Source organism: Shewanella morhuae (assembly GCF_003028295.1).
GTDB lineage: Bacteria > Pseudomonadota > Gammaproteobacteria > Enterobacterales > Shewanellaceae > Shewanella > Shewanella morhuae.
In genome coordinates this window covers 1,903,161-1,960,831 of record NZ_PYSG01000002.1, presented here as the reverse complement: position 1 = coordinate 1,960,831, position 57,671 = coordinate 1,903,161, and the positions used below count along the sequence as shown (strand labels likewise).

The window sequence follows — 57,671 nt, the reverse complement described above, 5'->3', positions numbered from 1 at the left end:
CCAAGACTGAGGTAATTTAACCAATATGTTTACCCGCGCGAGCTTAAGACATGAGTTTCAGAGCTGCCAAGGGTATCAACTTCCGTGATTGAATAAAAAGGGGTCATCCATGGAACATCGTTGGCAAGTCGCTATTTCTGCCGGCCTATTAGCGACTATTTGGTGTGGCGTCGCAGATGCTTTTCATCTAGTTACCTGGATTGGCTTTTTAGGTTGCAGCACTTTTTTTGCGCAACCTAAAGCGGGCTTTCAGGGCATGATGATGGCATGGTGCACAAATCTGTCGGGTGTATTTTGGGCTTGGCTTATTATTGCGGGTAGCAGTTTTTTTATCTCGCCGGTATTTGGCTATATTTTTACTGGCATAGCTACTTCGGCTATGTGTTTACAGGCAAGTTATCAAAAGCTTAGCTTTATTCCTGGTGCCTTTATTGGTTGTTGTATTACGTTTGCTATGGCGGGGGATGTGGCTAATATTATACCGTCGTTAGTCATTGGTGGCTTGTTAGGTTTTAGTATGAGTCTGTTAACTGAGCAGTTGGTTACTCTGACACAAAAGTGGTCAGCAGCAACACGTAACCCTATGTCGAGTACGGATTAACATTATCTTTATTCAGAGTACATTACGGGCATTTTTATAGTAATATTCTGAGTTATAATGCTGATTTAGCGCTAGATAGTATTTTTTCCTTAGGAATTATTAAGATGAAACAAATCCAGTTTCGCACCATTGATGCCATATTAATCAAATTCAGTCTCAACGGAAAATTTTGGGTCGTGTGTTCTATGGTGGCGCTGATTACGGCCGGAGTGGCAGGCGTAAATTATCAACATGCACAACGTAATGTTGAGCAAGCTTCTATTGCCCGAGTTCAAGCAAGTGTTGATGCCTTAGCGCAAGTCGCTTCAATACAAAAATTAGATGCAGGCGCTTTAACACAATTTGCCAGTCAATACGGCTTAACCGTGACTTCAAGGCAAGGTGAGGCGCAGCGCCAAGGGGATAACGTGACGGCCAGTGCCAGCGTGTCAGGCACACAAGCCTTACAACTGACGCAAAATACCCACGAGTGGGAAGCCGATGCGCGTAGCGATGCTAACTTAATGCTTTGGTTGGCCTTACTGGGTTTATTGCCTTTATTCCAACTGAGTTATTGGATCTCCACTTCTTTGGGTGGCGGATTATGGGACATGTACTTAGCCATCAAACGCTTAGCCGATGGTGACTTGAGCTTTAGATTAAACTTCTTTGGCACAGATGACTTTAGTTTGATTGCCCGTGAAATTGATCGCTGTGCTGATAACATGAGTGAAATGGTATCGGCGATTGGCAAGAATGCTAAGACCCTATCATTAGCGGCGGATGAATTTAATCAACAGGCGGCCACCAGTGAAAAACTGATCAGCAGCCAACATCAATTCCTCGATTCGGTTGCTGTGGCAATGGCACAAATGACGTCGGCCATTGAAGAAGTCTCTATTAATGCCAGTAACACGTCACTGCAAACCAAAGAAAACTCAATGCAAATATCAACGAGTCAAGAGCGTGTTGCCAACACGGTTAACAGCATTGGCTTGCTTTCAACTAAAATTGGCGCGGCATTTTCGTCAGTTGAACAGTTATCGAAAGATGCGGCGAGTATCGATGCGGTTGTGACCACGATTAATAGTATTTCGCAACAAACCAACCTGTTAGCTCTAAATGCGGCGATTGAAGCGGCACGTGCTGGCGAACAAGGGCGTGGTTTTGCGGTTGTCGCCGATGAAGTGCGTACCTTAGCGGGTCGAACTCAGCAAGCGACGGTAGAAATTCAGTCGATGATTGAAGGTTTGCAATCTGGCACTACTCGTTTATCAAGTATTACGATGGAAATCGTCGATCAAGCAGACGAAGGTCGCAGCGCGATTATTGAAGTCGGTGATGATGTTCAAGGCATGGCACAATCTATCAATGCCGTATTTGACATGAGTAGCCAAATTGCCGCCTCTGCAGAAGAGCAAAGTATGACTTCACGCGATATTGCAGGGCAGTTAAATGAAATTCGTCATCAATCGGAAATCATCAAGCAGACTTCTCAGCGCAGTGTCACTTTAGCTAACGATTTACACCATGCATCGGTCGATTTAGAAGGCATTTTGCAGCAGTATCACACGAGCTAATCTCCACTTCAATGTGGTCGTCGGCATGGATTGTTGAGCAATAACGCCCGATACTGAGTCTCATGTTAAGTATTAGCGTATCATCCTAAAATGGCGGAAATCGTAGATTTCCGCCATTTCATTCTCGAGATATCTCAAAAGTTAGCTATATATTGCCAGTTGCGCAGTATTCATTGTCATTGTTTCCACTATGACTCGCCACCCCTTTATTTAACAAGAAGTATCCCTGAGGGCTCGACGACGGCATCCATGCCGCCAACGGTCACAGTTGCATCAATGCCAATCCTCACTAACCCTATCGCTGTTCGATTAGCTAAAAAGCTATTGCACCAAAGCGTGTTAGACATGTGACCTTAGGCTAACTTAGGCATCGCAATATTGACTTAATTTTAGTAATCCTACTGAGTACGTAGGAAATCAGTGGCTACTCACAATTATCCCAACTTAGTAGACCTTTTGTTTTAAATTTCAATAGAAGCATTAATTTCTTGTGCATTAGAATTTAAGCACTTAGTTTATGCTGTTGATTTGAAATGGATGGCTTGATTTAATACTAGCTGTTGGCTTAATTAAGGATAGTTTTGTGATATTTAGGTTTTTGATAATTGTTACACTTGTGTTTTCCTTTAATGCAAACGCAAAAAGTTGTAGTAAAGGACAGCCTTGTGGAAACTCTTGTATTTCTTGGGACAAAGTCTGTCGTATAAATACTCCCCAATATTTTGGCAGTAGTATAAGTTCGCCAAGTGGTGTGAACCTGACTGAAAACATTAATCCTCTGAAAAATGAAATGCAGATACATGCAGAAATGAACTGCATGATCAGTTGGCAAGCTATAGTCGATAGATTTCTCTTTAATAAACAAGAGGAAGAAGTAATTGATGACGTAATCAATAGGTCGGTTGCAATCGCGAAATTTAAGTCTATTGTAATGTCAGAACAACAAATAGCTGAGATTAGAGAGTCGTATAAACAGTCTTTAAAAACAACCGAAACGCTCACCAATGATTTATTCTCTTTGAGAAACGATCCTGAGAGCTTTAGACTGATTTTTCTTCCATCATGTGTACGCCAAGTTATTGAGATAATGGAGGTTAATGAGTAAGCTAACACGTAAGCTTTGTTGCCTATCTCCTATTTTAGTCTACGTATTACAGCCGCTTATTACAGCGCTAATCCCTACAATATTAATCTGAAATATACCAATTAGAGCATCAGTTCCAGCTCACTTTTGTCCCAAAGCTTGCTACGTATTTCTTCAAAACAAACAGGCTTCGCCGATGCTAAACAGGTGAGCCATGGTGATTTGCGAGACGACCGTCCTCCCCATGGACGGGGCGGTCGAGCATCCAAGGACGGACTTGCTGCGAGTCGACGAGCGAATGCCATGGCAAGCCTGTGCGAGTGGATACCCGTAAACGCTAAACTTCTAACAACTGAAATTACAGCTCCCCAAACACTACTTTCCAACGCATTTCTGTCCAAAAGCTTGCTACGTATTTCTTTAAAACAAACAGGCTTCGCCGATGCTAAACAGGTGAACCATGGTGATTTGCGAGACGACCGTCCGCCTCATGGCCGCTCTTTGGCATCCATGCCATCGCGGCATTTGTGAATCCATTCACATCAGACGGTGCGGCCCTACATCCAAGGACGGACTTGAACAACGTCCCTGTTTAACTGCCAGTTCGCCATCTGATAGGCAGGACGCCTGAATGTCGTGCAATGCAGGGATGCATGAGAACGACCATGGCTCTCGTTCATAAGCTCAGAAACCCTAGGTTTCTATTCACCGCGTCGATGAGTGAATGCCATGGCTCACGAATAATCTGTGGCTGAAGCTAAGCTCACAACTTTTCTGCTATGTATGCTGTTCATTTTTAACTTACTTGTGCCAATCACATTCTGCTTAAGTCACTCTCAAACAAAAACATCGGCCTAAGCCGATGTTTTATCTCTACTAAGATGGTCTAACTTTAGCTGATTAAGCCTCTTTGAACGTGCTCCAGATGGGCGCGTGATCTGAGGGTTTTTCTATGCCGCGCAGATCGTAATCGACATCGGATTCAACTAAACGCGCTGCCAGTGCAGGCGTGGCTAAAATCACATCAATACGTAGGCCGCGGTTATCATCAAAACCTTTGCTGCGGTAATCAAACCATGAATAACGCTCAGTGCGCTCTGGGTGTAATTGACGGAATGTATCGACTAGTCCCCAGTCCTGCAAAGTTTTTAACCATTCACGTTCTTCTGGTTGGAAGCTACATTTGCCGGTTTTTAACCAACGTTTACGGTTAACTTCGCCAATCCCGATATCTAAATCGGTCGGTGAAATATTGATATCACCGATAATAGCAATGTCTTCATCGTTGCTGTGGTTGGTCTGCAAATATTGCATTAAATCCTGATAAAACTTACGTTTAGCCGGATATTTTGTTGGGTGATCTATGCTTTCGCCTTGGGGAAAGTAGCCGTTAAATACCGTCAACGGGCGGCCATTTTCTTGGGCAAAGGTGCCAATGATCATGCGGCGCTGCGCTTCTTCATCATCGTTTGGAAAGCCTTTTTGGATTTTAATTGGCACAGCCTTCGATAGCATAGCCACGCCATAATGGGCTTTGCCGCCGTGGTAATGCACCTGATATCCCATGGCTTCGACGTCGGCTAATGGAAACGCTTCATCGTGCACTTTGGTTTCTTGCAGGCCGATAATGTCGGGCTGGTGGCTATCAATCAAGGCTTGTAATTGATGCAAACGGGCACGCAGACCATTGATGTTAAAAGACACTATTTTCATTAAGGTAGAACTCGCTTAAAGGGTTTAACCACCACACTTTGGTAAACACCCGCGGCAAAATAAGGGTCAGCATCTGCCCAGAGTTTGGCGCTGTCTAACGAATCAAAGTCTGCAACGACCAGTGAGCCGCTAAAACCGGCATCACCTGGGTTCTCGCTGTCAATCGCAGGATGTGGGCCAGCAATCAGTAAACGGCCTTCATCGGCGAGGGCTTGCAGGCGCTCTAAATGAGCGGGGCGCGCGGCTAAACGCTTTTCTAAACTGTTATCAACATCCTGAGCTGAAATCATATACCACATTATTTGAGTTCCTTTCTTTGGTCTTCTGGAAGGTGTTTATACAGATAAAATACGGTTAACACAGTATTAGCTAAGGTTAAGGCGGTTAAACCAAACACTTTAAAATTAACCCAAGTTTCTAATGGCAAACTAAAGGCAACATAGATATTCACTAGGCCACAAATTGCAAAAAATACTACCCAATACCAAGTGACGCGGGCCCAAATGTTATCGTCGACTTGCATTTCTTTGCCCAACATCGATTTTAGTATCGATTTATTCAGTAACTGACTGACGCCTAAGGCAATCGCAAACAAGCTATAGATGATGGTGACTTTCCATTTGATAAAGGAATCATCGTGGAATACTAATGTTAGCGTGCCAAACACGGTCACCATTATAAAGGTGATGATGTGCATTTTTTCGAGCTTTTTGTATAGCGCGTAGGTCACGATTAATTGAAGCGCGGTGGCTGCGATTAATGCGCCGCTGGCGATATAAATATCGAAAAATTTATAGACAGCAAAAAAGATGACGAGGGGCAGGAAATCAAGCAGTTGTTTCATAAGTAATCGTGTTAAAGAGACATGGGCTTGAGTGTAGCATGCGCAACATGAGGGAAAAAGCACTCAGGGTCTAGGATTGCGATATTGCCGATTAAACGGGTCTTGTTGTTAGTATTTTTAATCGCACTATCACAAGCACTATCTTAACGGATGATAGTAAAGCGTATGAGTAAAGCGCGCTATTTTAAAGGGGATCTTGATTGCTTAAATTTATCGATGCAAAACCATTTACATGATGTCACATCGATGAATTAACCCACCTGAGTTTGGGATAGTCGCTGTGGTAACAGATTAATTTTATTACCTTACCTAAAAATAACCGGTAGAGACGCAGAGCTTATCCTTAAGTTCTGCTTAAATAGGCTGTTTAGCGTAAATCGACAAATGCGCCCGTCAGTTTACGTACGAAAGGAAGCACAAGTAATAAGGTTGGAAAAGCCACCACCCATGAAATAAACTAAGCACCGAGCCAGAGTTCGGTAAATTGGGACACTGCACCAACGCCATTGAATGTGCTGATCCCTGAAACAATGCAGCTCATAAGAATCGAAAGAAAAAATGGCATCACGATAGTTGCATATTTTGCAGGTAATTTAGGTGTGCCTATAAATGTCCGTGGTGCAACATTAGCTAAAGGTTTAGACATGGTGATTAAAGCCTTAATGGGAGATGTATCAAATAAATGAATAATGGTTGGTAGCAGTTGTTAGCGATTCGTTTTCGAGCAATAAAGCGTAAAGAATGAGCCTATTAAGGACAGTGTAAAGCTACAATCTGCGCGGGCGTATTTTAGAGAGGTACTATAGAAACAGCAATCAGAAAGGGCAATTTTTAACACCAGTAAGGGCCAAAAGTATTCTTGGCCCTTATAGCAATCACATTTATATCTAATCAGTTCAAAGCCTCACAGGTATTTTAATCCGAGATGCATTAATACAGAAATGGTTATTCCCTTTTAAGTCAATGCAACACGGATGCCTTCCAGGTTCCCAAAGGGCAACTAGGTAGGCTTAGTATAGATAACCATATCGCTAACTTAGGTTGCCGCCTTCATCGCACGGGTAAATGTTGCGAGTGCTGCAAGTAATGTGGCTTCATCGTGTTGATTAGCCTCAATTATTTTTACCACGGCAGAGCCTGAAATCGCTCCTGCGGCACCAGCTTTGATGGCGTCGCTCACTTGTGCTGGCTCGGCAATACCAAAACCGAGTAGCGGTGGCGGCGCATTAAATTGCCGTAATTTAGCGAGAACCTCTTCTATTGGAGCACCTGCTTTGGTATCTGTGCCTGTCACGCCTGCACGGGATAGCAAGTAAGTGTAACCTTCTCCGTTGGCGCTAACCTGCTGCAATGTATCGGTATCAGCATTGGGCGGTGCAATAAAAATCGGCGCGATTGCGTGTGTTTTGGCGGCGTCAATAAAGGGCGCTGATTCTTCCACTGGCACATCGGCAATAAGTACTGAATCTACACCCGCTTTTTTCGCTTTGGCATAAAAGTTATCGATACCATTAGCAAAGACTAAGTTGGCATAAAGTAGCAAACCTATTGGTAGTTCAGGATATTTAGCACGAATTTGTGCCAGTAATTCAAAACACGCCGTTGGAGTGGTGCCCGCAGCCAAAGAACGTAGATTGGCGCCTTGGATCACTGGACCATCGGCCAAAGGGTCTGAAAACGGAAAACCCAGTTCTAAGGCATCGGCGCCATTTTGTACTAAGGTATCGATGATTTTCAGCGATAATTCAGGGCTAGGATCACCAAGGGTGACAAATGGCACAAAAGCACCACGGCCTTGCGCTTTAAGTTTGGCAAAGGTGGCTTGGTAACGGCCAGTGTTGGTTAATGTATCACTCATGTTCGTTATACCTCTTTACCATTCAAAATATCAGAAACAGTGAAAATATCTTTATCGCCACGACCAGAAAGGTTAACCACTAAAATGGTTTCTTTAGTGCACTCACGTGCCATTTTTACGGCATAGGCGATAGCGTGCGCCGATTCTAGCGCGGGGATAATACCTTCACAGCGCGCCAGAAGTTGGAAAGCGTCTAAGGCTTCATCATCCGTGGCTGACTCGTACCGTGCGCGGCCAGTCGCATGAAGATGCGCGTGCTGCGGGCCAACTGAGGGGAAGTCTAATCCGGCTGAAATCGAGTAGGATTCTTCAATTTGACCTTCGCTATCTTGCATTAAAGGCGCTTTCATACCGAAGAAAATACCAGTTTTACCGTGCTTGAGTGGTGCGCCATGCATTGGTGTGTCTATACCTTTACCTGCGGGTTCAACGCCAACCAGTTCAACACTGGGCTCGTCGATAAAATCGGCAAACATACCAATGGCATTGGAGCCACCGCCGATACAAGCAATAACCGCATCGGGTAAGCGTCCTTCACGTTCAAAGAGTTGTCTTTTGGTTTCTTCGCCAATAATGCGTTGAAATTCACGCACAATAGTGGGGAAAGGATGTGGTCCTGCGGCCGTGCCGAGTAAATAATGAGCCTTTTCATAGCTGCCAGACCAATCGCGCATCGCCTCGTTACAGGCATCTTTTAACGTGGAAGAACCTGACGTAACGGGGATTACTTCTGCGCCCATTAAACGCATTCTAAATACGTTAGGTGATTGACGCTCTATATCTTTAGCGCCCATATACACCTTGCATTTAAGGCCCAATAAAGCACAGGCGAGGGCGGTGGCAACGCCGTGTTGTCCAGCGCCCGTTTCAGCAATAATCTCTTTTTTACCCATGCGTTTAGCCAGTAGGGCTTGCGCAAGCACTTGGTTGGTTTTATGGGCGCCGCCGTGGAGTAAATCTTCCCGTTTAAGATAGATTTTAACCAGTGGGTTAGGGCTTAAATTGCGCGTTAAGGTTAGCGCCGTTGGACGGCCGGCATAGTTTTTGAGTAAATCATGTAATTCGGCTTTAAAGGCATCATCTTCTTGTGCTTCCACAAAGGCGGTTTCTAATTGCTTCAGGGCGGGCACTAAAATTTGTGGCACATACATGCCGCCGTATTCACCGAAATAAGGGTTAAGCTTTAATTTTGACATACCTGTTTCCTTATCTTATCAATCTGTTTGCCAGTGGCTTGGATTGAGCTGTTATTTAATCGAGCTATTTTCAATGGGCCATTGGCATTAATAGGTTCATATTTCTATATCTAGCATCAAATTCATTTAGGCTTTTTTAAAATGCTAGGTTAGAGACGTAAATGGGTAAAAGCCGTTTGGATCAGTTGCGCCGATTTAATGCCTGCGGCGGTTTCTAGGCCAGAATTAAAATCTAAACCGTAAAACCCTTGTGTATTAGCACTCGTTGCATTGTCGGCATTGAGTCCGCCCGCCAGCATGGCATGGGACTTTTGCGGAATGTTACTTTGCCAATTAAAGGCTTGGCCTGAGCCACCAAAATGGCCGGCAGTTTTACTATCAAAAAGATAACGCTGTGCGCCCTTGGGCATTAATCCTATCTCGCCAGTTTTTGCATCAACACTGACCGCTTTCCAAATTTGGGTGGTTAGCCTTGCGTGGTGTAAACGTTCGGTGAGCTCGGCTATTTCAAGTTCGGTTTCTGCACCGTGCAGTTGCACTGCAGATAGCTGCAAACGAGTGGCAATATCACAGATGGTGCTGGGCGTAGCATTTACAAACACGCCAACAAATTCAATTGCTGGCGCATCAGATGCGTGGTACTCGCTGAGCAGTTGCTCTGCGTGATTAAGCGTTAATGCGCGCGGCGATTGCTCAGCAAAAATTAGTCCAGCATAAACCGCGCCTGATGTTGCCGCTGCGCGAATATCTTCCACACGGGTGAGGCCGCAGACTTTATTGTGACCGAAGATCAATTTACGGCAGGCCAAGTCGATATCAGCCTCGGCCATAATCGAACTGCCAACCAGAAAACCATCAACCAAAGGGCTCAAGCGGCGCACTTGTTCATTGTTGTAAATGCCGGATTCGCTGATCACCACGCGGTCGCTGCCAATGTGTGGCGCCAGCGCTTCTGTGGTGGCAAGATCGGTACTCAAATCTCTTAAATTACGATTGTTGATGCCGATAATACGTGCGTTTAAGGCGATAGCACGGGTTAGTTCAGCTTGATTACTGACTTCAGTCAGCACATCGAGTTGATACTTTGCCGCTTCTTTTGCCAAGCGTTGATATTGCTCATCATCGAGCACAGACAACATTAGCAGAATAGCATCTGCGCCTTGGTGGGCGGCGAGTTTTATTTGGTATTCATCTACAAAAAAATCTTTACATAGAATGGGTTGACTCACACGAGCACGCACTTTGGGGATGTAGTTCATATCCCCTTGAAAGAATTGCTCGTCAGTTAACACCGAAATACCCGCTGCATATTTGCCGTAAATATCAGCAATAGCTTCAACATCAAACACATCACGGATAAGCCCTTTAGAGGGACTGGCTTTTTTACATTCTAAAATGTAGCCCGCTTTGGGCATTTTGAGCGCGTCAAATAGACTGCGATCAGACACTTTAGGTGACAGGCTCGCCTCGGGAAAGCGGAGTTTTAGGGCGGCTATATGGGCCGCTTTGGTATCAACAATACGAGTTAATACGTTGCCTTTTTGCATTGTGTCTAGTGATGACGGCATTCTAACATCTTGAATATCAGCTTTTAATTCTGGAGCCATTACTACGTTTTCCTTTGTTTCACTGCTGACTTTTGCGAGCTGACTTAACAATTCAAAGGCTTTGCCACTTTGGATAGTCGCGATCGCCAGTAAAGTGCCCGCTTTAACTGAATCGGCAATCCCGCATACATATAAAGCACAACCCGCGTTGATAGCGACCGCATTGGTGTGGGCATCTGTGCCACGAGCTTTTAAGATTGCCTCGGTAATCAAAGCGTTTTGCGCAGGCTCGCCACCTTCTAAGTCAGTTATGTGTGCTAAAGGCACACCTAAATCGGCTGGCGTGAGTTGATACTCAATAATTTCGCCGTCTTTTAACTCCGCAACGTGGGTGTTGCCGTGCAGCGCGACTTCATCTAAACCGCTGCCGTGCACTACCATAGCGCGTTTTGTGCCAAGCGCCTTTAATACTTTCGCTATCGGTAAAACCAACTCAGGGCTATATACGCCAAGTAACATAAACTCAGGTCGTGCGGGATTTATAAGCGGCCCTAACACGTTGAATAAAGTGCGAGTTTTAAGTGCTTGTCTAACAGGCACTGCATGTTTTACACCGCCATGGTAGTGCGGTGCAAATAGAAAACACAGATTCAAGGCTTCAAGGCAGCGACTGGCGGTATCTGGCGACATGGTTAAGTCAATGCCAAACTGCGCGAGTAAATCTGACGATCCCGATTTACTCGATACACTACGATTACCGTGTTTAGCGACCTTAGCACCTGCCGCTGCGGCCACAAAGGCGGCGGTGGTGGAAATATTTATGGTATTAAAACCATCGCCACCGGTGCCAACAATATCAATAATGCCGTTACTCAGCGCGCGGTTAGCCTGTGTTTGGTTGTTAGCTTGGGCGGTATTAAACTCAGGGCAAGGGAAATATTTGGCCGCGGCGCGCATGGCATCGGCAGCACCGCTGATTTCATCAATGGTTTCACCGCGCATTTTGAGCGCGACTAACATGCCTGCCATCGCGGTTTCGCTCATTTCGCCACGAATTAACGCGCCAAATAACTCGGCGGTTTGCTCACGACTTAGGCTGTTACCTTGATACAAAATATCAAGCAAAGTTTGAATGTTTTTTGTACTCATACATTTGCTCCTACGGCGACGTCTTGGGTTAGAAATGCCAAGGTTTGAATGAGCAGTGTGCTACCTAATGTGGTGAGAATCGATTCTGGATGAAACTGAAACCCTACGGCTCTGTGCTCTGGGTGTAAAATAGCCATCGGCATATCTTCTGTAGTTGCTATTACTTGTAAGCAATCGGGCACTTTGGTGGCGACTAAGCTGTGGTAGCGCGCAACGGGTAAAGGAGAAGGTAAACCGGCAAATACGCCAGTGCCATTATGGAAGGTAGGGCTTGCTTTGCCGTGCACCACAAAGGGTGCGCGCGCTACAGTACCACCGTAATACTCCACCATGGCTTGATGACCAAGGCAGATGCCCAGCATCGGCACTTTTCCCGCGACTTTGGCAATCAGCGCCATCATAGAGCCCGCTTCATGGGGCGCGCCAGGGCCAGGTGATAACACTAAGGCCGCAGGCTTGGGCTCATTAAGCAGTTTTTCGGCAATATAGTCGGCGGCAACATCGTTGCGGTAAATCACCACTTCACAATTTAGGCTGCGGAATTGATCCACTAAGTTGTAGGTGAAGGAGTCAAAGTTATCGAGTAGATAGAGTTTCATGTTCGGCTCCTATTTATATTGCACTGAAGTGGGTGGTGTAGACTCATCATTGACTGGCAGTCCCGCGCCCATTTTTATGGCTGAGATTACCGCTTGGGCTTTTTGACGGGTTTCGTCAGCTTCACTTTGGGGATCTGAATCAAACACCACGCCCGCGCCCGCTTGAATAAAAGCAGTGCCGTTTTTAACAAAGGCTGAGCGGATCACAATACAAGTGTCCATATCCCCAAGTGCATTAAGGTAACCCACTGCGCCGCCGTAACTTCCGCGACGGGCTTTTTCTACTTGGCGCACTAGCTGTGATGCTCGTACCTTTGGCGCGCCGACTAAAGTGCCCATATTCATACAAGCTTGATAAGCGTGTAGCGCATCTAAGTCTTGGCGCAGTTGACCTGTCACGCGGCTGACAAGGTGCATCACGTGGGAATAGCGGTCCACTTTTAGTAGTTCGGCGACTTTACGGCTGCCGCTTTGGCTGATGCGGGCGATATCGTTACGGGCTAAATCGACCAGCATTAAGTGCTCTGACAGCTCTTTTTTATCTAAACGCAGCTCAAGTTCAATGCGGCTATCTAAGTCGAAATCAATCTCACCTGTGGCGGTTTTACCGCGTTTGCGGGTGCCTGCAATTGGATAAACTTCGACCTGATTACTACTGGCATCGTATTTGAGGGCGCTTTCTGGTGAGGCGCCAAACAGTGTGAAATCTGGGCCTCTAAAATAAAACATGTAAGGGCTTGGGTTTGTCAGGCGCAGGGCGCGATAAGCCCCTAAGGTATTTGGGCAAGGCAAACTAAAGCTGCGCGATGGCACTACTTGAAAAATATCGCCAGCAATAATGTGCTCTTTTAAATCGACAACTGTTTGCTTAAACACTTCATCGGAGATATTGACTTGCTCAGTTGCGTTGATGGCGACGAGCGTTGGCACATCGCTTGGTAAATTAGCCAAGGTTTTACATTGGATACTTAAGCTTTGTACTCGCTCATTTAGTGCGGTGGTGGTAGCAGCATATTGAGCTGAGTCGAGGCTAAAATTATGGGTAATAATATCGGCTTGTTTTAGCTTATGGTCGATAAGAATTAAGGTTTCGGCGAGATAGAATAAGTAGTCTGGGCAATCATTATCGCTGTTTGGTACCACTGGCAGTGGTTCAACAGTATCAATTAAGTCATAGGCCAGTACGCCACCTAAAAATAGATCCTCAAAGGCAGGCTTGGTTTGGCCATCGGTATGAGCGCCGCAATCAATCTGTTGGATAAACATCCGCAGACCATCAAGCGGTGAGGTCGATGTTAAGCGCGCATCTTCATCTTGTAATTGTGTATCTTTTTGCAGCGTTACGATTAAGGCTAAATTATCACGCACCACATGAGCACTCGCACTGAAAAACAGCGCGATAGGATCGAGTAAACTCGCGCCATTATTAGTCAATGCAGTGAAAGTCAGCTGATAACCATCGCAGCGGATCATCACGGCTGCATGGGTCATCAACATACTTTTTAGGTGATCTTTGCTATCAATTTCGGCCGACTCCAATAGCATAGTGTGTGCGCCATCTTGGGTAATGCTTTGGTATAAACGCAATGGATCGCTGTGATAGGTTAATGGCGCTTTCAGTGTGCTTGAGCGTGCGAATGTCTGTTTTTGCATAATCATACTCTAGCTACCTTATAAAATGTCTTTAACGTCATGGTGTTGTCTCGCTTACTAATGTTATTACCCGAGTTCGCCGACATTTTTCGCACCTAACAAAAAAGCCCGCATTTCTGCGGGCTTCTTGTTGGTTCTGTTCACTTTCAAATGAGCACAGAGCTTCACACTACCCGCTAAGTTGGGAAGTGCCACCACCAAATGATGTTAAATGAAGCGTTAATGTGTGTCATTCAAAGGAGTCTCACTAATTCGTAAATTGATGTATAGAAAGCCTTAGCTAGGAGCGAATGTCAATTGAATATTTTTCATTTTCGTAGATTTGTTGACTTTAATGCTGCAAAAAAATTAATCAGCACAACCATAAAATGCGAGATAACAGCGCATTGATTAACAAATTCACGTACAATAGCCCTATGAATACTCAAAGCATATTGGCTGATCTGCACAGCCACACGACCGCATCTGATGGTCTATTAACACCGTCTGAATTGGTGGCTAGAGCCCTTGAAAAGGGCGTGCAGTTGTTTGCGATTACGGATCACGACACCGTCGCAGGTTTACCCGCCGCGCGTGCTTTTAATCAGTTGCAAGCAGAACCGTTAAAGTTGATCTCGGGTGTCGAAATCTCAACTCGCTGGAACAGCTACGATATCCATATTGTGGCGCTTAACTTCGATGCAGAGACCCCTGAGTTATTAGCATTTTTAGAAAATCAGCGCGATTTACGTGAACAACGTGCCCAAGAAATTGGCCTCAGACTCGCAAAAGCGGGTATTGAAGGCGCTTACGAAGGCGCTAAAGCCATTGCGGGTGATGCGGCGTTAAGTCGTGGGCATTACGCGCGCTGGATGGCTGAAAATGGTCATGCCGTGGATATGCCTAGCGTGTTTAAACGCTACCTTGCCCGCGGTAAAACCGGTTATGTGCCCAATAATTGGGGCGATATGGCAAGCGCTATCGACATTATTCATCGCGCGGGTGGTTTAGCCGTGTTAGCCCATCCCAGTGGTTATAAGTTATCGGGTAAGTGGCTTAAACGCTTAGTGCGTGAATATAAAGAAGCGGGTGGGGATGCCATGGAAGTGGTACTCGGCCAGCAAACATTAGACGACAGAGCCAATCTTGTGGCCCTGAGTATACAAAATCAATTGCTTGCATCGATAGGGAGTGATTTTCACTTTCCAAGTAATTGGATTGAATTAGGTAAAAATCTGTATCAGCCCCAAGGTATTGATTGGGTCTGGCAATCGGAATTTTGGGTGGAACGACCATGAGTCAATTTTTTTATGTACATGAAGTAAATCCGCAAACGCGCCTTATCAGTCAAGCCGTTGCCGCTTTAAAAGCAGGCGGGGTGATTGTTTACCCAACCGATTCAGGCTATGCATTAGGCTGCATGATTGGTGAAAAAGACGCGATGACGCGCATGGCACGAATTCGTCAAATTGAGAACGATCATAACTTTTCTTTGATGTGTCGTGACTTATCTGAATTAGCTACCTACGCCAAAGTGGACAATCAGGCGTATCGCATCTTAAAAAGTTGCACGCCAGGGCCTTATACGTTCATTTTTAAAGCGACTAAAGAAGTGCCTCGTCGTCTGCAAAATGACAAGAAAAAGACTATCGGTATTCGCGTGCCTGACAATGTGATCGCTCTGGCGTTGCTTGAAGCCTTAGATGCGCCGCTGATGTCGACCAGTTTAGTGATGCCCAATGCGGAATTTGCCGAGTCTGATCCTGAACAAATTCGCGATTTGCTCGAACACCAAGTGGATGTGATTATCCACGGTGGCTATTTAGGTGAAAAGCCGACGACTGTGATTGATATGTCTGAAGATGGCGCTGAAATTTTGCGTGAAGGCGCGGGCGATATCACGCCTTTTCTCTAAATCTATTGCAATGGATTTATCGCTAACTAGCGTAAGTGAATGATGCGGCGAGTGGTAGTAAATATTTGACAGTTTTATCGCCGCAGGTTTACAGGTATAATCGCGCGTTTGGCGTGAGTCTAGGTTGGATGACGCACTGTTAACGGAGCAAAATAGCGGATGCAGGGCACGCAACAGAGTTTACCCTTAGCCGTTATTCGTGGTCAGGCAATGACCGAAATGCCGCTGGATTTGTTTATTCCACCGGAGGCGTTAGAAGTCTTTCTTGAGTCCTTTGAAGGGCCGTTAGATTTACTTTTGTATTTGATCCGTAAGCAAAAGTTAGATGTTGTCGATTTACCTATTCAGCAGATTACCGCGCAGTATTTAGAATATATTTCGTTGCTGACTCAGGCTAGGATTGAACTTGCCGCCGATTACTTAGTGATGGCAGCAACGCTTGCTGAGATTAAATCCCGTCTACTGCTGCCGCGTATGGTGGCTGAAGATGAGGTTGAGGAAGATCCTCGGGCGCAGCTTATTCGGCAGCTTAAAGCCTATGAAGTGATTAAAGAAGCGTCGCAAAAACTTGATGATTTACCACGGCTCGAGCGGGATGTGTTTCAAGCTAAAGCGGTGGCAGCAGCTGATATTAAGCCATTATTGATCCCGCCTGAAGTGTCGTTATTTGACATTGCCCGCGCCTTTGCTGACGTACTTAAGCGTATCGATGCCAATGAAGATCATCATGTTAAGCGTGAACAGTTATCGACCCGTGAACGCATGAGCCAGATTTTAGCCATGTTAAACGCTGAAGACTTTACCGCATTTGACCGTTTGTTTACCGTAGCAGAAGGCCGTGCAGGCGTGGTCGTGACCTTCTTAGCGCTAATGGAATTAGTCAAAGAATTATTGGTTGAATTGTACCAAACAGAACCGTTTTCAACTATTTACGTTAAGGCCTATTAATTGATGCAGATAAATCCTATTCAATTAAAACAGCTTATTGAAGCGAGTTTGTTTGTATTGGGGAAACCCTTGTCGGCGAAAATGTTGAAAGACACCGTATTAGTGGATTTCTCTGTTTCCAGAGACAAAATAAAAGCTGCATTGGATGAGCTGCAACAGGATTATCAAGACCGAGGTGTGCAACTTGTGAAAGTCGCTGGCGGTTATCGCTTCCAGACCTTAGAGGTGTTGAGTCCTTTTTTGCAGCCCCTGTGGCAAGAAAAGGCGCCAAAATATTCGCGTGCGACATTAGAAACCTTGGCGGTAATTGCTTATCGTCAACCTGTGACTCGCGGCGATATTGAACAGGTGCGTGGTGTGGCCATTAGCAGCCATATCATAAAAAGTTTGTCAGATAGACATTGGATTAAAGTAGTTGGACATAAAGAAGTGCCGGGGCGACCCGCGTTATATGCCACTACCTTAGAGTTTTTAGCATATTTTGGCTTAGATACCTTAGCGGATTTACCGCCGCTATCGGACACTGAGTCATTACAGGCGGTTTTTTCAAGCTTGAAATTAGCGCCAGAACAGTCAGAAGAGCAAAATACTAATGAGTGAAAAGTTGCAGAAAGTCTTGGCCCGTGCAGGCCATGGCTCCCGTCGTGAGATGGAGGCATGGATTGCTGCAGGCCGAGTTAGTATTGATGGTGAAATCGCTGGCCTTGGGGATCGTATTGAAGCTGATGCCAAAATACGTATTGATGGCCGCGCGATTTCGTTAAAGTCTGCCGAAGACGTGATTTGTCGTGTATTGGCATATCACAAACCTGAAGGCGAAATTTGTAGTCGTAAAGATCCAGAAGGCCGTCCAACGGTATTCGATCGTTTACCTAAAGTGCGTGATTCACGCTGGGTAGCGGTAGGTCGTTTAGACATCAACACCTCAGGTTTATTATTGTTTACCTCAGATGGTGAATTAGCGAACCGCTTAATGCATCCATCGAACGAAGTGGATCGCGAATACGCAGTGCGTACTTTTGGTGAAATCCCTGAAGCGACAGTACAACGTTTACGTACTGGCGTGATGTTAGAAGACGGCCCAGCACAGTTTGATAGCATCAAGCCTGCGGGCGGCGAAGGCATGAACCAGTGGTGGCATGTGTGTTTACGCGAAGGTCGTAACCGTGAAGTGCGCCGTTTGTGGGAATCCCAAGAAGTGCAGGTGAGCCGTTTGATCCGTATCCGTTATGGTATGGTTGAGTTGCCAAAGTCACTACCACGCGGTGGCTGGGTTGAATTGCCAATGGAGCAAGTGAACTACTTGCGTAAATTGGCAGGTTTAGAGCCAGAAACCCGTACAATGCTTGCCGCTGATAAACACAGTGTGGCCCGTGCACAAGTAAAAAGTGCCAAAATCCGCCGCGCTGTACGTAAGCATAAAGTGACTGGAACAGGGCAACCTAAGCCAACGCGTCAGCGCAGCTAAGTGGTTTAACCTAAGCTGTACTGCTCATGCCATGTTTTGATATAGGTTAACGCTTATTTCAGTTAGAACGCTCGATGAATCTCATCGGGCGTTTTTTATTTTAGGGTGTTTTATTTACCAACGGTGTGGGGAGAGTCGTTGCATTAAGAGGGCAATTTGATACTGAGTTCATATTAACTTAGCGATGATTCATCAAAAAATCGACAAAAGCACGGTCTGCCTGACTGACGGGACGCTGTTTTTTCCATGCGATATGTAAGTTTAAAAATACTGGCGGATCGAATGGTTTAGCTAATATGTCATCTTTGGCACTTATCGCCATTTCAAGTACGCTAGTAATGCCAAACCCTTGAGAAACAATCTGCTTAATAAGATTAATAAGGTTAGTTTCAAAAGCGATATTGGGCTTTTTTTTCAGCTCTTTTGCTTGAGATAAAATCCACTCGCGGTGGAAATAGCCGGTTTTGAACATTACTAACTCATGGTCGAAAAAGTCATTCAAACTCACGGCACTATGTTCTGCTAAAGGATGTTCAGCCCCCATAGCAATCACCATTTGCTCACGGATCAGCAGCTGACTATCAAATTCGGGCTGTAGGTCTTGGGCGGTAATAATGGCAATATCGACTTCTTCTTGTTGTAGCATGCGCAGTGTATCGCGAGTGCCGCCTTCAAACAGTGACAGTTTTAACTCTGGGTGTTTATGCCTAAAGGCCATTAAACGCGAGGGAAGATAGAAAGACCCCAACATGCCTGGCACCGCAATGCGGACTTCACCTGAAGTCAGGTTGGCCATCGCCTTAATTTGGGCTTCGGCCTGTTTCAATTGCTTAATGATGAGTATGGCGTGCTGATGCAGCACTAACCCTTCGGCAGTGAGTGCGAGTAATTTATCATGCTTATTACTGGTGCGATTGACTAATGTCACACCGAGTGCGACTTCTAAACGCTTGATACTTTGGCTTAAAGCCGGTTGAGCCATATTCAGTTTTTTAGCCGCTGCAGTAAAACTACCGGTATTAGCAAGGGCATCTAAATGTTTAAGTTGGCGGATATCCATCAATGGGGCCCATACTGGTTAGTCAGTGGTAAGGTTCGTTATTTTAGTCGGCTTATTTATTATCAAGGTGCATAACAAAAAACAATGACTATGATAGATATTATTTATTATTGTTATGTTAAGCGCGGTGATAACCTTTGTCTACCTTATGAGTGATACTTTGTCGAGGCTCCTGTGCAAGCCGAGTTAGATACTATGATTGACAATAAACAACGTGATAGTCGATTGATGTGGGCGCTGTGCGTAGCCTCTGTGGTGGTGTATATCAATTTATACCTGATGCAAGGCATGCTGCCGCTGATTGCTGAACATTTTGCAGTATCGGGCTCTAAAGCAACATTGATTTTGTCAGTGACCAGTTTCTCCTTAGCGTTTTCATTACTTCTGTATGCGGTGCTGTCTGATCGAATTGGTCGACATACGCCAATTATTGTCAGCTTGTGGTTGTTGGCGCTGTCTAATTTATTGTTAATTTGGGCGCCGGATTTTAACGGATTAGTGTTGGTGCGATTATTACAAGGTGGGTTATTGGCTGCGGTCCCAGCCATTGCTATGGCGTACTTTAAGGAGCAATTGTCAGCCAGTACTATTCTTAAAGCTGCTGGTATTTATATTATGGCAAACAGTATAGGCGGCATTATTGGGCGTTTACTTGGCGGTGTAATGTCGCAGTATCTTTCTTGGCAAGAATCCATGTGGTTGTTGTTTTTAGTAACACTTGCGGGCGTTGCTTTAGTGAATTATCTATTACCGTCAGTGGCTAATGCACAGGCGATATCACAAAGTAAAACCGCACCATCTTTATCAAAACGTGCCCGCTTGATACAAGATTTTTACGGGTTTAGCCATCATCTTACAGATGCTCAAATGCGCTTAGTGTACGCGATTGGCGGCTTGACCTTTATGATGATGGTAAATCAATTTAGTTTTATTCAGCTACATTTGATGGCCGCGCCCTATGAATGGAGCCGTTTCCAAGCGACATTGATTTTTTTGTGCTATTCCAGTGGTACCATCGCCTCATATTTTACGGCTAAATGGCTGGCTAAATTTGGCCAACACAAGCTGTATCAGTGGTCTTGGTGTTTAATGCTAGCAGGTAGTTTACTGACCCTGTTTGATACCTCTTTTACCATTTGTTTAGGTTTTTTAATGACCGCTTGTGGATTTTTCTTGACGCATAGTTGTTGTAACTCCTTTGTGGCAATGCGTGCTAATCGCGATCGTGCTAAAGCGACCTCACTCTATTTATGCTTCTACTACCTCGGTGCCGCCATTGGTGGCCCGTATTTGATGATGTTTTGGCATGGGGCGCAGTGGCGCGGTGTAGTAATGGGGTCATTAACCTTATTAGCCTTGATTGCTTTAGCTATCACCCGTTTGCACTATCATCAAACCCATGTAAAACAAGCATTGGTAGACATTGATTAGTTGATTCATGCCAAATCAATGTTGTTAAACCAAGGCCAACATTAATATGTTGGCCTTGGTTTTTTTGTATTTTAGTAACGCGTTACAGAGGTTTTATCTTTGTTTACCTTTTGGCATATAAAGGTTTTGTGATGCATCCTGTAAACTCGTGCTCTAACAGGATGATATTGCTATCTCTTTAGTGCATTTAACGGCTAAAGCGATTAGGCTGAGCTTAGATAGCGTGGATAAACGTGGTGCAAACCAATACCGTTCGCTAAAATCAGCATCACTGCTTTAAGATGCAGTTTTATATACGGTTTCAGGTATGATTTTAGGTCGTTAGATGCTGCGCTATGTGAGCGGCGCGATATGGATAAATAAGGGGTAATAAGTTTGGCAATTGAACATAATGAAATGGCGAGCTGCTTAAGCGCACTGCAATGTCGCACCAACTTCACCATTAAAAACATTACTGAATATATGCTCCCCGAGACCAAAGAGGCTTTTTATTTACACCTCGACGGTAAATCTCCTAATTTGATTATTCGCCCTGCCTTTGAAGTGTTTTCTGGCGAATTTGCCACGATTGCAGGCGTACATGCTAAATATGATTATTTTCATAATGCGCAAATGACACGTTTTCCTAAGCGTTTACATAAGAGCCTGACAGAAACTCACTATGGTTTAGCGTTTAGCTTTGACACGGTTGAAGCTGTGCAGCTGTTTATCGCAAGGCTCAGCGCGATAGTGAAAGGCACTTAATCTTTAAGCTGTTTAGTATTTTAGGTTTCATTTAAAGATTAGGTTTAATTTAAGAATTTAGTTCAGCACAGTAATATCGGTAGTAAAAATCTTCAGTTAGGCCTAAGGAGGCCTGTCATGAGTATGAATATGCGAGTCATCATCACGGTGAGCTTGGGGTGTTTGATGTTGTTAGTCGGCTGCACTGAACCAGCACCTAGAGTGTTTGGCACCGTCGAGCGGGACAGGCTGACACTCATCGCTCCAGTGGGAGAGCTCATAACTCAAGTGAATGTAGTTGAAGGACAGCAGGTTAAAGCGGGTGAAGTGTTACTGCTGCTCGATACAACCTCGGCAAATGCGCGCCTTGCCCTGCGCCAAGCTGAACTTGAACAAGCTAACGCTAAGCTTGCTGAGGCGATAACAGGTGCGCGTTTAGAAGACATTAAAAAAGCCAAAGCTGTGCTCGATGGTGCCAATGCCAGTGTTAAAGAAGCACTGCGCGCTTTTGAGCGAACTCAGCGTTTGTTTGCGACTCATGTACTCAGTCAAGCTGATTTAGATACTGCCCGCGCGGCGCGCGATACCAGTTTAGCCAAGCAAACAGAGGCAGAGCAAAGTCTGCGTCTGTTAGAACATGGCACCCGCAGTGAACAACTTGATCAAGCAAAAGCTGCCGTTGCTGCCGCTAATGCAAGTATAGATTTGGAGCAAAAAGCCTTAGCTGATTTAACCTTAGTGGCAGCGCGCGATGCGGTTGTTGACACTTTGCCTTGGCGAGTGGGCGATAGAATTGCACCGGGCACTCAGTTAATAGGTTTGCTCGCGAGCGCTAATCCCTATGTTCGGGTGTACCTGCCTGCGACTCAGCTCGATAAGGTGAAGGCGGGCACAAACGTTAATATTCTTGTCGATGGCCGCAAAACGCCGATTATTGGCACGGTACGTAATATCCGTAGTCAACCCGCTTATACCCCGTTTTATGCACTCAATGAACGTGACCGCGCGCGCTTGATGTATTTGACTGATATTACTATTTCGGCAGAAGGTCAGGACTTACCTACGGGCATGGCATTAGAAGTTGAACTGCCATGAGTCACAGTGACTTTGCGATTGAGACCCACGGCATGACCCGTGCCTTTGCTGGCGTCAATGCAGTTGAAAACCTCGATTTAGCCATTCCCAAGGGAACGATTTATGGTTTTCTTGGCCCTAATGGTTGTGGTAAATCTACCTCCATTCGTATGCTGACTGGACTGTTAAGCCCTACGTCGGGGGATATTCGGGTTCTGGGTGAAACCTTACCCGGCGCTGAGGAAAAATTACGCCGTCGTATCGGCTATATGACGCAAAAATTCTCTCTTTATGACAATCTTTCGGTGCGAGAAAACCTTGAGTTTGTGGCGCAAATTTATGGGCTGAATCGTAAAAATGCCAAGTTGCGCATCGCTGAGTTACTCACGCTTTATGATTTAGGCGGACGCCATAAACAAATGGCAGGCTCAATGAGTGGCGGCCAAAGACAGCGTTTAGCCTTAGCCGCTGCAACCTTACATCACCCTGAGTTACTGTTTCTTGATGAGCCGACGTCAGCAGTCGATCCTGAAAATCGCCGCGAGTTTTGGGAGCGTTTATTCGATCTCTGTGCCCAAGGTACGACCATACTGGTCTCGACTCATTATATGGATGAGGCCGAGCGTTGCCACGGTTTAGCCATTTTAGAGCGAGGAATAAAGCGTGCTGATGGCTCACCGCAACAATTAATGACGGTGATGGGCGCTAGAGTGATTGAAGTCTCTGGTGATGATTTGCGTACATTAAAACAATCACTTATAACAGAGTCTGCCATATTGTCGGCGGCGCAAATCGGCAGTCGTCTACGGGTGTTAGTGCGCAGTGATATTGCCGATCCATTAGCGTGGCTCAAGCCAAGGATTGCAAGCCGTGCAATGGAAGAAGTACGTGCCAGTTTAGAGGATGTGTTTGTAACGTGCACAGGTGAGCGCGTGGGTGCTAACTTGACCATTGAGGCTGACCATGTGGCGTAGAATTTTTGCAATTGTTGTCAAAGAGCTGCGGCAATTATCTCGGGATCGCATGACCTTTGGCATGATAGTGATGATCCCGTTAGTGCAACTCATGCTGTTTGGGTATGCCATCAATACCGATGCGCGTCATCTGCCAGCCGGTCTAGTTAATTTAAGTGATTCCGCGTATAGCCGCGCACTGGTTCAGGCGGTGGATGCAACGCAGGTGGTGGATTTTCAGCAGCGTTATGTCAGCGTAGTTGAGGCTGAGGCGGCAATTACTCGCGGCGAAGTGAAAGCCGTATTGTATTTACCAGCCGATTTTGATGAGCGTTTAGTGCGCCACCCCGCTTTTGCTGGGCAGGCCTATTTAGCACAACCTATCGGCCAATGGCTGGTGGATGGCTCAGATACTGTCGTTGCCGCAACCATACGTAGCCTAAGACAAATGCCGCTGGATGAAGTCGCGGGTAGAGCGTCAAAAAATAGTACGCCGAGTTTTGAAGTGGTGCAATATTTCAACCCTGAGCAACGCTCAGTGGTCAACATAGTGCCCGGCCTTTTGGGGGTTATTTTAACCATGACCATGGTGATGTTCACTTCTGCTGCGATTGTGCGTGAGCGTGAGCAGGGGAATATGGAGTTTTTGATCACCACGCCCGTGCGGCCGCTTGAATTAATGCTTGGCAAAATAGTGCCCTATGTATTGGTTGGCTTTGTACAAGTCATCATTATTTTGAGCGCTGGGCATCTGTTGTTCGATGTACCCATTCGTGGTGGGCTTGATTCTATTGCCCTTGCCGCTATGTTGTTTATTTGTGCCAGTTTGACCTTAGGTTTAGTGATCTCAACTATTGCCAAAAATCAGCTGCAGTCAATGCAGATGACGATATTTATCCTTTTGCCATCAATATTATTATCGGGATTTATGTTCCCCTACGAGGCCATGCCCATCGAGGCGCAGTGGATTGCTGAAGCCTTGCCCGCAACACATTTTATGCGGATGTCGCGGGCTATTGTACTGCGCGATGCCCAAGTGATGGATTTACAATTTGATGCCCTGTGGTTAATCGGTTTTACCTGCATAGGTTTGCTGATCGCAAGTTTACGATTCGTTAAGCGTTTAGATTGAGCTTACAAAGCTCCGTCAGCTGTTTCTGTTGCGCCGTGGGAGCGTGACCTAGTGGCATAGCTAAGCCTACTGTGCGTTTAAGCTCTATATCGTGTAAGGGGCGAAATACGATATCAGTTTGCTCAAGTAAAGCGGGTATCGCTGGGATCAGCGCGATACCTAACCCTGCCGCGACTAAACCAACGGCATATTCTACCGTTTGGATCCTCGCTCTTATCTGCATTTTAATCCCTTCTATATCTAATAATTGCTGCAAACTGCCCAAGGCTTCACAGGGGGCGCGGTGAATAAAAGGTTGCTGATGTAAATCCGTTAAGCGAATTGTATCTTGCAGACTCAGGCTTAAAGATGGCGGAATAGCCAGCAGATACGTGTCATGCCACATAGGTAAAAAGCTTTCATGGGTGGTTAAATCACTGGTGGTAATGATCCGCGCATCGGCGTCTTCGGTGGGTTCCACTAAGGTGAGATCCATGTCAGGACAAGCATTGGTAAAATCCTTTAACAACATACTCATACGCTGAACTCCGAGGGAGCGTATTAGACCTAATTTAAAGGGCACTTGGATTTCGGGTTTGCTGAACAGGGATGCGATAGCTTTGGACTCATTGAGTAAACGTTTTGCTAACGGATACAGTCTGTTACCTGTATCGGTAGGACTTACGCCTTTGCCATGCCGTTGAAATAATTGGGTATTGAGCTGCGCTTCCAGAGCTGAAATAGCCGCTGAAATCGAAGGCTGGGCGATATAACACTGTTTTGCCGCGGCACTGATACTGCCTCTCTCAAACACCACCACAAAATAATTCAGGGCACGTAAGTTCATTTTTACCTTCACACTTGGTATAGAAAATAGCTATGGATGATAAAGGAAAAGAATATTTTTCCTAGAGCAAAATTATGCTTATGCTATGCATGTTAACAAGTGGCACATGTTATTTGTGTGTGCATAACAATAAACCTCTGGAAAGGAATCGACCCATGGCTCGCGTTAACTTTGACTGGCAAGACCCGCTGCAATTTAATTCCCTATTGACCGAAGAAGAGCGAATGATCCGCGACATGGTGCATGAATATGCCCAGGAAAAGTTGATGAGCCGGGTTTTGATGGCTAACCGTAATGAGCATTTTGATCGCGAGATCATGAATGAACTGGGGGAGTTAGGGCTACTCGGTGCCACTCTGCCCGAAGCGTATGGTGGTGCTAATAGCAATTATGTAAGTTACGGCCTAGTGGCACGGGAAATTGAACGGGTCGATAGTGGATATCGTAGTGCCATGAGTGTGCAGTCTTCCTTAGTGATGCACCCAATTTATGCTTATGGTAGTGAGGCGCAGCGACAAAAGTATCTACCTAAATTGGCCGCGGGCGAGTGGGTGGGGTGCTTTGGTTTAACTGAACCAGATGCGGGATCTGATCCCGCAGGCATGAGAACTCGCGCTGAGCGTATCGATGGTGGTTATCGGATCTCAGGGGCCAAAATGTGGATCACTAACTCGCCAATTGCCGATGTATTTGTGGTGTGGGCAAAGCTTGAGGGGATCATTCGTGGTTTTGTGCTTGAAAAGGGCATGAAAGGCTTAAGTGCGCCGAAAATAGAGGGCAAATTCTCCCTACGAGCTTCTATCACGGGGGAAATCGTAATGGATAATGTGGAGGTGGGTGAAGATGCGCTTTTGCCTAATGTCGAGGGTTTAAAAGGCCCCTTTGGTTGTTTAAATAAGGCTCGCTACGGCATAGCGTGGGGCGCATTAGGGGCGGCAGAGTTTTGTTGGCATAGGGCACGTCAGTACAGCTTAGATCGTATTCAATTTAATCGTCCTCTCGCTGCCAATCAGCTGATCCAAAAAAAATTAGCCGATATGCAGACAGAGATCACCCTAGGGCTTTTTACCTGTTTGCAGGCGGGACGTTTGATGGATGCAGATTGTTTACCCGTCGAGGCGATTTCACTTATCAAGCGTAATTCTTGCGGTAAAGCATTAGATATAGCCCGTCTTGCCCGTGATATGCACGGCGGTAATGGGATCAGCGATGAATTTCATGTAATCCGCCATGTGATGAATTTAGAAGCGGTCAACACCTATGAAGGTACCCATGATGTTCACGCACTGATTTTGGGGCGCGGCCAGACTGGCATCCAAGCGTTTGGCTAGCCGTTAATTGGGATGTCAGTCTGTGTCACCCTCTTAAAACGACAAATTCAGTGGTGAAAAAATGGAAGACAGAGCAATTGCCCTCGATAGGCAGTTTGTCGAACGGGTATTAAAGGAAGCGTTTCAACCGCTTAGTCAAGGTTGGGATCATAAGCAATTGGGCCTGAGTGATGCCGATTTTGTGGGAATGTTTGAATCCCAGCTTAAGAGTCGGTTATTGGATATGGAATCTAGGCGAATGCGTGCGCGCAATCAAGGGTTTTACACCATAGGGAGCTCGGGTCACGAAGGCAACGCCGCTTATGCCATGGCATTACGTCCTACGGATATGGCATTGCTGCACTATCGCAGTGCAGCATTTATGCTAGAACGAGGTCGTCATGTGCCGGGGGAAACACAACTTTGGGATATGTTGCTATCTTTTGCCGCTTCTAGTGAGGATCCCATTTCGGGTGGTCGCCATAAAGTACTCGGCAGCAAAAGTTTAATGATCCCGCCCCAAACCTCGACCATAGCCTCGCATCTTCCTAAAGCGGTTGGTGTAGCCTTGAGTATTCCGCTGACCGAGCGGCTTAATTTGCCAGCTAATTTACCCAAAGATGCCATAGTGTTATGCAACTTTGGGGATGCGTCGGCAAATCATGCTAGCGCACAGACGGCCATTAATGCGGCGGGCTGGGCCGCTTATCAACAGGTGCCATTACCGTTAATGTTTGTTTGTGAAGACAATGGTATCGGGATCTCAACCCCCACGCCTAAAGGCTGGATAGCGGCTAATTTCAGCCAGCGTCCTGGCATTAAATATTTTTATTGTGATGGTCGTGATTTATTGGATTGTTACCGTGTTAGTCGGCAGGCTGCAGATTACGCACGCAGTAAACGTAAACCAGTATTCTTGCATGTTCGTACCGTGCGTTTAATGGGACATGCGGGCAGCGACGCTGAAATCGCTTATATGAAGAAACAACAGATATTGGATAATGAAGCCCAAGATCCGTTGTTGATCAGTGCAGCGCAAATTATTCGTGCAGGATTGATGACGCCAACACAAATTGTGGATCTTTATGGTGAGTTAAAAGCGCGGATCGCCGCCATTGCTGCTGTTGCGGTGACTCGGCCTAAGTTGATGAGCGTCACTGCGGTTATGACCGCAATAGTGCCGCCTCCACTGGTATTGATTCAGTCTGAACCTGCAGGAATGCCCTCTAACTTGGTTACTGAGTTATTTAGCCAAGCTTTGGATGCGCTTTTTATTGCCGATAAATTGTCTTTCGGTAAACCCGTGCATATGGGGAAATTGATCAACTTAACCTTAACCGAATTAATGGCTCGTCAGCCTAACATTGTCGTTTGTGGTGAAGATGTGGGTAAAAAAGGCGGTGTATACCAGGTGACATCGCGTTTAGTGGAACGGTTTGGACCCAATAGGGTGATTAACACTTTACTGGATGAAACCTCGATTCTTGGGCTCGCCATTGGTATGGCACACAATGGTATCTTGCCTATTCCTGAGATCCAATTTTTAGCTTATGTGCATAACGCCGAAGATCAAATTCGCGGTGAGGCGGCGACCCTCTCTTTTTTTTCTAATGGTCAATTCAGTAATCCTATGGTGATCCGTATTGCGGGTCTTGGGTATCAGAAAGGCTTTGGTGGTCATTTCCATAATGACAACTCTTTTACTGTATTTAGGGATATTCCAGGGCTGATTTTAGCTTGTCCGTCTAATGGTTTAGATGCCATGGGTATGCTGAGGGAATGCGTGCGCTTAGCTCAAGAAGAGCAACGTGTGGTGATTTTTCTAGAGCCTATTGCTCTTTATATGACGCGAGATTTACATCAAGTGGGTGATAATTTGTGGAGCGCCCAATACCAGCACCAACATCAAGCACCAAGGTTGCCCTTTGGTGAACTTGGCCAATACGGCACTGGTAAAACGCTGTGCATCATCAGTTATGGTAATGGATATTATTTTAGTCGTCAGGCTGAAAAACGCTTAAGTGAACAGGGTATCGCTTGCACACTCCTTGATTTACGTTATCTGGTGCCACTTAATGAACTGGCCATTGCCAGCGCGGCAGGTCAATGTGAACACATTTTGATTGTTGACGAGTGTCGGCGCAGTGGATCAGTGAGTGAGGCTATCTACACCAGCTTACATGAACATTTAGGCGACAACTGCCCGCCACTTATGCGCTTAAATGCCGAAGATTGTTTTATTCCACTGGCGGATGCAGCAACGCTACCGCTGCCGGGAGTCGAGAGTATAGTCGCTGCCGCATTGGCTTTAGTTAAACCGCAGGGACAAGCCCCGCTGACAAAAGCGTTGAATGTGACATCTTTGGTAGAAAGGAAAGTGTAATCATGGACACCACATCAATAGACAATAACGGCGCAGTTAAGCCATTGGTTAAGCAGCGTGTCGTGGTTATTGCACCAGGAAGAGGCTGTTATAACAAAGAAGAACTCGGTTATCTGGCCAGGTTTCACCAAAATAAACAAGAGTTTATAGCCAAAATTGATGAGTATAGAGCCACTCAAGGACAGATAGGTATTGCAGCTTTAGATGCTGAGGCTAAGTATTCATTTAAGCTGCATACTCCAGGGGAGAATGCTTCAGCCTTAATTTACGCTTGTGCAATGGCTGACTTTATGGACCTAGATACCGAGCAGTTTGAGATAGTCGCCGTGACGGGAAACTCTATGGGTTGGTATATTGCCTTAGCGTTAGCAGGAGCACTGGCTCCACAAGCCGCGAGTATCGTGATTAATACGATGGGCTCCATGATGTCTGAGGGGGTGATTGGTGGTCAATTAATCTACCCTGAGATGGATGAACATTGGCGCCAAGATGCCACCAAAACTGCGTTACTTGAGAGGGTAATTACAGAGGTTAATTGCCATGCGGGTTGTGAGTTGTTTACGTCTATCTTCCTCGGTGGGTATCGCATACTCGCTGGCAATGAGGCTGGGCTTAAACTTGCCGAGGAGCACTTGCCACCGCTCGATGACCGTTATCCTATGCGTCTTTATAATCACGGTGCCTTTCATTCACCTTTACTTAATGGCATTTCGGAAAAGGGCCGAGCCCAGTTGCCTTTGAATTTATTTCAAATGCCTAAAATTCCGCTGGTGGACGGTCGAGGTCAGATCTGGACTCAATACAGCACAGATACTGCCAAACTAAGAGAGTACACATTAGGCGAACAAGTCGTTAAGCCCTATGATTTTTCTAAGGCAATTGCGGTAGCGATGAAGGAGTTTGCCCCCGATAGAGTGATTGTACTTGGGCCCGGAAATACTTTAGGTGGCCCCGTGGCGCAGTCATTAATTGCCATTAATGGCTTTGGCTGGCAGACAAAGGCTAATTTTAGTGCCGCCCAAGACAATAATCCGCGATTAATCGCTATGGGTAATGAGCTGCAGAGGCCAATGGCGCTGGCAAAGTAAGGCAAACCTGAACGCGAGGTAGTGGCTGTGGTAATTGATTAATCTTATTTCGAGCTCAGGTTAACCCATAATTCGGGACTAAGTTAATTGGCGAAGTGGTCAGCTGAATTGATACATGCCTCTATTCTTGCTGCCTGCTAAAAAAACGACTTAGTCACCGGCATTGATGTAACGCAAAGTTCAAAATAAACCGTTCGGTTAAGATGTTGAAAATCATGATACTTAACTAGTATTTACCTTCAGCATTAAGGTTTGTCATTGCAGGAAATTTATTATGCCCCCAATTATTTGCTATAGCGCACTCGATGCCGTTGCTTTAATTCAAAGCGGCGAGACGCTATGGACGCACTCGATGGGCGCGACGCCCAGAATTTTATTAGATGCTTTAGCCAAGCACGCTCTCACCAAAGATAATCTCACTCTATTACAGCTACATACAGAAGGCGCCGAATCATTAAGTCACCCAGATTTAAAAGGGCATTTACGCCACCGCTGCTTTTTTGGTGGGCTGCCAACACGGGCATTATTGCAAAGTGGTGATGCGGATTATGTGCCGATTTTTCTTTCAGAAGTGCCAAAGTTATTTCGCAGTGGCGAGCAAAAAATTGATACTGCGATGATTCAAGTTTCACCGCCCGATAAACACGGCATGTGTTCTCTAGGGATTTCGGTTGAGGCCACGTTCGCTGCTTGCCAAGTGGCGGGTAAGATCATCGCCCATATTAATCCACAAATGCCACGTACCCACGGCGATGGTTTTATTCATATCAACCGCTTTGCCGCTGTGTATGAACAAAGTGCAGCTTTGCCAATACATTCCTTTGCAACGGGTGATACGGTGAGTTTAGCCATTGGTAAACATGTTGCGCAACTGGTGCGTGATGGTGATTGTTTGCAGATGGGTATTGGCGCAATACCCGATGCTGTGCTGTCTTGCTTAACAAGGCATCGCGATCTCGGTATTCATACAGAGTTGTTTTCGGACGGCATACTGCAATTGGTTGAAAAGGGCGTGGTGAACAATAGTAAAAAACGTTTCTATCCTGGAAAATTAGTCACAGGTTTTGCCCTGGGTAGTCAAAAGTTATACGACTATGTTGATGATAATCCAGCAGTGATTTTTATGGATATTGAACAAGTGAATGACACGGCTATTATTCGTAGAAACCCCAATGTGATGGCAATTAACTCAGCGCTGCAGGTCGACCTTTCTGGCCAAGTGTGCGCTGACTCTATCGGGACTAAAATTTATTCTGGCGTTGGTGGCCAAATGGATTTTATACGCGGAGCAGGATTATCAGAAGGAGGTCGTTCAGTAATTGCGCTACCCAGTACTGCTGTGGGTGGCAGTATTTCCCGTATTGCCAGCGTGTTATCTCCTGGCGCGGGCGTGGTTACAACTCGGGCTCACGTGCATTATATTGTGACTGAATATGGCGTCGCTAATTTGCGTGGTCGTTCATTGCGTGAACGTGCACAAGCGCTCATTGCCATTGCTCATCCCGATTTTAGGGAGCAACTGAGCAAAGATGCGTTTGAAGTTTGGGGGCTAAGAGTTTAGTTTTATATAAAAATGAATTAAAAAAGGCGCTTATGCGCCTTTTTGCTTGTTGTAAATCAAGAATTTTAAATTTGATAACTAATATGTTGATGAAAACGGATGATTAAATCTTCACGTTCAGGATCAACACTGATATCGGCGGCAAAGGTTTTTAGCGCGGCCTCTACATTATTCATAAAGCGACCAAAACCAACATCATCGGCATCTTTAGTACCTGCGACGATAATAAAGTGTGCCTCTTCAACTAAGTTATCAGCATCCCAATTGCAGATAACTTGTTGCTCAAGCGCATTAGGATCGAAGCCTATCATCTGTACTTCAGTTTTGCTGTCAAGCTTTTCAAATTTACTGTTGCGTACCAGTGGTGTTAAGCCATTAGCAATCATTGCCAGCCGGGTCAGTTGCTTACCGGCTGCGGCCTTGAGGAAACTATCTTCAAGGTGTTGATATAAAGGCGTAAAGTCAGTTGCTGAATCAGGTAATAACCCCTGTTTTAATCTACGGCTCAGTGGCAAGCTGACTGTCACGTAGGTCAGTGAACTGACGTTTTCGGGTAACTCGCATTTTCTTGCTTTATATCTTGGCTCAATTGCCCGCAGCTTATAACCATAGGTTTCTTTATAGCCTTTAGATTTCGCGAAAAGGTCGTAAGATAAGTGCTGATGGTCGCGGATCTTAACTTTGAGATCGCTGATTGGCAGCTTTGGCATTAGTTGATTAAGAAATTCACGTACCCGAGTGTGAAAACTAGCGGAGTTACTGCGGATACTTTCGCCAGTAGCTAGAAATACAATACGCAATTTACGTGCGCGGTAGTTTTCTTGTGTGAATAGGTTTTGAGCTTCGTGGTAGGCCGGGTTATAAAAAAATAGAATTTGTTCAGTAGTTTGGAAACAATACGCTTCAGTATGAAAGCGCACAACAGGCAGTTTATCGTTAGTGATTACGTGTACATTACGTAGATCGTGTTGTTCTGCCAAATTAAATACCAAACGACTTAAACTTTGGTAACAAGTTTGATAGTCGGGATATTGACTCAGTAATGCATCCGTCACCTTAATTTCGGCGGTGATGAATTGTTTGGTACGCGCTTCCTTGGGTAGGTACACTTTTTGCTGATGGCTAAGGGACATATTGACTCCTTGTTTGAGTTAACCATTTGCTAACACGAATTTTACTGTTTATCTATAGTGTCAGCCTTGCGTTAGAACACATTTTTATTAGATGAATATGAGTTTAGCTAAGTAAGCTGTTTATTAGCTTAAAAATATCGCTATTTTATTGAATTAGCGCACTTTCTATCCACGGTTGCATCCAAGTCGCAATTTTTTCTTGGGCCTTTTCGTTAGGGTGAATACCATCCCGCTGCATTAACTCTGGATGGGGCGCTATATCTTGCATAAAGAAAGGAATTAACACGATATTCTGTGCTTTGGATATGTCTTGATACACTTGGGTGAACTTTTTGGTGTAGCGAGGGCCATAGTTAGGCGGTACCATTACCTCGGTAAGTAGCACTTTTGCTCCGCTATCTTTGGTTAGCGTAATGATTTTGGTTAGATTATTTTCAAGTTGGGTTGGGGGAAATCCGCGCAAACCATCATTACCACCTAGTTCAACCACCACAAGGTCTGGGGTAACCGAATCGAGTAAGGCTGGTAATCGGCGTAGGCCACCCGCGGTGGTTTCGCCGCTCACAGAACCATTGATAAACTGATGTTCGGGTAAGTTTTTTTGCAGTAATGCTACCCAGCCTAACTGTTGTGCCATGCCATAGCTGGCGCCTAAGCTATCGCCAAAAATTAATACTTTTGCTGCATGAGCTGGCGCAGTGATTAAAACACTCATGAGCATGCATGCCCCAAGGGCTTTTGCTCCTGATTTAAATCTTAGCGTTTGATACCAGAACGATTTATATAAAAAGGATCCTATGTCTAACGTCATCTTAAAAAACAGTGCCATCAATGTTGTTAACCTCGAAAAATCAGTGACTACCCAAGAAGGGACGCTCACTATCCTCAAGGGCATTAACTTAGATGTCAAGCAAGGTGAGAGTGTGGCGATTCTTGGACCGTCGGGATCGGGTAAATCTACCTTGCTAGGGCTGCTTGCGGCGCTGGATACGCCTACCTCTGGCGAAATCTGGCTCGATGGCGTGGCGTTATCAAAACTCAATGAAGAACAAAAAGCGGCACTACGTAAACAAAAGGTCAGCTTTATTTTTCAATCCTTTATGTTGGTTGATACCTTAACCGCACTCGAGAACGTCATGCTACCTGCCGAGCTTGCTGGCGTTCGCAATGCTAAAGATAAAGCGCAAGCTATGTTAGAGCGCGTTGGCTTATCCCATCGTTTGACCCATTTACCTAAGCAGCTTTCGGGTGGGGAGCAACAAAGAGTCGCGATTGCCCGTGCTTTTATTTGTGAACCTAAAGTGCTGTTTGCCGATGAGCCAACAGGCAATTTAGACAGCGTAAACGGGCATAAAATTGCTGATATGTTGTTTGAGCTTAATCAAGAAAGCCATACCACTCTGATTCTTGTTACCCATGATCTGCTGCTAGCCAAACGCTGTCAGCGGCAGTTAGTGATGGATAACGGTCATTTACAAGAAGATAACGCTAATTCTTTACGTGATGCTGCAATACTTGCTGATACTAAGGAGGCTTAATAATGGAGTTAAGTCTGGCATGGCGCCTGTTTAAGCGTGAGTTACAGCAAGGTCAGTTGTTATTGATTATTCTGGCGATTACCCTTGCGGTATTGTCTGTAAGTGGATTAGCGCGGGTAAGCGAGCGCCTACAAGTGGCGATTACGGGCCAGGCTACAGAGTTTATTGCTGCCGACCGTATTATTGATTCGCCAGTTAAAATCGACGCGGCGATTCTCGCCAAGGCGGATGAGCTTGGGCTTAAGCATGTCACTAACATGCAGTTTAATTCGATGGTTTATTCGGGAGATAAGTTTCAATTAGTGACAGTGCGCGCTGTAGAGGCGGGTTATCCACTTAAGGGCGAAATTGAACTGATAAACGGTAAAACTAAAGCGTTACCTCAAGCTGATGAAATCTGGTTTGAGAGCCGCTTAGGTGGACTGTTGGGTTATCCAAAGTCCATAGAGTTAGGTAACAGTGAGTTTGTGCTCAGTGATGAAATTAGCCGCTTACCCGATGCAGGTTTTAATCCTTTTGCTTCTTCGCCCGTAATATTAATGCGCATGGAAGATGTGGCGAAAACGGGGGTGATCCAACCTGGGAGTCGCGTCACTTATTTGTATCAATTTGCGGGAGATGAAGCCTCGCTTACCGCCTTTGAACAAAGCGTTAAACCACAGTTAAATAGCACCCAACGTTGGGTTGATGTGCAATCTGGCGACTCGCCAATTGCCGAAGCTGTAAAACGCGCAGAGCGCTTTTTACTACTGGCTAGTTTAATGGGTATTGCACTGGCCTGCGCTGCGATAGGTATTGCCGCCCAGCGCTATTGTCAGCGTCATTATGATGTTGTTGCTATGCTGAAAACCTTTGGCGCTTCGGCAAAGCAAATTCGCTTACTGTTTGGTATGCATTTATTGCTGGTGACTTTGCTGGGTATTGTGCTTGGTTTAATCGGTGGTGTGTTGTTGGATTTGGGGATTAGTCATTTACTACCCGCTGAAATAGCGGCTTATTCACCGCCACTGACGCGGCCTTTGTTGCTCGGTATTGGTACTGGATTGATCAGTGCCTTCATGTTTTCGGCCTATCCATTGATGCGTTTATTGGCCATTCCACCACTGCGAGTACTACAGCGTCAGTTAGAAGGTTTGCAGCTGGGTATGTGGTTACACTTATTACTGAGTCTAAGTGCGATGGCACTGCTGGGATATTTGTACTCGCAAAGCTGGGCCTTGACGCTGACTGTGGTCGCCGCTGCATTGTTACTTGGAGTATTACTCGGGTTACTAGGGTGGGTGATGATCCGCTTGGGCCATAGTGTTGGGATGAAAACCACTAATCCACTCCAGTTAGCTTTAGCGGGATTAAGGCGTCGTGCGCGGCAGAACGTTCTGCAATTAGTCGGTTTTAGTGCCGCCTTAGTATTGCTATTGACGATTTTGGCCTTAAGGCAAGATTTGCTTAATGAATGGCAAAAACAGTTGCCAGAGAATGCACCTAACTATTTTCTGGTCAATATCGCCCCCGATGATGCCAAACCCTTAAATGATTTCATGACGGCTAAGGGGATAGCGGCAACGGATATTTACCCAGTGATCCGCGGCCGTTTAACCCAAATCAACGGTGAGGCGTTGATTTCGAATGAGCAGTCTGAAGCGGGTGAAAAAGGCAGAGTTGGTATTTCCCGTGAGCTCAACCTAACATGGCGTAATAGCTTGCCAGCCAATAATGAACTGCTGGAAGGAGATTTTAATCAAGCTGCCGATGAGGTATCAGTAGAATCAGGTGTCGCGGATCGTTTAGGCATTAGCATTGGTGATAACCTCACTTATATTATTGATAATAAAGAACTCATAGTAAAGGTCGCCAGTATCCGTGCTGTGCACTGGGAAACACTGCAACCGAACTTTTTTATGATTTTCACCCAAGAAGCTCTTGCGCCTTTTGCTTATACCTCAATGGCGAGTTTTTATTTAAATGAAGCGATGAATGTTGATGGTACGTCTAAAGATGCGGTGATCCTCGCGCTCATACAGCAATTTCCGACTATCTCTATTATCGATGTCGGCGCTATGGTGGCGCAGTTGCGACAGATTATTGAGCAAGTGTCATTATCACTGACCTTAGTGTTAGCACTGGTGCTATTGGCCAGTGTCTTAGTATTGATTGCACAGACTGAGGCTGGTATGGCAACTCGACAGCGCGAATTGGCAGTGCTGCGTACCTTTGGGGCGTCGGGCTGGTTATTACGCAGTGCAACTGGCTTAGAGTTTGCTTTGCTAGGTGGCATTGCGGGCGTGTTAGCGGTGATTGTGGCTGAATTTGCTTTGTATCTACTTAAAACTCAAGTGTTTGAACTTAATGTATATATGCACTGGCCATGGTGGGCTATTGCACCACTTTCCGGTGCTTTGCTGGTCGCATTACTGGGTATATGGCGCTGCCGTCAATTACTTAATCAATCCTGCGCGGAGTTATTAAAGTCAGGCAGCTAGCCGTGATGTGGATTGTGAAACAATAATGAAACAAAAAGCCCCTAATCTATAATAGCTTAGGGGCTTTTTACTATTGGGCTAAACCAAACTTACACGCTACGATTTATACCAATCACATCATAAAGTTTAAATAGCCCTGTAATATAATTAAGTTAGCGATATCAATAAAGAAGGCGCCGACAATCGGGACAACCATAAAAGCTTGAGGTGATGGCCCTGTACGTGATACTAACGCGCCCATGTTCATTACTGCTGTTGGTGTTGCCCCCATCCCAAAGCCACAATGCCCACCTGTGATGACCGCTGCATCATAATTACTGCCCATGATTTTAAATGTCACAAAATAGGCAAACAATGCCATTACTGCTGTTTGTACTAATAGAATAATGAGCAGGGGAATGGCTAAATCAAAAATTTCCCATAATTTTAAACTCATCAATGCCATAGACAAAAATAGCGATAACGAAACCGTGCCAATCACATCAATACTTTCAGTATGAAGTTTATAACCACGGGTGAGTTCAGTAATGTTGGCGATGATAACCCCGAAGAAAAGAGCATATACGAAGTCGGGCATTTTTAACCAAGCGACACCAGATTGAGCAATCCAACTGGCAAACCATTGAGCTCCCGCAACACATAATAAAAGGACAAATAAAGTTTCAAGAATGGTTTTTGCCGTTACATGATCTTCTTCTAGCTGATCATAAGTGACTAAATGCGGATGTTCAGTATGATTTTTACGACCAATGCCATAAGAAGAAACAAGGTTATGTTTACTGATTAATCGCTGGGCAACAGGTCCACCAATAATCCCACCCATGACTAAACCAAAGGTTGCGGCTGCCATGGCAAATTCTAAGGTATTGATACCGTAGTTATCAGCGAATGTTTGTGACCATGCCACGCCAGTACCGTGACCACCTGAAAGTGTGATAGAGCCTGCGATAAGCCCCATGATGGGTTCGAGGCCTAATAGACTGGCTAAACTAACACCGACTGCATTTTGAATAATGATATAAACCGACGCTACCCCCAAAAAAATGAAGACTTTTTTCCCACCACTGAGTAACAGTTTGTAGTTTGCAGAGAGGCCGATAGTGCTAAAGAACATTAGCATTAGGGTATTTTGCATTGAAAGGGAGAAGGCGAGGGTTATATTTTGAACATGCAATATGGCAATGACGGCGGCGATAACTAACCCACCAACGATAGGTTCAGGGATATTATATTTTTTAAAAACACGCACATGGCGATTGATAGAGTGACCAATAAAAAGGACAAAAATGGCAATTAAGAACGACTCTAATTCACCAATCGTATAAATTGTGTGCATAAAATTCCTTACAAATTTTTTGTGGGTATGACTCTGCGCATAAACGCTATGAGACTGGCCCATCTAGTTATTAAGTACCTATTAATACTTTGTGTTAAACGCTGGCCTTGAAGACAGATATTGTCGATCTCCTAATGATGGAGAAGGATGAATAAGCGCGAATGTAAACCGTATCGGGTTTACGGATCAATACCGTCATATTAATGGAACGATACTGAGGATAAGTTATTGGCATTAGGGGCCAATAACGGTATTACTGGGGGTCATTATGATTGCTTAAAGAAAGGTGGTATGTGTCCATTTCTATGAACAATCGCTGAGGATTCTAGCAGGGTTTTTTTTATTTGTCGCCAAATCATCTTATAAATCATGATGTTGATAAAATGTTTTGTGACTGTTATGTAAAAATGTGCTTATTAAGCATTCTATTATAATCGCTTTTTATAGTAATAACGCCTTGTTAATTCTCTATTTATGTTAAGTACGGCATAAAGGATAAAACAGGAATATCATCAACTAACAACATCCATTAATGCTGGCTCAAGTTCATTAAATTGGAACTTAAAACCCGCTTCAAGTGCGTGTTTGGGGATTACAAACTGCCCTTCAGTGAGTAACTCTGACATTTCGCCCATCGCTAATCGTAAAGCTAAAGGGGGCGTTGTAATGAGCGCGGGCCGGTTTAACGCTTTGCCTAATGCCTTGGCAAATACGGCATTACTGACAGGGTGCGGAGCTGTGGCATTAAAGACTCCTTGGCAGTGTTCTTGAGTGAGTAAAAATTGTATTAGAGAGACTAAATCACTTACATGGATCCAACTCATACCTTGGCGGCCATGGCCTATTGGGCCACCCAGGCCAAGCTTAAAAGGTGGTAACATTTTATCTAAAGCGCCGCCTTTGCCCAGTACAATCCCAATACGGATAATACATACACGAGTTTGTTCTGAGTTTGCTTCTTGCGCGGCTTGTTCCCATTTCTGGCAGATATCATGACTGAACTCGGCATGGGCTGCGCTCGTTTCATCGAGCAGCTGATCATCATGTCGGCCGTAATAACCCACCGCAGAACCACTCACCATGACTTTAGGAGGGTTAGCACTCTGCTTTATAAGCTGCGTTAATTTTGCCGTAATATCCCAACGACTATCGCAAATTCGTTGTTTTTGAGCCTTGCTCCAGCGCTTAGCCACAATGGGTTCACCAGCGAGATTCACTATGGCATCAAGGTGATTTAAGTCACTCAGCTCATCCAGACTTGACAGGTAATGATGTTGGTTGCCGAGTATCTTTTGGGTTTGTGCTACGGAGCGCGTTACTAATGTCAGCTGATGATGTGGTGCCAATTGTTCAACGAGTTGACGCCCAATAAAACCGCTTGCGCCAGTGATCAGTATATTCATGTAAGGTCTCTTATCTGTCAGCTTTGAAGATATATACCGAGTAGCGGCCTGCTGCGATCACTTAAACGACTTTTTTGCGCGATTATTTTTGATAACATAATTCCATTGAAACCGAATCGGCAAAACGCAGGGCGTGAGGTTTGTCTATTTCAACACTGGCAAACTCAACCCAGTCATGTTCGCTAGCGATAGCTAACGTTTGGCTGGTAAGGTTTTCTAGTAATGAAAAGCGATTATTCTCAATCAGCTCGATGATTTTTTTCGTAATAGTGCGGTAATTGAGTGCATCTTCCACGTTATCACTATTACGGGCTTGCGCGGCACAATAATGGATCACGATATTAATGATCACATCTTGGCGATTTTGGATCTCATCGTCTTTAATGCCAATAAAAGTACGTAGTCTTAAGTTTTTAATGCGTATAATCGCTGTTTCTGGTTTCATAATGACAAATGGCTATCTTAAGTAAACTAAAGTGACTGGGTTATGTGCTATCTCAGTTTAGCCTAACAATTTTATCTCAGAACAAGAAGGATTTTTAATACATGACGCGACCTAATGCGCCCTCTGCGGCTTACCGTGGCTTTGCGATTATGGCTTTTGTGGTGATTATTTTGGCCGGAATTAAGGCGGCGAGCCCCATTGTCGTACCATTTGTGCTGTCAAGCTTTTTGGCTGTGGTCTGTAATCCTGCAATCGGTTTAATGACCCGATTTCGTCTGCCTAAATGGCTGGCTGTTATCCTACTGATGGGCTTTATTGTGCTAATGGGCTTATGGTTAGCCTCGGTTGTTGGCAGTTCTATTAACGAATTTTCAAAGCAATTACCCCAATATCGAGTGCAGTTAATTGAACAGTTTGAATGGATATTGCAAAAGTTAGATAACTTCAATATCCGCATTTCTAAGGATCAAGTATTAGCTTATTTTGATCCTGGCATGGCCTTATCAATGACGACGAATATGTTGTCGGGTGTTGGTAATGTGATGGCGAACTTATTTCTGATCATTCTAACGATTGTGTTTATGTTGTTTGAGGCGCAATCGCTGCCTAAAAAATTACATTTGGCGCTGGACGATCCCGATATGCGCTTACAGCAGATTGAGCGTTTTTTACAATCAGTGAATCAATATATGGTGATCAAAACTCTAGTGAGTTTAGCCACAGGTATCATTGTAGGGATTGGATTGTCTATCATAGGCGTTGATTATGCGCTGCTGTGGGCGGTCGTCGCTTTCCTGTTTAATTACATTCCTAATATTGGTTCAATCATTGCTGCTATCCCTGCGGTGTTGTTGGCGTTTATTCAGCTGGGCCCTGCGGCAGCGGGGGCGACCACATTGCTGTATGTGGGTGTTAACATGATTATGGGCAATATTATTGAGCCTAAATTTATGGGCCGCGGCTTAGGTTTATCGACCTTAGTGGTGTTTTTATCATTAATTTTTTGGGGCTGGTTGCTTGGCTCTGTAGGCATGTTGCTGTCTGTACCGCTGACAATGGTGGTAAAAATTGCCCTCGAATCGAGTAAGAGCGGTAACTGGTTAGCCATTTTATTATCGGACGATGTCGACGATGACTATATCGTCAATAATAGGGCTAATGAGACTTCAGCTGGCGATGAAATCGATACCAGTACAACTGAGAGTAAGTAAGAGAAAATGCAAAGTTTTATACAAGCGTTAGCGACAATTGAGTTGGGTGATGATGCGGTGCGGTTATTTCACGGCCGCGGTGGGCATTATGCGGGGTGTGAGCACCTCTGTTTAGATTGGTTTTCGCCCGTGTTATTACTGACTAGCTTTATTCCCTTAGAAGACGTTGACTTAGCCACTTGCCAGCAGGCCATTGCGCTGCGGTGGCAGATTTTATGCCCTAATAGCCCATTGAATCTTGTCTATCAATATCGCAGCGGCGGAGAAACGTTCACTCAGTTACTGCAGGGTGAAGTACCCGAACCGCATATTGTTAGTGAAAATGGAGCGCAATTTCAGGTGCATCTGATGCGTGGACAAAACCACGGTCTATTTCTCGATATGGCTAATGGCCGTGAATGGATACGAGCGAATGTTCGCTATAAAAAAGTACTTAATTTGTTTGCCTATACATGTGGTTTCTCGGTTGCGGCATTACAAGGCGGCGCCGATGAAGTGGTTAATATCGACATGAGTAAAGGAGCACTAAGTATTGGGAAACAGAATCATTTACTAAACGGTTTTAGCGCAGGAGCACGTTTTTTACCCCATGATATTTTTAAATCGTGGGGTAAACTAAAAAAGCTTGGCCCCTACGACATTATAGTGGCTGATCCGCCAAGTAATCAGAAGGGTAGCTTTGTGGCGACCAAAGATTATGTCCGCTTAATTCGACGGTTACCTGAGTTACTGGCCAACAATGGCGAAGTATTGCTCTGTTTAAATGCGCCAGAACTCGATACTGCTTTTTTACGCCAACAAGTCACCGATGCGGCGCCAACATTAGAATACATAACGCGACTAGATAATCCGCCGGCGTTTATGGATGTGTCAGAAGATAAGTCACTTAAGGTACTGCGCTATTGCAGGTCTGCTGCCGTTTAATAATATGTTTAACTTTAACGGCCAGTATTTACTGGCCTTTTTTATGGGGCGAGCATACTCAGCAGAATATTAAGCCAAGGTTGTAGGGGAGGTTAAGGCATCATGATAATCATCAGTCGGCCCTTCATTAAGTCACGTTTGGTAGCATGCTTAGTATACAAAGATGAGTATTTTCAAGATTGAATGTAGGTAACCGGTGAAAGTATTTCATTTTCGCATACGGCTTTAGGCGACCTTGGCGATAAATTACACTTAAAACCTATTTTATATGAAACGAAACTGAAGGTTTTCTGTAATTATTGATTGTGCTTTGGTATACTCCTGTGCACGGAATATACCTCTTTCCTCATAGGCAAAATGTCGACACAGAAGGACATGCCTCTGCGACCTTACCCAACCAAGCTGGAGTTGTTATGGAAATTCATGAATACGAAAATGCTTATTATCAAGTGAAAGACGATGTACTTGAGTCTTTACCTGTACAAAGCGAAGAAGAAGTCGTTAAAGCATAATAACTTACGATTACACTGACGGTACTGATGAGTCGAAAGTAACAAAACAAGCACATTAAAATAGCAACCTTGAGGTTGCTATTTTTTTGCCCAAAAATAGAATGAGTAACCGTTTTGAACACTATATGAATTTTAACTATTTGATTTTTTAATCGTTTAGCCGTTGACTTTACGTTTTTCTGGCATGAGTTCGACAATAAGCCATTTTCCGCCGATTTTGTGTAAGCGTATGGTTCTATCATCAATCCAGGGTTGACCACCTTTAAGGCCTTTCATCTTAACGACTACCATGACGTCTTGAGTAAATCTGCGGAAGAAGTCGATATCAATATCAGAAACTTCCATTTCCACATTGGTCATCGATAGGCTCAGCATATTGCGCTGCACCGCGCTAGCAATATGGTAATGGGTCATGACTTGTTTGATCGGATCGTCAACGTATTGCTTTGCTTGCTCTATATCACGCTCGACATAAACAGCTTTAAAAAAGCCTAAACTCACTTCTTCTGGTGTGAGTTGATGGTCCTCTTTAACTGCAGGATCACCACAACCAAAAAGAAACAGTAAAGTAATAAAGAATAGTGTTCGCATAAGTTTTAGTTATTGAAATTTGTATCGAGTATCGCGATTTTAGCTTGAATGTACAAGTGTTGTCCTAATTGCCTATGGTGTAAAAATGAGTTGACTCTAGCGTTGTGGTTATGGCATATAGTTAGTCACTGCTTAAAAAGGTTATCCACAAAAACTGTGGAAAACTATGTTGAAGACTTCGGTGATACTTTGTAAGTGTCTGATATTTTATTGCTTTATTTGCTGGTTAAAAAGTGACGCATTTACTCTTAGTGTACAAACCGTCAATCATCAGTGGATATTTTTATTTGTTTGCTTAACATTATTAATGCTACACCTTCCCGTTGTTGTCACATTTTTATCTCCGATATTTGCCGATTAACTTTATCTGTAAAGACGTTTCTACGTTTAGCTGTGTTGCTAACACAAAACGTAAACATAAAAAAAGCATTGGAATTAACCAATGCTTTTAGTCAGTTTTTGCTATTAATATTAAACGATTTTATTCACTTTTAGCGGCATCATTTTGGGCTGCTTGTATCGCGGTTAAGGCGATCGTGTAGACAATATCATCAACTAGCGCGCCGCGAGATAAATCGTTTACGGGTTTACGCATGCCTTGCAGCATAGGGCCAATGCTAATTAAGTCAGCGCTTCGCTGTACGGCTTTATAAGTTGTGTTACCAGTGTTGAGGTCTGGAAATACGAAAACAGTGGCTTGACCAGCAACAGGGCTATTGGGCGCCTTAGATTGGGCAACATTTGGCATAACTGCCGCATCATATTGCAATGGACCATCAATAATGAGATCTGGGCGCTTTTCTTTAGCAATACGCGTTGCTTCTCGTACTTTATCGACATCAGAACCTGTGCCCGAGTTACCGGTTGAGTAGCTGATCATTGCAACCCTTGGCTCGATACCAAAGGCTTTGGCTGATTCCGCCGATTGGATAGCAATATCTGCAAGTTGTTCAGCAGTGGGATCGGGGTTAATCGCACAATCACCGTAAATGAGCACTTGGTCCGGCATCAGCATAAAGAAGATGGATGAAACTAAGCTTGAACCCGGCGCCGTTTTAATCAGTTGTAGCGGTGGGCGAATAGTATTGGCCGTGGTGTTAACCGCGCCAGAAACAATACCGTCGACTTCGTCTTGGGCTAGCATCATAGTGCCGAGCACCATATTGTCTTCTAACTGCTCTTTAGCAACGACTTCAGTCAAACCTTTGCTACGACGTAGTTCCAACATAGGTTCTACGTAACGATCGCGTACTTCCTCTGGATCGATAATAATAACACCTTCACCTAACACCACATCTTGCTGTGCGGCGATACGTAAGATTTCATCTTTTTTACCTAAAAGCACACAGCGAGCAATACCACGTTCGGCGCAAATTGCCGCCGCTTTAATAGTACGCGGCTCATCACCTTCTGGTAGTACCACGGTCTTGTGGGCTGCGCGGGCAAGTTCGGTAAGTTTATAGCGAAAAGCTGGTGGCGATAAACGATGCTCACGGGGCAAGTTTTTGGTGACGCTTTCAATCCATGTTTGGTCAATATGGCTTGCCACATAATCCTGCACGAGATCGACACGTACCGCATCATCAACAGGCACTTCATGATCAAAGCGCTGAATATTAAGCGATGTTTGCCAAGTGTTACTGTCGATTAAAAAAACAGGTAAACCCGTTTCAAAGGCTTGCTCACACAGTTTGAGAATTTCAGGCTCAGGTACATAACTGCCTGTTAGTAGTAGAGCACCAATCTTGACACCATTCATGGCTGCAAGGCAGGCCGATACGATGACATCGGAGCGATCGCCTGAAGTGACAAGTAATGAGTCAGTTTTAATATGGGTGACCATATTAGGGATACTACGTGCACAGAAAGTCACTTTACGTAGACGGCGGGTGTGCATTTCGCCAGCATTAAGAATACGTGCACTTAAATGTTTAGCCAGATCTGAGGCGCGCGGCGCAACTAGATCAAGATTGTATGGCACGGTACCTAAGATACGCAGCGGACTCTTAATGGGTAGCTGAAACATACCGCTGGCATTAGTGTATTGCATACCTTGGCTATCAAAGACTTCAGATAAGTCAGGGCGAGTACGACCTTCCTCATCGACTGGCGCACCAATCTTGTTGATTATTGCGCCAATTAAGCGTTTATTTTTTGTCCCGCCCCAAGAGTTATACGCAATTTCGAGACGGTTCATTAATTCTGTTGAGTTATCGCTACCAGGAGTTGCAATAAAAATGACGTCAGCATCCATAGCTTTGGCAATGGCATAGTTCACATCGTCAGCAAAGGGATGATTACGAGTTGGTACTAAACCCTCAACAATTAACGTCTCAGTATTACTGGCACAATCGGCCGCACGGGCAATGATTTGCTCCATTAATACATCGGTTTGGTCAGCACGAATTAAGGCCTCTGCATGGGCCATATCGAAGGGCTCTAGCGGGTTAACCGTCGGCGATTTGCTGAGAATGGTGGTTGAACGTTCAGGGCCGATATCATTTGGTCTAAGCTGGGAAATAGGCTTGAAAAACTGTACTTTAACCCCGTGGCGCTCTAATGCGCGAACCATCCCAAGACTTAAAGAGGTGAGGCCAACGCCTATACCTATGGGGATTAACATAATATTACGAGACATAAAAACCTCTAGTTTAGATGTTTTTGGGCAGAATGTTTTCTGCAAATTTACTTATGAATACGGTAAGTTAAATAGTAAAGCCGTTTAGAGTAAACGGCTTAGCTCTATTTTATTTGTTGATCAGTTTAATCGAATCTTCAGCGATAACCCATTCTTCATTTGTTGGGATTACCATGGCAATTGTGCCTTTATCTTGGGTGATAATGCCTTGCTTACCAAAACGAGCCGCCTTGTTGCGTTCGCTATCGACATGGAAATTAAAGATTGCCAACATGTTTAATACTTTTTCACGAATTAAGTCTGAGTTTTCACCAATACCGCCAGTGAACACAACGGCATCTAAACGCCCAAGTGGCACAGTATAAGAGGCAATGTATTTAGCCAAACGGTAGCAGAAAATCTCTAAGGCTAAAGTCGCACCTTTATGGCCGTCAGCGTAACCTTCTTCGATGCCGCGGCAATCGTTAGTTAACTCGGAAATACCTAGTAGACCACTTTGCTTATTCATCAGGTTATTGACTTCTTCTAAGGTGTAACCCAGTTGATGTACTAAATGATAAATAATTGAAGGGTCTATATCGCCACAGCGTGTGCCCATCACCAAACCTTCCAATGGGGTTAAGCCCATTGAAGTGTCAACACTTTTGCCACCTTTAATCGCCGTAACAGATGCGCCATTACCCAAATGCGCACAGATAACGTTAGTTTCTTCAATGGGCTTGTTGAGCATTTTTGCTGCTTCACGGCTAACAAATAAATGACTGGTGCCATGCATGCCGTAACGACGGATACCGTGCTCGCGATACAATTTGTAGGGTAGGGCGTAAATATAGGCGTGGTCTGGCATGCTTTGGTGAAAAGCAGTATCAAACACTGCAACTTGTGGCAATTTAGGAAAAGAGGCGATTGCCGCGCGGATGCCGATGAGATGAGCTGGATTGTGCAGTGGTGCTAATGAGGCACAATCTTCAATACCTTTAATTACGCTTTCATCAATGATCATAGAGCGAGTAAACTTTTCGCCGCCGTGAACAATACGATGGCCAACCGCTTGAATTTCAGCGGCTAATTCTGGTTGCCCAGCAAGAATTTTATTAACGATGTATTCAACCGCTTCACGGTGGGCAGTAAATGCACCTAAGGCTGCTTCATGTTTTTCGCCGTCGGTTTTCCATTTAATACGTGAATTTTCTAAGCCAAAGCATTCTGCTAAGCCGGATATTTTATCGTCACCTGTTTGTGCGTCAATAATGGCAAATTTGAGAGAAGAGCTACCGCAATTGAGAACTAAAACCAGTTTATTAGACATGTGAAAACCCTTTACTATTGTATTTAAAATAACGATTCAAAAAGTCAGGAACTACAGGTTTTTTTACCATCACTGTCTTGGGACGATTCGCCAGATTGTGCTATGGTAAAGCAGTATTCCATTGTTGTAGGTGGCTAACATTGAGTATTAAACATTGAACATAAAAATTATTAAAACCTTAGGCGATGGTCATCGTTATATGAAGACTTGGCCGATGGTTAGACAACTGGGTTTTTATTTCCCTGAGTATCGCGTTGTCCGAGCGACTCAGTTAGCCATACTTGTTATGCCAGTACTGGCTATTTTGGTGAGCATCAGCCAGATATATATCCATGGTTGGGCATTTCTGCCTCAAGCGGCAACGCTCGGTTTATTTTTTGTTAGCCTGCCATTACAGGGCTTATTATGGCTAGGTTGGCGTGCGCGCCATCCTCTACCGTTATCATTATTCGACTGGAGCAATCAGCTCAGTGCTAAGTTGTCTTCCATGGGGATCAATTGCCAAAACTTAGGCGCTAAGGCCTGTTATCTTGATATGGCACTGATTTTAAAAATAGCCTTTGAACGTTTAGATAGCAGTTATTGGGAAGAGCTTTAAGCCTTATCCATATGAGCTATTTTGTCATCGCCAATTAATAAATCGCGTTAATTCCTTGCTGTACAAATACTGCTTTGATTTTTTCCATGGTTTCTCGGCTTGGAGGTGATACTCCATCAAGCTGATAGTGTTCGCCCATGGCTTCCCACTTGTGTTTACCTAATTCGTGATAGGGCAGTAACTCTACCTTTTCAATGTTCTTCATCGGTTTGATAAACTCTGCCAGTTGTAATGCCGATGCTTCATCATTGGTAAAGCCATCTAATACCACATAACGTATCCAAGTGGGTTGATTACGTTTTGCCAAGTATTGCGCAAATTCCAGCGTTCTATGGTTACTGACTTTGGTTAACTCAATATGCTTGTCATCATTCATATGTTTGATGTCCAGTAATACTAAGTCTGTGTTGTCGAGTAACTCATCAATCACTGGCGTGTACTTACGCACAAAACCATTGGTATCTAAACAGGTATGGATCCCTTCTTTTTTGCAGGCTGCGAATAATTCAGCAACGAATTCGGCCTGTAAAATGGCTTCACCCCCACTGGCAGTCACGCCGCCATTGCTGGCATCAAGAAAAGGTCGATAGCTGGTGATTTGGCTCATGAGCTCATCAACCAGCACTTCTTTACCGCCATCAAGATCCCAAGTGTCACGGTTATGGCAATACTGGCAGCGCATTAAACAGCCTTGCATAAAGGTGATAAACCGTATGCCTGGACCATCTACTGTGCCAAAGGATTCCACCGAATGGACTCGACCAATAACTGCCATTGTGACTCCTGTTTTAATTAAGTAGGCTATAGCATTAGTCTACTATAGCCCCACCTAATTTAGCTTATAGACCTTTAGTAAATGTACGCGTGATCACATCTTGCTGCTGTTCTGGTGTCAGTGAGTTGAAGCGCACCGCATAGCCAGAGACTCGTATGGTCAGTTGTGGATACTTTTCTGGATGTTTGATGGCATCTTCAAGCATCTCACGGTTCATCACGTTGACGTTTAAGTGCTGACCACCTTCTTTTTTGTCATTGTGGTCGAAATATCCGTCCATCAATGCTGATAAGTTAGTCCGGCGAGCACCCTCATCTTTACCTAGCGCGTTTGGCACGATTGAGAAGGTGTAAGAGATACCATCTTGAGCGTGGGCAAACGGCAGTTTAGCGACTGAGGTTAATGAGGCGATAGCGCCTTTTTCATCACGGCCATGCATGGGGTTTGCGCCCGGTGCAAACGGTGCTCCTGAACGACGACCGTCTGGCGTGTTACCGGTTTTCTTACCGTAAACTACGTTTGAGGTAATCGTCAGAATCGACTGCGTTGGGATAGCATTACGGTACATTTTACGGTCACGGATTTTCGCCATAAAACGTTCAACTAAGTCACAGGCGATATCATCAACACGTGGATCGTTGTTACCAAATTTTGGATAGTCACCACTGATGTCGAAATCAACTGCAATCCCATTTTCATCACGAACTGGTTTTACGGTCGCGAATTTGATGGCTGACAGTGAGTCGGCTGCGATAGATAAACCCGCAATACCACAAGCCATAGTGCGACGAACGTCTCTGTCGTGTAGCGCCATTAGGGCCGCTTCGTAAGAGTACTTGTCGTGCATGTAATGGATTGAGTTCAGTGCTGTGACATATTGCGTTGCTAACCAATCCATTAAGCCATCTAAACGAGTCATCACATCATCAAAGTCTAATACGGCGTCGGTGATAGGGGCAGCTTTAGGGGCAATTTGGATTTTCAGTTTTTCGTCAACGCCGCCGTTAATCGCATATAGCATGGTTTTAGCTAAGTTAGCGCGTGCACCGAAGAACTGCATGTGTTTACCCACAACCATTGGGCTTACACAACAGGCGATAGCATAATCGTCAGATTGGAAGTCTGGACGCATTAAATCATCGTTTTCGTATTGGATTGAGCTGGTGTCAATAGACACTTTGGCACAATACTCTTTGAAACCAACTGGGAGTTGTTTTGACCACAATACGGTGATGTTTGGCTCTGGGCTTGGACCCATAGTATAAAGGGTGTTCAAGAAACGGAAGCTTGATTTAGTCACTAACGTACGGCCGTCTATACCCATACCGCCGATAGATTCTGTCGCCCAAATAGGGTCGCCAGAGAATAGTTCATCGTATTCTGGGGTACGTAGGAAGCGCACCATACGTAATTTCATCACGAAATGGTCAATCATTTCCTGAGCTTGTTGCTCAGTTAAGGTGCCTTTTTTAAGATCGCGTTCAATATAAATATCGAGGAATGAAGAGGTACGGCCTAATGACATCGCTGCACCGTTTTGGCTTTTCACTGCAGCTAAATAGCCGAAGTAAGTCCATTGAATTGCTTCTTGTGCAGTGGTTGCAGGGAGTGAAATGTCACAGCCATATTTTGCGGCCATTTTTTTCATTTGGCCCAGAGCACGGTGTTGCTCGGCGATTTCTTCACGTAATTGAATCACACTCGATAATTCTTCACCCGCTTCAAACTGCGCTTGCAGTGAACCAAATTGGGCAAACTTATCTTTCATTAAATAATCGATACCGTAAAGCGCCACGCGGCGATAGTCACCAATAATGCGGCCACGGCCATAAGCGTCAGGCAAACCGGTTAAAATACCGGACTTACGACAAGCCATAATTTCTGGGGTGTACACATCGAACACGCCTTGGTTATGGGTTTTACGCAGTTCTGAATAGATGTATTTAACATCTGCATCTAACTCGCGATTGTAGGCGGCACATGAACTTTCCACCATACGAATACCACCGTTAGGCAACATAGCGCGTTTAAGCGGCGCATCTGTTTGTAAGCCAACGATAGTTTCTAATTCTTTATTGATGTAGCCAGCGTCGTGAGAGGTGATGGTAGAAACCATCTTAGTATCGAAATCAACCGGTGCGTGGGTACGGTTTTCCTGTTTGATACCATCCATGACTTTGTCCCACAGTTTTGTGGTTGCGTCAGTGGCACCTGCAAGGAATGACTCATTACCTTCAAACGGTGTGTAGTTTTGTTGAATAAAGTCGCGGACATTGACTTCAGATTTCCAATCGCCTGGGGTAAAACCTTCCCATGCGTTGGCAAATAGTTCAGTTTTTTCGGTCATCGTACTAATACCTTCTGGTTTAGATAAAGGTTATTGGCGATCAGCGTGAAGCGATGCTGAGTATAAGCCAATAGCTAATTCCTGAAATAAAGCTCCCTTCATGATGACGCCCTATGATGGGAACTGGATTTTGAAGTGCGTGTTACTTTATTAACGCAGTCACTCCAAAAGTCTGTCTATTGATAGCCGATAAGATGACAACAATTGCTACTGCTATTATCGGTTACCGATGATTCCTTTAATTGGTAAGACCAATTGTCCATGTGCATATTAGCATAGGTCACTGACTATCACATCTTAAAGGGAATAGTTTGTGGTTGGTTAATCCTAAATTTGTTAGCTAGGTAACATTTATTGGTCACTATAAGGATTACAGCACGCTTTTTAACCTAGTGTGACATTAGAGTTTTACAGAGTGTAAATTCAATCTGTACAGCTTAGTTAAGATCTACTGTCTCTTTTTATCGAGGATAAATCTATCCTCGTATAGGTTGATTTTTGATTGGGTAATAAAGTTAATCAGTTACCGCAGTTGTGATCCCTATTTTAGGCTATGTACTGAGTTGGTTGTCTGAAATAAACTGGTTATTAAGCGTGTTATTAGAGCATGCCGATTTAGCAATGTTACGTTGTTAGCCACGCCTTCGTTAATCTGCACATTGAAATGTCATTACTCTTTCATGAGATTAAAATCATTAAAATTCATATTTTTAAATGTTTTTTCGTTTACCTTCCTAGGTTAACCCCCAATATTATCTAATGAAACCATCTTATGCCTCAAAGGTACTTTAGCTAAGTCGCAGCGGGTTTGATAACCCTGTGTAAGGGGTAACTCAATAGTGCTGAAGGTTCACTTAAACGGTCATTATAAAAGTGGCATAACTTGGTGCGCGCACATGCTTGGTAGTGCGACAGGTGAGTTTGGAAATAGCGTAATATTGGTAAGACCAATTAACCTTTATTGTCCTGCAGTTCAAAGTTTTGATATTTTTGGTGTGAATGACATCACGCTTTAACAATATCGGCTTCGCAGTCTAAAGGCGTTGTATGGTACAAAGCGAGGCTTTAGTGAATCATGATTTAAGCACATAGTTTAAGCGATTATTACGGCCAATTATTAGGATAGCGATCCCTAAAATCCACTCAATAGTGCCGCAGGAGATACACATGCGATGCATTCAAGTTTGTTTATCTAACGTTGGAGTCATGCTATGAAAAGCCCACATCCATCAGCAGGAGTGTCAACGGTGGCAAACAGCGCAGATGATACGCCGCAGGTTTCTGCTCCTATAAGTTGTTACAGCCAAGCAGAAATTTACGCTAAAAGCAAAGTGACGAAAGCACCGATACAGTCCTTTGCTTTAGCGGTATTTGCAGGTGTCTTTATTGCCTTAGCCTTTGTGTTTTACCTCACAGTGACCACTGGGGCTGGTGATGCGCCTTGGGGTTTAGTGCGTCTTGTGGGGGGGATCGCTTTTAGTTTAGGTTTAATCTTAGTGGTTGTTTGCGGTGGAGAACTGTTCACCAGTTCTGTACTTAGCACTGTTGCTTGGGCACAAAAATACGTCACGGGGACTGAATTACTTAAATGTTGGTGTCGTGTCTATGCCGGTAATTTTATTGGCGCCATGTTAATGGTGGGCTTAATCACCGCCGCGGGTATGTATGAACTTGATGGCGGTAACTGGGGGTTAAATGCGCTTAAAGTGGCACAACATAAATTGCATCACTCATGGCTCCAAGCATTTAGCCTGGGTATCTTATGTAATATGTTGGTTTGTTTTGGCGTGTGGATGACATTCTCGAGCCGTGACATGTTGGCTAAATCGCTATTGTTAATTTTACCCGTTGCTATGTTCGTTAGTAGTGGTTTTGAACACAGTATCGCTAACATGTTTATGGTGCCTATGGGAATGACTATCCAAGCTATCGCTAGCCCTGAGTTTTTTGCATCCTTAGGTGTCACTCAAGAACAGTTTGCCGATTTAACCGTGGCTAACTTTGTATTCAATAATTTGATCCCTGTTACGCTTGGGAATATTGTTGGTGGCGGTGTGGTTGTAGGTTTAGGTTATTGGTGGATAGAGCAATGTAAAACAACCTTAACTGAGCCGCATAAAGCTCACTATGACAAGGTATCAACATCTTATACGCAGGATGAAACAACTCAGCATTCGACCGAGCGTAAAATAACTAAGCATTCGTAGTTTTTTAAGCTACTCGGTAGAGTAATACTAAATGCCCAGCATAAAGTTGGGCATTTTTATTTTTTTAGCAAATTGATGTTTTATACCAGTGCAGTGTAAAAAGTGATAATGGTTAATGTTGTCGATAAATGGATATTGTATAAGCATAAAGCGATCGAGTTGAGTGGTGTTTTAGAATGATGCTAAATCTATTTTTCATAGGAAATATTGAATACTTTTTAATAAAAAACGGCATCTTAGGATGCCGTTTTTCGTGTTCGTTTAACTTAAAAACGTAGATTAAAATTTAAAGCTTGCAGTGGTGTGGAAGAATCTGCCTACATTGTCGTATACCGCAGCTCCTGCGCTTGTACCGGTTGTTCCGTAGGGTAAGTCACGGTCGAACAGGTTATCAACACCAAATTTGAGCGTCACACCTGAGTCAAAAGCATAGGCAACAGAGATATCGCTGATAAAATAATCGTCATATTCTAAATTGCTGCTTGGGTTAGCATTACGTGAAAGTTCTTTGTCTGTGTATAAACTCACACCTTCAATAAAACGGGTTCTCCAGTTAGCGCTCCATTGCTCAATGGCATAATTCAATGACCAGTTAGCTTGCCATTTTGCGTAACCTAATGTTCCCGCTAATTCTTCAAAGTCATCAGGATCATCTTGAAAAGAATAGTTTTTACGCTTGAGTAAACGGGTGGCAATTAAATTAGTCCGAAAATCACCTTTTAGTGCCTCAAAGTGATAACCGATATCAAAGTCAATGCCTGCGGCTTCTAAAGCGGCGATATTGAGCGATGACAGCTTGATGGAGGATATTTCATGAGTCGATGGATTGCGTGTGAGTAATGCGCAGTACTCGTTATTAATACCTGCGGTTGAATCAACACAACGGTCGATAATATTTTGTGCACTGACCGAGGAGATAGCGTTATCAATAGCGATATCCCAGTAGTCAGTCGTGATAGATAGACCATCAATTAAACTAGGCTGATAAGCGAATCCGACGGTATAGCTGGTTGATTCCTCTGGAGCTAAATCGCGATTACCGCTACTCACACCTTCTATTCTTAGTGAGTCGTAATCAGAGTTAAAATCTGCTGGAATACCTAACGCAGCGCAGTTAGCTTTACGTATATCAGGGGTGCTTAAATCGTTTAAGTATTGGGTTCTGCATGAGTCATTAACTTTGATAAAGTTTTGACTTGCGGCGCCATATAACTCACTGATATTTGGTGCCCTGATGGCTTCAGAGTAAGTTGAACGGACACGCAGTTCATCATTGACTTGCCAGCTTAGGCCCGCTTTCCAAGTGGTTGCGTTGCCGATAGTGCTGTAATCTGCAAAGCGGACTGCAAACTCCATATCAAGTTGACGGACCATCGGTAAATCAGTCAGTAAGGGTAGGCTCACTTCTGCGAAGACTTCTTTGACATCAAAGGCCCCTTTATCTTCACCTAGAACATTAAAGAAGGTGCCTTGTGCGTTTGTAGGTTCAAAAATTTCACTTTGTTCTTTACGATATTCCACTCCCGTTGAAAACCCCACAGCTCCTGCTGGCAGTTCAAACAAAGCTGAGTTTGTGACTGAGCCACCAAGAACCGTTTGTTTAATAACCGAGGTTCCCGTTGAAGTGGTGTTGACGTAATCAACCGCCGCTTGGCTTGGTTTGCCAAAACCAAAAATATCTAAGGCAACACAACCTGCTGCTCTGGCATTTTCATCACGACATACCGCATTACCATCGACAGTGATTGAGTCTAATGCATGTTGGTAGTTGGCGAGTACGAGGTTATTTTTATTGACCCGCTCAAGATCTGTTTGGCCATAAATGCCATAGACATCGTAATTCCAGTCTTTAAAAACTAAGCCTTCAAGACCCATTACATAGCGCTGGGTTTCACGGGTATCGTCTTCTATCCGTTGACCGAGATCTGTCATAAAACGATTGATATTAAGGCTGTCGAGTGGCGCAGGATCGCCATTGGCATCTTTATTGGCTTTCATTAATGCGATGAGCTCTGGGCTAATAAAAGCATTATCGATTTTGATATCGTTATTTTTAAGAGGATCGCTCACTTTGCCAAAGAAAAGTGCAGGCTGCCTTTCATTGGTCGATTGACTATTGACATATTTCGCTTCGAAATAGCCGTTTAGCGTGTCGTTGAATTGGTAATCTGATTTGAAGTTAATGTTATAACGTTTAAATTCTGGTTGTAGCTCAACAAATTGATTGATATTCAGATAATCACAGTCGACACAGTTAATACCGTCTACGTTAGGGCCAGAATACACATCACGTAATGCACCATCGGCATTAAAGGTTTTCCAACCATCTAAAAAGAATGTTCCCGCATTACTAATGACAAAAGGGCCACTATTAGGTGTGTAATATTTATCAGGATCCGATGGGTGATTAGAATCGATTGGCTTGCCATCGGGCCCTATTGGACGATGGGTATTTTTAAAGTTTGTAAATGACGTTGAGGTTTGCTCTCGATCAAATGCTTCTAATTGATTTTGAGCACTGTATTCAACTGCAAAAGCCGCATTACCGCGTTCTTGGTCGAAATTAGTTCCGTAAGACAATGACAAACGGTCTTTAGCATGTGGATTATCATCAGCCCAGCCTTTAGTGGCAGATACATCGAGTCCTTCAATATCCTTTTTTAGAATAAAATTGACGACACCAGTTACGGCATCTGCACCATAAATGGCCGATGCGCCACCAGTAATGACTTCAACTTTATCAACCCAAACACTGGGTATGGTATTGATATCAACAGAAGCGGTTCCAGCAGAGCTGGCAACATGACGTTTACCATTTACCAGTACCAACGTTCTGTCGGTGCCCATACTTCTTAGGTCTAAAAGGTTTAATCCTGAAATACCAATAAAGCGTCCAGAATTGGCTAAAGAAAACGTGCTACCCAGTGCAGGCAATTGATTTAACGCTTCACCAATATTGGTGACACCCGTTGATAGCAATTCATCGCCAGTGATAACCGTAACGGGTGTTGGCGCCATGGCTCCCTCTCTAATAATACGAGAACCCGTTACTTCGATACGTTCAAAAACCGCCTCTTTTTCAGCAGCAAATACCGAAAAAGTTGATAAAGCGGCAGTTGCTGCGTTAGCCATTAATGCAAAGTGAACTGCTTTTGCTAATGTAGGATTCATGTATATTTTATTACCTTTATATTATACCAATCACATTAACTATCGAATCAGTTCAGAGCCTCACAAGTATTTCAATCCGAGGCGCATTGACGCAGAAATGGTGATTCCCTTTTAAGTCAATGCAACACTGGAGTGGGATGCCTGTGAGTCTCCCGAAGGGCGGCTGACTTAACTGCATGGCAACCGCTTTATACTGCGTTTAAGGCTTTCGGCAGAGCACCACTATGTGCCTTGTCTAAAGCGCGTTGAACTCCCGCTGAATGAACAGATATTTAATACGATTGGGTATTACATCGTTTGATTTTTAATGGCGTAAATACATATCCAAATTCGTGATTTTAATTAAATTGGAGCATATTTAAATTTTGGGTGGATATAACCATAACGGCATCATAAATGCAATGTTGTAAATACAGGTCAATATGTTTTTTTAATGTAAAGCAAAATGAATTTTTGGTTTTTGAAATTGACCTTCAAAATTAGTTAATGCTTATTTAGTGGCGGTAATAGCGCTAAGTTAATACTCTGTTTTTTGTTTTTCTTTTGTTACTACTTCTTGTTTTTTTGCAACATTTTAGATTGTTAAATGTCTGATTTTACATTGTCATTGCGTTTTTTAAATTATGTCGAGGTGAGTTTTTATTTTATCGCTAGAGATATTTAATAATGAAGGCTGTAGAGTGATGACTATTTTATTATTATGAACATATGTGTAATAACATGCTGTAATGAATATAAATCACTCATTTTCATTGCTGCATCAAGCGTGTCTATCAAGTGATAAAGTATTAAATAGAATTAGTCTTACTTAAAGTTAGTTATTTACTGCTTAATATTGCTGTTTTTTCCATCGTTTTAAATTGCAGCGGGAAGTAGTGTGCTAAATAGCGTAGTGCGACATAGACAACCACTAAGGTCGCGATCACCAGTTCGAATTCCGCTAAGTATTTTAACCATGCGCTTAACTCCCCCATATTACTAAATTGCGCTAACCAGGTTGTGGTTTTAAAAAGTGCCGTGGCTCCGATAACCATTGGGAAGGTAAATGCGGCGTAGCCAGGGCTAAAAGGTAATTTCAATAGATGAAAGAAAGCCAAGTAGATAACGCTAGTCATCAAAATAGCGACACTGAGCAGTAAGGCCACTAAAGGAATCGAGGGGTGTTCGCACACCGTCAAATAACCCGCCAGTGACAAACTCGCTGGGGCTGCCAGAATCGCAATAGTGGGTTTAGCCGCATCGGGTATCGCTTGACAGAAAATAAGCCGATAGAGCATTAAAGGCAGCATGACTAAGTAAGACAACATACCGAAAATCAAAATAGCATTCACTAGCCATTGGTAATCCGATACGGGGAAAGATACCGCCGCGACGATAATACCAATAGGGGGCACAAACC

The 57,671-nt window shown here is 44.4% G+C and carries 46 protein-coding genes, 2 pseudogenes and 1 other annotated feature (1 of these 49 only partly in view); of the genes and pseudogenes, 24 read left to right on the top strand and 24 right to left on the bottom strand.

The window, feature by feature from the left end; genetic code table 11:
• Positions 1-109 precede the first annotated feature (109 nt).
• From C9I43_RS09045 to C9I43_RS09035, 3 genes are all read left to right on the top strand, one after another.
• The gene (locus C9I43_RS09045; RefSeq protein WP_076499933.1) at positions 110-601 is read left to right on the top strand and encodes a DUF1097 domain-containing protein; all 492 of its coding nucleotides are present in this window, start codon (positions 110-112) and stop codon (positions 599-601) included.
• Between the two features lie 104 nt (positions 602-705).
• Positions 706-2,160 (top strand): methyl-accepting chemotaxis protein, encoded by a 1,455-nt coding sequence (locus C9I43_RS09040; RefSeq protein ID WP_107883223.1) that lies wholly within the window; start codon positions 706-708, stop codon positions 2,158-2,160.
• Between the two features lie 583 nt (positions 2,161-2,743).
• Entirely contained in the window at positions 2,744-3,265 is a 522-nt protein-coding gene (locus tag C9I43_RS09035; RefSeq protein WP_107883222.1) for a hypothetical protein, read from the top strand.
• An 879-nt stretch (positions 3,266-4,144) separates the two neighbouring features.
• Here the strand turns inward: C9I43_RS09035 and xthA are convergent.
• The 4 genes and pseudogenes from xthA to C9I43_RS09015 all read right to left on the bottom strand — a co-directional run bounded on the left by xthA (position 4,145) and on the right by C9I43_RS09015 (position 6,366).
• Positions 4,145-4,957, bottom strand: a complete 813-nt coding sequence (gene xthA, locus C9I43_RS09030; protein ID WP_076499941.1) for an exodeoxyribonuclease III — start codon at positions 4,955-4,957, stop codon at positions 4,145-4,147.
• On the bottom strand, positions 4,957-5,256 hold the full coding sequence (locus tag C9I43_RS09025; protein ID WP_076499942.1) for a YciI family protein: 300 nt from the start codon (positions 5,254-5,256) through the stop codon (positions 4,957-4,959). Before C9I43_RS09025 ends, xthA begins: the two co-directional genes overlap by 1 nt.
• Positions 5,256-5,801: a septation protein A gene (locus C9I43_RS09020; protein WP_076499944.1), complete on the bottom strand. Its 546-nt coding sequence runs from the start codon at positions 5,799-5,801 to the stop codon at positions 5,256-5,258. Before C9I43_RS09020 ends, C9I43_RS09025 begins: the two co-directional genes overlap by 1 nt.
• A gap of 367 nt (positions 5,802-6,168) precedes the next feature.
• Positions 6,169-6,366, bottom strand: a pseudogene (locus C9I43_RS09015) (DUF2798 domain-containing protein).
• Between C9I43_RS09015 and C9I43_RS19055 the strand changes: the two are divergent.
• Positions 6,314-6,487, top strand: a complete 174-nt coding sequence (locus tag C9I43_RS19055) for a hypothetical protein (RefSeq protein ID WP_258192002.1) — start codon at positions 6,314-6,316, stop codon at positions 6,485-6,487. The pseudogene C9I43_RS09015 and the gene C9I43_RS19055 sit on opposite strands and share 53 nt — an antisense overlap.
• 350 nt (positions 6,488-6,837) lie before the next feature.
• Here C9I43_RS19055 and trpA read toward each other — a convergent pair whose 3' ends face one another.
• The 6 genes and pseudogenes from trpA to C9I43_RS08985 all read right to left on the bottom strand — a co-directional run bounded on the left by trpA (position 6,838) and on the right by C9I43_RS08985 (position 13,803).
• Positions 6,838-7,659 carry a tryptophan synthase subunit alpha gene (gene trpA / locus C9I43_RS09010; RefSeq protein ID WP_107883221.1) on the bottom strand — a complete coding sequence of 274 codons (822 nt, stop codon included), beginning with the start codon at positions 7,657-7,659 and terminating at the stop codon, positions 6,838-6,840.
• Positions 7,660-7,664: 5 nt separating this feature from the next.
• The gene (gene trpB / locus C9I43_RS09005) at positions 7,665-8,855 is read right to left on the bottom strand and encodes a tryptophan synthase subunit beta (protein WP_107883220.1); all 1,191 of its coding nucleotides are present in this window, start codon (positions 8,853-8,855) and stop codon (positions 7,665-7,667) included.
• Positions 8,856-9,004: 149 nt separating this feature from the next.
• The gene (trpCF, locus tag C9I43_RS09000) at positions 9,005-10,462 is read right to left on the bottom strand and encodes a bifunctional indole-3-glycerol-phosphate synthase TrpC/phosphoribosylanthranilate isomerase TrpF (RefSeq protein WP_107884100.1); all 1,458 of its coding nucleotides are present in this window, start codon (positions 10,460-10,462) and stop codon (positions 9,005-9,007) included.
• 6 nt (positions 10,463-10,468) lie between these two features.
• Positions 10,469-11,551: pseudogene (gene trpD, locus C9I43_RS08995) on the bottom strand (anthranilate phosphoribosyltransferase); the annotation flags it as partial.
• Positions 11,548-12,150, bottom strand: coding sequence for an aminodeoxychorismate/anthranilate synthase component II (locus C9I43_RS08990; RefSeq protein WP_107883219.1), 603 nt, complete (start codon positions 12,148-12,150; stop codon positions 11,548-11,550). The gene C9I43_RS08990 and the pseudogene trpD, both read right to left, overlap by 4 nt.
• Positions 12,151-12,159: 9 nt before the next feature.
• On the bottom strand, positions 12,160-13,803 hold the full coding sequence (locus tag C9I43_RS08985; protein WP_076500042.1) for an anthranilate synthase component 1: 1,644 nt from the start codon (positions 13,801-13,803) through the stop codon (positions 12,160-12,162).
• Positions 13,804-13,901: 98 nt separating this feature from the next.
• Positions 13,902-14,009 (bottom strand) — a sequence feature (Trp leader region).
• 210 nt (positions 14,010-14,219) lie between these two features.
• Between C9I43_RS08985 and rnm the strand changes: the two genes are divergently transcribed.
• The 5 genes from rnm (at position 14,220) to rluB (ending at position 18,113) form a co-directional block, all read left to right on the top strand.
• Entirely contained in the window at positions 14,220-15,080 is an 861-nt protein-coding gene (gene rnm / locus C9I43_RS08980) for an RNase RNM (RefSeq protein ID WP_107883218.1), read from the top strand.
• The gene (locus C9I43_RS08975; protein ID WP_076499950.1) at positions 15,077-15,697 is read left to right on the top strand and encodes an L-threonylcarbamoyladenylate synthase; all 621 of its coding nucleotides are present in this window, start codon (positions 15,077-15,079) and stop codon (positions 15,695-15,697) included. Before rnm ends, C9I43_RS08975 begins: the two co-directional genes overlap by 4 nt.
• Positions 15,698-15,856: 159 nt before the next feature.
• Positions 15,857-16,645 (top strand): segregation and condensation protein A, encoded by a 789-nt coding sequence (locus tag C9I43_RS08970; protein ID WP_107883217.1) that lies wholly within the window; start codon positions 15,857-15,859, stop codon positions 16,643-16,645.
• A gap of 3 nt (positions 16,646-16,648) precedes the next feature.
• Complete coding sequence (scpB, locus tag C9I43_RS08965) at positions 16,649-17,245, top strand: SMC-Scp complex subunit ScpB (protein ID WP_076499953.1); 597 nt, start codon at positions 16,649-16,651, stop codon at positions 17,243-17,245.
• On the top strand, positions 17,238-18,113 hold the full coding sequence (gene rluB, locus C9I43_RS08960) for a 23S rRNA pseudouridine(2605) synthase RluB (RefSeq protein ID WP_076499955.1): 876 nt from the start codon (positions 17,238-17,240) through the stop codon (positions 18,111-18,113). Before scpB ends, rluB begins: the two co-directional genes overlap by 8 nt.
• Positions 18,114-18,291: 178 nt before the next feature.
• On the opposite strand, the gene C9I43_RS08955 is transcribed toward rluB, so the two are convergent.
• A complete protein-coding gene (locus C9I43_RS08955; protein ID WP_107883216.1) occupies positions 18,292-19,173 on the bottom strand; it encodes a LysR family transcriptional regulator in 882 nt (293 codons plus the stop codon).
• A gap of 174 nt (positions 19,174-19,347) precedes the next feature.
• On the opposite strand from C9I43_RS08955, the gene C9I43_RS08950 reads away from it, so the two are divergent.
• The 5 genes from C9I43_RS08950 (at position 19,348) to C9I43_RS08930 (ending at position 24,486) form a co-directional block, all read left to right on the top strand.
• A complete protein-coding gene (locus C9I43_RS08950; RefSeq protein WP_107883215.1) occupies positions 19,348-20,604 on the top strand; it encodes an MFS transporter in 1,257 nt (418 codons plus the stop codon).
• A gap of 396 nt (positions 20,605-21,000) precedes the next feature.
• A complete protein-coding gene (locus C9I43_RS08945; RefSeq protein WP_107884098.1) occupies positions 21,001-21,348 on the top strand; it encodes a hypothetical protein in 348 nt (115 codons plus the stop codon).
• A 129-nt stretch (positions 21,349-21,477) separates the two neighbouring features.
• Positions 21,478-22,422 carry an HlyD family secretion protein gene (locus C9I43_RS08940; RefSeq protein ID WP_373455348.1) on the top strand — a complete coding sequence of 315 codons (945 nt, stop codon included), beginning with the start codon at positions 21,478-21,480 and terminating at the stop codon, positions 22,420-22,422.
• On the top strand, positions 22,419-23,375 hold the full coding sequence (locus tag C9I43_RS08935) for an ABC transporter ATP-binding protein (RefSeq protein WP_107883213.1): 957 nt from the start codon (positions 22,419-22,421) through the stop codon (positions 23,373-23,375). Before C9I43_RS08940 ends, C9I43_RS08935 begins: the two co-directional genes overlap by 4 nt.
• Positions 23,365-24,486 carry an ABC transporter permease gene (locus C9I43_RS08930; protein WP_107883212.1) on the top strand — a complete coding sequence of 374 codons (1,122 nt, stop codon included), beginning with the start codon at positions 23,365-23,367 and terminating at the stop codon, positions 24,484-24,486. The genes C9I43_RS08935 and C9I43_RS08930 overlap by 11 nt, the downstream gene beginning before the upstream one ends.
• On the opposite strand, the gene C9I43_RS08925 is transcribed toward C9I43_RS08930, so the two are convergent.
• On the bottom strand, positions 24,470-25,312 hold the full coding sequence (locus C9I43_RS08925) for a LysR family transcriptional regulator (protein WP_107883211.1): 843 nt from the start codon (positions 25,310-25,312) through the stop codon (positions 24,470-24,472). The genes C9I43_RS08930 and C9I43_RS08925 overlap by 17 nt on opposite strands.
• A gap of 155 nt (positions 25,313-25,467) precedes the next feature.
• Between C9I43_RS08925 and C9I43_RS08920 the strand changes: the two genes are divergently transcribed.
• The 4 genes from C9I43_RS08920 (at position 25,468) to C9I43_RS08905 (ending at position 31,654) form a co-directional block, all read left to right on the top strand.
• Positions 25,468-26,643 carry an acyl-CoA dehydrogenase gene (locus tag C9I43_RS08920; protein WP_107883210.1) on the top strand — a complete coding sequence of 392 codons (1,176 nt, stop codon included), beginning with the start codon at positions 25,468-25,470 and terminating at the stop codon, positions 26,641-26,643.
• A gap of 61 nt (positions 26,644-26,704) precedes the next feature.
• The gene (locus C9I43_RS08915; RefSeq protein WP_107883209.1) at positions 26,705-29,005 is read left to right on the top strand and encodes a dehydrogenase E1 component subunit alpha/beta; all 2,301 of its coding nucleotides are present in this window, start codon (positions 26,705-26,707) and stop codon (positions 29,003-29,005) included.
• A 2-nt stretch (positions 29,006-29,007) separates the two neighbouring features.
• On the top strand, positions 29,008-30,093 hold the full coding sequence (locus C9I43_RS08910) for an acyl carrier protein (RefSeq protein WP_107883208.1): 1,086 nt from the start codon (positions 29,008-29,010) through the stop codon (positions 30,091-30,093).
• A gap of 274 nt (positions 30,094-30,367) precedes the next feature.
• Positions 30,368-31,654 (top strand): acetyl-CoA hydrolase/transferase family protein, encoded by a 1,287-nt coding sequence (locus C9I43_RS08905; RefSeq protein ID WP_107883207.1) that lies wholly within the window; start codon positions 30,368-30,370, stop codon positions 31,652-31,654.
• A 65-nt stretch (positions 31,655-31,719) separates the two neighbouring features.
• On the opposite strand, the gene C9I43_RS08900 is transcribed toward C9I43_RS08905, so the two are convergent.
• Together C9I43_RS08900 and C9I43_RS08895 are read right to left on the bottom strand one after the other, a co-directional pair.
• Positions 31,720-32,787, bottom strand: coding sequence for a DUF3083 family protein (locus tag C9I43_RS08900; RefSeq protein ID WP_107883206.1), 1,068 nt, complete (start codon positions 32,785-32,787; stop codon positions 31,720-31,722).
• A gap of 145 nt (positions 32,788-32,932) precedes the next feature.
• Positions 32,933-33,502, bottom strand: a complete 570-nt coding sequence (locus C9I43_RS08895) for an arylesterase (RefSeq protein ID WP_107884096.1) — start codon at positions 33,500-33,502, stop codon at positions 32,933-32,935.
• 82 nt (positions 33,503-33,584) lie between these two features.
• On the opposite strand from C9I43_RS08895, the gene C9I43_RS08890 reads away from it, so the two are divergent.
• Both C9I43_RS08890 and C9I43_RS08885 read left to right on the top strand, forming a co-directional pair.
• Positions 33,585-34,325 carry an ABC transporter ATP-binding protein gene (locus tag C9I43_RS08890; protein WP_107883205.1) on the top strand — a complete coding sequence of 247 codons (741 nt, stop codon included), beginning with the start codon at positions 33,585-33,587 and terminating at the stop codon, positions 34,323-34,325.
• A gap of 2 nt (positions 34,326-34,327) precedes the next feature.
• Positions 34,328-36,805 carry an ABC transporter permease gene (locus C9I43_RS08885; RefSeq protein ID WP_107883204.1) on the top strand — a complete coding sequence of 826 codons (2,478 nt, stop codon included), beginning with the start codon at positions 34,328-34,330 and terminating at the stop codon, positions 36,803-36,805.
• Positions 36,806-36,917: 112 nt separating this feature from the next.
• Here the strand turns inward: C9I43_RS08885 and gltS are convergent, their stop codons facing one another.
• The 3 genes from gltS to folX all read right to left on the bottom strand — a co-directional run bounded on the left by gltS (position 36,918) and on the right by folX (position 39,989).
• Positions 36,918-38,141: a sodium/glutamate symporter gene (gene gltS, locus C9I43_RS08880; protein ID WP_107883203.1), complete on the bottom strand. Its 1,224-nt coding sequence runs from the start codon at positions 38,139-38,141 to the stop codon at positions 36,918-36,920.
• 512 nt (positions 38,142-38,653) lie between these two features.
• Positions 38,654-39,544 (bottom strand): TIGR01777 family oxidoreductase, encoded by an 891-nt coding sequence (locus C9I43_RS08875; protein ID WP_107883202.1) that lies wholly within the window; start codon positions 39,542-39,544, stop codon positions 38,654-38,656.
• Between the two features lie 82 nt (positions 39,545-39,626).
• Positions 39,627-39,989, bottom strand: coding sequence for a dihydroneopterin triphosphate 2'-epimerase (gene folX / locus C9I43_RS08870; RefSeq protein WP_076499983.1), 363 nt, complete (start codon positions 39,987-39,989; stop codon positions 39,627-39,629).
• 101 nt (positions 39,990-40,090) lie between these two features.
• On the opposite strand from folX, the gene C9I43_RS08865 reads away from it, so the two are divergent.
• Together C9I43_RS08865 and C9I43_RS08860 are read left to right on the top strand one after the other, a co-directional pair.
• A complete protein-coding gene (locus C9I43_RS08865) occupies positions 40,091-41,200 on the top strand; it encodes an AI-2E family transporter (RefSeq protein ID WP_076499985.1) in 1,110 nt (369 codons plus the stop codon).
• A 6-nt stretch (positions 41,201-41,206) separates the two neighbouring features.
• A complete protein-coding gene (locus C9I43_RS08860; protein ID WP_076499986.1) occupies positions 41,207-42,124 on the top strand; it encodes a class I SAM-dependent methyltransferase in 918 nt (305 codons plus the stop codon).
• Between the two features lie 668 nt (positions 42,125-42,792).
• Here C9I43_RS08860 and C9I43_RS08850 read toward each other — a convergent pair.
• The 3 genes from C9I43_RS08850 to ackA form a co-directional block, all read right to left on the bottom strand.
• Positions 42,793-43,227, bottom strand: coding sequence for a nuclear transport factor 2 family protein (locus tag C9I43_RS08850; RefSeq protein WP_076499988.1), 435 nt, complete (start codon positions 43,225-43,227; stop codon positions 42,793-42,795).
• A gap of 481 nt (positions 43,228-43,708) precedes the next feature.
• On the bottom strand, positions 43,709-45,865 hold the full coding sequence (gene pta, locus C9I43_RS08845; RefSeq protein ID WP_076499990.1) for a phosphate acetyltransferase: 2,157 nt from the start codon (positions 45,863-45,865) through the stop codon (positions 43,709-43,711).
• 109 nt (positions 45,866-45,974) lie between these two features.
• Entirely contained in the window at positions 45,975-47,174 is a 1,200-nt protein-coding gene (gene ackA / locus C9I43_RS08840; protein ID WP_076499992.1) for an acetate kinase, read from the bottom strand.
• Between the two features lie 154 nt (positions 47,175-47,328).
• On the opposite strand from ackA, the gene yfbV reads away from it, so the two are divergent.
• Positions 47,329-47,772, top strand: a complete 444-nt coding sequence (gene yfbV, locus C9I43_RS08835; RefSeq protein ID WP_107883200.1) for a terminus macrodomain insulation protein YfbV — start codon at positions 47,329-47,331, stop codon at positions 47,770-47,772.
• Between the two features lie 34 nt (positions 47,773-47,806).
• On the opposite strand, the gene pflA is transcribed toward yfbV, so the two are convergent.
• The gene (gene pflA / locus C9I43_RS08830; RefSeq protein ID WP_076499994.1) at positions 47,807-48,547 is read right to left on the bottom strand and encodes a pyruvate formate lyase 1-activating protein; all 741 of its coding nucleotides are present in this window, start codon (positions 48,545-48,547) and stop codon (positions 47,807-47,809) included.
• Positions 48,548-48,611: 64 nt separating this feature from the next.
• Positions 48,612-50,894, bottom strand: coding sequence for a formate C-acetyltransferase (pflB, locus tag C9I43_RS08825; RefSeq protein ID WP_107883199.1), 2,283 nt, complete (start codon positions 50,892-50,894; stop codon positions 48,612-48,614).
• 1,211 nt (positions 50,895-52,105) lie between these two features.
• On the opposite strand from pflB, the gene focA reads away from it, so the two are divergent.
• The gene (focA, locus tag C9I43_RS08820) at positions 52,106-53,101 is read left to right on the top strand and encodes a formate transporter FocA (RefSeq protein ID WP_107883198.1); all 996 of its coding nucleotides are present in this window, start codon (positions 52,106-52,108) and stop codon (positions 53,099-53,101) included.
• A gap of 279 nt (positions 53,102-53,380) precedes the next feature.
• Here focA and C9I43_RS08815 read toward each other — a convergent pair whose 3' ends face one another.
• Together C9I43_RS08815 and C9I43_RS08810 are read right to left on the bottom strand one after the other, a co-directional pair.
• Positions 53,381-56,272, bottom strand: a complete 2,892-nt coding sequence (locus tag C9I43_RS08815) for a TonB-dependent receptor domain-containing protein (protein ID WP_181317868.1) — start codon at positions 56,270-56,272, stop codon at positions 53,381-53,383.
• An 818-nt stretch (positions 56,273-57,090) separates the two neighbouring features.
• Positions 57,091-57,671: the 3' portion of a TDT family transporter gene (locus C9I43_RS08810; RefSeq protein ID WP_076500002.1), read on the bottom strand. Its footprint extends 418 nt past the window's final position; 581 of the gene's 999 nt are visible here — the last part of the coding sequence; its start codon lies off the right edge, out of view — the gene reads right to left on this strand; the stop codon is at positions 57,091-57,093.

What these genes read in the sequence shown, in the direction of transcription:
- C9I43_RS08955 (WP_107883216.1), bottom strand. Translation starts at nt 19,173, where the DNA reads ATGGATATCCGCCAACTTAAACATTTAGATGCCCTTGCTAATACCGGT.
- C9I43_RS08860 (WP_076499986.1), top strand. Translation starts at nt 41,207, where the DNA reads ATGCAAAGTTTTATACAAGCGTTAGCGACAATTGAGTTGGGTGATGAT.
- C9I43_RS08865 (WP_076499985.1), top strand. Translation starts at nt 40,091, where the DNA reads ATGACGCGACCTAATGCGCCCTCTGCGGCTTACCGTGGCTTTGCGATT.
- C9I43_RS08900 (WP_107883206.1), bottom strand. Translation starts at nt 32,787, where the DNA reads ATGTCCCTTAGCCATCAGCAAAAAGTGTACCTACCCAAGGAAGCGCGT.
- C9I43_RS09040 (WP_107883223.1), top strand. Translation starts at nt 706, where the DNA reads ATGAAACAAATCCAGTTTCGCACCATTGATGCCATATTAATCAAATTC.
- rnm (WP_107883218.1), top strand. Translation starts at nt 14,220, where the DNA reads ATGAATACTCAAAGCATATTGGCTGATCTGCACAGCCACACGACCGCA.
- folX (WP_076499983.1), bottom strand. Translation starts at nt 39,989, where the DNA reads ATGAAACCAGAAACAGCGATTATACGCATTAAAAACTTAAGACTACGT.
- C9I43_RS08925 (WP_107883211.1), bottom strand. Translation starts at nt 25,312, where the DNA reads ATGAACTTACGTGCCCTGAATTATTTTGTGGTGGTGTTTGAGAGAGGC.
- C9I43_RS09025 (WP_076499942.1), bottom strand. Translation starts at nt 5,256, where the DNA reads ATGTGGTATATGATTTCAGCTCAGGATGTTGATAACAGTTTAGAAAAG.
- C9I43_RS08945 (WP_107884098.1), top strand. Translation starts at nt 21,001, where the DNA reads ATGGCGAGCTGCTTAAGCGCACTGCAATGTCGCACCAACTTCACCATT.
- C9I43_RS09045 (WP_076499933.1), top strand. Translation starts at nt 110, where the DNA reads ATGGAACATCGTTGGCAAGTCGCTATTTCTGCCGGCCTATTAGCGACT.
- rluB (WP_076499955.1), top strand. Translation starts at nt 17,238, where the DNA reads ATGAGTGAAAAGTTGCAGAAAGTCTTGGCCCGTGCAGGCCATGGCTCC.
- xthA (WP_076499941.1), bottom strand. Translation starts at nt 4,957, where the DNA reads ATGAAAATAGTGTCTTTTAACATCAATGGTCTGCGTGCCCGTTTGCAT.
- C9I43_RS08905 (WP_107883207.1), top strand. Translation starts at nt 30,368, where the DNA reads ATGCCCCCAATTATTTGCTATAGCGCACTCGATGCCGTTGCTTTAATT.
- C9I43_RS09020 (WP_076499944.1), bottom strand. Translation starts at nt 5,801, where the DNA reads ATGAAACAACTGCTTGATTTCCTGCCCCTCGTCATCTTTTTTGCTGTC.
- ackA (WP_076499992.1), bottom strand. Translation starts at nt 47,174, where the DNA reads ATGTCTAATAAACTGGTTTTAGTTCTCAATTGCGGTAGCTCTTCTCTC.
- focA (WP_107883198.1), top strand. Translation starts at nt 52,106, where the DNA reads ATGAAAAGCCCACATCCATCAGCAGGAGTGTCAACGGTGGCAAACAGC.
- C9I43_RS08985 (WP_076500042.1), bottom strand. Translation starts at nt 13,803, where the DNA reads ATGCAAAAACAGACATTCGCACGCTCAAGCACACTGAAAGCGCCATTA.
- C9I43_RS08875 (WP_107883202.1), bottom strand. Translation starts at nt 39,544, where the DNA reads ATGAATATACTGATCACTGGCGCAAGCGGTTTTATTGGGCGTCAACTC.
- C9I43_RS08885 (WP_107883204.1), top strand. Translation starts at nt 34,328, where the DNA reads ATGGAGTTAAGTCTGGCATGGCGCCTGTTTAAGCGTGAGTTACAGCAA.
- C9I43_RS08890 (WP_107883205.1), top strand. Translation starts at nt 33,585, where the DNA reads ATGTCTAACGTCATCTTAAAAAACAGTGCCATCAATGTTGTTAACCTC.
- pflA (WP_076499994.1), bottom strand. Translation starts at nt 48,547, where the DNA reads ATGGCAGTTATTGGTCGAGTCCATTCGGTGGAATCCTTTGGCACAGTA.
- trpB (WP_107883220.1), bottom strand. Translation starts at nt 8,855, where the DNA reads ATGTCAAAATTAAAGCTTAACCCTTATTTCGGTGAATACGGCGGCATG.
- pflB (WP_107883199.1), bottom strand. Translation starts at nt 50,894, where the DNA reads ATGACCGAAAAAACTGAACTATTTGCCAACGCATGGGAAGGTTTTACC.
- C9I43_RS08895 (WP_107884096.1), bottom strand. Translation starts at nt 33,502, where the DNA reads ATGAGTGTTTTAATCACTGCGCCAGCTCATGCAGCAAAAGTATTAATT.
- C9I43_RS08975 (WP_076499950.1), top strand. Translation starts at nt 15,077, where the DNA reads ATGAGTCAATTTTTTTATGTACATGAAGTAAATCCGCAAACGCGCCTT.
- trpCF (WP_107884100.1), bottom strand. Translation starts at nt 10,462, where the DNA reads ATGGCTCCAGAATTAAAAGCTGATATTCAAGATGTTAGAATGCCGTCA.
- C9I43_RS08815 (WP_181317868.1), bottom strand. Translation starts at nt 56,272, where the DNA reads ATGAATCCTACATTAGCAAAAGCAGTTCACTTTGCATTAATGGCTAAC.
- C9I43_RS08970 (WP_107883217.1), top strand. Translation starts at nt 15,857, where the DNA reads ATGCAGGGCACGCAACAGAGTTTACCCTTAGCCGTTATTCGTGGTCAG.
- C9I43_RS08910 (WP_107883208.1), top strand. Translation starts at nt 29,008, where the DNA reads ATGGACACCACATCAATAGACAATAACGGCGCAGTTAAGCCATTGGTT.
- trpA (WP_107883221.1), bottom strand. Translation starts at nt 7,659, where the DNA reads ATGAGTGATACATTAACCAACACTGGCCGTTACCAAGCCACCTTTGCC.
- C9I43_RS08935 (WP_107883213.1), top strand. Translation starts at nt 22,419, where the DNA reads ATGAGTCACAGTGACTTTGCGATTGAGACCCACGGCATGACCCGTGCC.
- C9I43_RS08940 (WP_373455348.1), top strand. Translation starts at nt 21,478, where the DNA reads ATGCGAGTCATCATCACGGTGAGCTTGGGGTGTTTGATGTTGTTAGTC.
- C9I43_RS08920 (WP_107883210.1), top strand. Translation starts at nt 25,468, where the DNA reads ATGGCTCGCGTTAACTTTGACTGGCAAGACCCGCTGCAATTTAATTCC.
- C9I43_RS08930 (WP_107883212.1), top strand. Translation starts at nt 23,365, where the DNA reads ATGTGGCGTAGAATTTTTGCAATTGTTGTCAAAGAGCTGCGGCAATTA.
- pta (WP_076499990.1), bottom strand. Translation starts at nt 45,865, where the DNA reads ATGTCTCGTAATATTATGTTAATCCCCATAGGTATAGGCGTTGGCCTC.
- C9I43_RS08915 (WP_107883209.1), top strand. Translation starts at nt 26,705, where the DNA reads ATGGAAGACAGAGCAATTGCCCTCGATAGGCAGTTTGTCGAACGGGTA.
- gltS (WP_107883203.1), bottom strand. Translation starts at nt 38,141, where the DNA reads ATGCACACAATTTATACGATTGGTGAATTAGAGTCGTTCTTAATTGCC.
- scpB (WP_076499953.1), top strand. Translation starts at nt 16,649, where the DNA reads ATGCAGATAAATCCTATTCAATTAAAACAGCTTATTGAAGCGAGTTTG.
- C9I43_RS08990 (WP_107883219.1), bottom strand. Translation starts at nt 12,150, where the DNA reads ATGAAACTCTATCTACTCGATAACTTTGACTCCTTCACCTACAACTTA.
- C9I43_RS08850 (WP_076499988.1), bottom strand. Translation starts at nt 43,227, where the DNA reads ATGCGAACACTATTCTTTATTACTTTACTGTTTCTTTTTGGTTGTGGT.